Source organism: Agrobacterium sp. 10T429, from assembly GCF_056393925.1.
This window is the reverse complement of record NZ_JBFTGV010000002.1, coordinates 1-53,688: the sequence shown is the minus strand read 5'-3', so window position 1 is coordinate 53,688 and position 53,688 is coordinate 1. Positions and strand designations below refer to the sequence as shown.

The window sequence follows — 53,688 nt, the reverse complement described above, 5'->3', positions numbered from 1 at the left end:
CAGCACGACGCCGGAGCCGATATTGGCCTTGGCTTCATCTGCAAGACCCTTGAGGTCCTTGGCATCGATCCCGGACAGGGATTTTGCGAGGAAATTGACGCCCGCAACCTGCTGTACGTCGTTTGCGCCGGCATCCGACGAGCCGCCGCCCATTGCGAGTTTCTTGCGGGCATCCGCAAGCTCGCGCTCCAGCTTCTTGCGCTCGTCGAGAAGTCCCTCGACACGCGACAGCACATCGCCCGGCTGAACCTTCAGCGACGAGGCCAGTGCCTTTACGCGCTCATCCTGCTCGGAGAGATAGGCAAGCGCGCCCTGACCCGTTACGGCCTCAAGACGGCGCACGCCCGCACCGACGGCACTTTCGCCTAGAATGCGGATAAGGCCGATCTGGCCGGTTGCGGCAACATGGGTGCCGCCGCAAAGCTCGACCGAGTACGGACGGTTGGCTTTCGCACCGTGAACACCGGTGCCCATGGACACAACGCGGACTTCATCGCCGTATTTTTCGCCAAACAGCGCCATAGCACCCTCGGCAATGGCGTCGTCAACGCTCATCAGACGCGTCACGACAGGCGAGTTCTGCAAGACGATCTCGTTTGCCATTTCTTCGACGACCTTCAGCTCCTCGGCCGACATCGGCTTCGGATGCGAAACGTCAAAGCGCAGACGCTCGGGTGCGACCAGCGAACCCTTCTGAGCAACGTGCGTACCAAGCACCTCGCGCAGCGCCTCATGCAGCAGGTGGGTGGCGGAGTGGTTGGCGCGCAGACGCGAGCGGCGGTCGTGATCGACCGTCAGCTGCACGGCGTCATCGAGCTTCAATCCACCCTTGGACACCGTGCCGGAATGCACGAAAAGGCCCTCGCCCTTTTTCTGGGTTTCTGAAACGGCAAAGGTGCCGTTATCGCCAGAGATTACGCCGGTATCGCCCATCTGACCGCCGGACTCGCCATAAAATGGCGTCTGGTTGACGACGATCTGAACCGTCTCGCCCTCGGCAGCACTGTCCACCGACTTGCCGTCCTTGACGATCGCCTGAATAACGCCTTCGGCTGTTTCAGTGTCGTAACCGAGGAATTCGGTCGCGCCGAGCTTTTCCTTCAGTTCGAACCACACCGTTTCGGTCGCCTTGTCGCCGGAACCAGCCCAGTGCGAGCGTGCTTCCGCCTTCTGGCGCTGCATGGCATCGGTGAAGCCGGAAATATCGACGCCGATTTCGCGGGCGCGCAGCGCATCCTGCGTCAGATCGAGCGGGAAGCCATAGGTATCGTAAAGCTTGAAGGCGGTTTCGCCGTCCAGCATGTCGCCCTTGTGCAGGGTCGAGGTCGCGTCGGACAGCAGCGACAGGCCGCGTTCCAGCGTCTTGCGGAAACGGGTTTCCTCAAGCTTCAGCGTCTCGGAGATCAGCGCCTCGGCGCGAACCAGTTCCGGATAGGCGCGGCCCATCTGCTGTATCAGCGCCGGCAGCAGCTTGTAGATCAGCGGCTCGCGCGAACCGAGAAGCTCGGCATGGCGCATGGCGCGGCGCATGATGCGGCGCAGAACGTAACCACGGCCCTCATTCGACGGCAGGACGCCATCGGCGATCAGGAAAGCGGAGGAGCGCAGATGATCGGCAATGACGCGGTGGCTGGCGCGCTTCTCGCCCTCTGCCGGAACGCCGGTCGCTTCGACGGAGGCCGAAATCAGCGCCCGGAACAGATCGGTGTCGTAATTGTCGTGTTTGCCCTGCAACAACGCCGAAATGCGCTCGAGACCCATGCCGGTGTCGATAGAAGGGCGCGGCAGATCGATGCGCTCTTCCTTCGTCAGCTGCTCATATTGCATGAAGACGAGGTTCCAGATCTCGATGAAACGGTCGCCATCCTCTTCCGGCGAGCCGGGCGGTCCGCCCCAGATATGATCGCCGTGGTCATAGAAGATTTCCGAGCAGGGACCGCACGGACCGGTATCGCCCATGGCCCAGAAATTATCGCTGGTCGGAATACGGATGATGCGATCGTCAGAGAAACCGGCGATCTTCTTCCAGAGATTAAAAGCCTCGTCGTCGGTGTGATAGACCGTGACCAGCAGACGGTTGCGATCGATGCCGAATTCCTTGGTGATCAGGTTCCAGGCATGGGTAATCGCCTCTTCCTTGAAATAGTCGCCAAAGGAGAAATTGCCGAGCATTTCGAAGAACGTATGGTGACGGGCCGTATAACCGACATTGTCGAGGTCGTTATGCTTGCCACCGGCGCGCACGCATTTCTGCGCCGAGGCGGCGGTGGAATAAGGACGGCTTTCGAGACCGGTGAAGACGTTCTTGAACTGCACCATGCCGGCATTGGTGAACATCAGCGTCGGATCGTTGCGCGGCACCAGCGGGCTGGAGGGCACAATCTCGTGTCCGTTCTTCTTGAAGTAGTCGAGAAAGGTCGACCGAATTTCATTCACACCGCTCATGCCCACACACCGCTCACAGCTGGAGTCCATCACCGCCATCCCGAATGATGGCTATCTTGCAAAATCAAAGGCTTTTATCGTCCGCATCCTGCCCTGTCCAGCCATGGAGGCGCACCAAGGCGTCTAGGCAAAGAAAAAGGGCCACGCGAGGAAAATCGCACGACCCTTTTGATCCATACCGGCTCATGCCGGCAAAGCCACCGGACGCGAACGCCCGGACCTTCGAATGCATCAGCCCTCGTCGGGACCGTCGTCGCTTTCGCCAGCTTCCGGGCCGCCATTCTGCAGGAACCGATCGGCGATCAGACCGGCGTTCTGGCGCAGCGCCAGTTCGATCTCGCTTGCCATTTCCGGATTGTCGCGCAGGAAGGTCTTGGCATTTTCACGCCCCTGCCCCAAACGCTGGCTGTTATAGGAGAACCATGCACCGGATTTCTCGACGATACCGGCTTTCACGCCGAGATCGACAAGCTCGCCGGTCTTGGAAACGCCTTCACCATACATGATGTCGAATTCCACCTGCTTGAAAGGCGGTGCCATCTTGTTCTTGACGACCTTGACGCGAGTCTGGTTGCCGACAACCTCTTCACGCTCCTTGACGGCGCCGATACGGCGAATGTCGAGACGCACCGAGGCGTAGAATTTAAGCGCATTACCGCCCGTCGTCGTTTCCGGCGAACCGAACATGACGCCGATCTTCATGCGGATCTGGTTGATGAAGATCACCATGCACTTCGACTTGGAGATCGAGGCGGTCAGCTTGCGCAGCGCCTGGCTCATCAGACGTGCCTGAAGGCCCGGCAGGCTGTCGCCCATCTCGCCTTCGATTTCGGCACGCGGCGTCAGCGCCGCAACCGAGTCCACCACCAGAATGTCGACGGCACCGGAGCGCACCAGCGTATCGGTGATTTCAAGCGCCTGCTCTCCCGTATCCGGCTGCGAGATCAGAAGGTTCTGCAAATCCACACCGAGCTTGCGGGCATAGACCGGATCGAGCGCGTGCTCGGCATCCACGAAGGCGCAGATGCCGCCCTTCTTCTGGGCTTCCGCGATCGTCTGCAACGCAAGCGTCGTCTTACCGGAGCTTTCCGGACCGTAAATCTCAACGATACGCCCCTTCGGCAAACCGCCGATACCGAGCGCTATATCCAGGCTGAGAGAACCCGTCGAAATGGTCTCTACTTCAACCACGTTTTCATTGGAACCGAGCTTCATGATCGATCCCTTGCCGAACGACCGTTCGATCTGGGAGAGCGCCGCTTCCAGTGCCTTGCTTTTATCCACCGATTTATCCTCTACGAGACGCAAAGAATTTTGTGCCATCCGATCCACCTTTAGGTTATTGAAGCCGCACAGGCAATGAAGCAGTATGGAAATAGGGTGTACTCTATTTGTTCTCATATCGCAAGGCGCAGCCAGCATATTGAAAACAAATAGCGATAAGTGGTTTGTTCTGCTTTCGTTTTTCCGTGTCCGGCCTATCGCTGCGGACCGGATGTGAAGGGGAACAAACAGAAGATTGGGACGAATCGTCCACCTTTTCCATCCGCGAAAGAGGGAAACACAAGCGTGAAGAAAATACTCGTTCTGGGCGGCGCGCATATAGACAGGCGCGGCATGATCGAGACTGAAACGGCGCCCGGCGCCAGCAATCCTGGCTCATGGATGGAAGAGGCTGGCGGCGGCGGTTTCAACGCGGCGCGCAATCTTTCCCGGCTCGGTTTTGCCGTCCGTATCATCGCACCGCGCGGCGGCGACGTCACCGGCGAAGCGGTGGCGGAGGCAGCAAGGCAGGCGGGCGTGGAAGATACGCCCTTCGTTTTCCTCGATCGCCGCACGCCAAGCTACACCGCCATTCTGGAGCGCGACGGCAATCTTGTCATCGCACTTGCGGATATGGACCTCTACAAGCTGTTTTCGCCGCGCCGCCTCAAAGTTCGCGCGGTGCGTGACGCGATTACCGCGAGCGACCTTCTGCTTTGCGATGCCAATCTGCCGGAGGATACGTTGAAGGCGCTCGGTCTCATTGCCCGCGCCTGCCAAAAGCCGCTCGCGGCCATCGCCATTTCGCCCGCCAAGGCGGTGAAGCTGAAGGACATGCTCGCCGATATCGACATTCTCTTCATGAACGAGGCAGAGGCGCGCGCGCTGACGGGACAGACGGCAGACAATGTTCGCGACTGGCCGGGCATTCTCCGCAGGGCAGGCCTTGCCAGCGGCGTCATCACCCGTGGCGCAAGCGAAGTGGTAGCCTTCAACGCGACGCAAACCGCAAGCCTCCACCCACCCATCATCCGCGAGGTGAAAGACGTAACCGGCGCCGGAGACGCCATGGCGTCAGGTTATCTCGCCGCGATTATGGAGGGCAAAACCATCACTGAGGCCCTGCGACTGGGTGCCGCGGCGGCCGCCATCACCGTGCAATCGCCTTTCGCCACCGCCCAAGACCTGTCAAAAGACAGTGTCGAGACCATGTTGGGGCTTGTCCCCAAGGCCGAAATGCTGGCATGAACCCGTTTTTTTATAGTCTGGAACAAACAGAATGACCCGCCCCATCTCCCCGCTCCTGCCCATCGTCTATTCGCAAGAGGTTGCCGCTGCCAAACAGCGCGGCGCGCCGATCGTCGCGCTGGAATCGACCATCATCACCCACGGCATGCCCTATCCCGGCAATATCGAGATGGCTGAAGGCGTCGAACAGATCATCCGCGATCAGGGAGCCGTTCCGGCAACCATCGCCGTCATTCACGGCACGCTGCATATCGGCCTCGAGAAGGAGCAGCTCGAAGCGCTTGCCCAGACCACCGACGCCATGAAGGTCTCGCGCGCCGATATTGCCTTTGCGATTGCCGAGCGCCGCACCGGTGCCACGACAGTGGCAGCCACCATGATTGCCGCTGCCCGCGCCGGCATCCGCGTTTTCGCCACCGGCGGCATCGGCGGTGTACACAAGGGCGCGGAGGAGACCTTCGATATTTCCGCCGATCTGACCGAGCTTGCCAAAACCGGCGTGATCGTCGTCTGCGCCGGCGCCAAGGCCATTCTTGACATCCCTAAGACGCTGGAAGTTCTCGAAACCAACGGCGTGCCTGTCGTGACTTTCGGTTCGGAAGAGTTCCCGGCTTTCTGGTCGCGTTCTTCGGGCCTTCCCAGCCCGCTGTCGCTCAACAGCCCTGCAGCCATCGCCAATTTCCAGACGACCCGCGAACAGCTCGGCATCGATGGCGGTATGCTGATTGCCAATCCAGTGCCGGAAGAGGACGAAATTCCGCGCGAGGAGATGGAAATCTACATCAATCGCGCCATTTCCCACGCCGAGCGCGAGGACATCACCGGCAAGGCCGTAACGCCCTTCCTGCTCGGCGATATCTTCCGCCTGACCGACGGCCGCAGCCTCGCGACCAATATCGCGCTGGTACGCAACAATGCCCAGCTCGCAGCAGAGATTGCTGTGGCGCTTAACTAAGCGTTAGAGGCTGGATTATCCTCAAATTTGAGGGTGATGGCAGGGTGAGAATCCCAGTCATGCAGGACTTGATCACGCCGGACCCCGGATCTGGTCCGGAGTTACGGATAATGTGTCGGCCTGGGAACTTTGCTACCAATAAAAAAGCCCGGAAAGCTTTGCGCTTTCCGGGCTTTCATTTTTCAGTTCCTGAACCTTATCAGTTCTGGGCGACCGGTCTTACCAGCGGTGTCACGCGGCGGATGGTGACGCGGCGGTTCTGCTGTTCCGGGCCGAGTGTCTGAACCTTCAGGTAACGCTCGCCGTAGCCTTGCGTCGCCAGGTTTTCCGGCGGAATGCCGTAAACATCGGTCAGGACATTGGCGACGGAAGCGGCACGCTCGTCGGAAAGAACGAGGTTGCTTTCATCCGAACCAACGGCATCGGTGTGGCCTTCGATCAGGAAGGTTTCCGCCGGGTTCTTTGCCAGCGCCTTGTTGATCGCATCCGCTACTTTCCGCAGCGAACGGGCCTGCGCCATCGGAATATCAGCGCTTCCAGTGGCAAATGTGATCGTATCGAGGTCGATACGGCGCACCTTGTCGCGGATACGGGCCGAATAACGCACTTCATCCAGCGAGTAGACACGCTCCACAGGCTCGACCGGCGGCTGCTCCAGGAAGCGGTAATAATCGCGGTCCGGATCGCTCGACGTGTCGATGATGTAGTCACGAACCGGAATGCGCAGACGCATCGGCGGCAGGTCGAGGCCGGGATCGCGATAGACATATTCACGGTCCGGTTCGTCCATCAGCTCCGGTGCATAGAACAGCACATATTCCCGGCCACGGTCATCGATGCGCGAACGCTGGATGACGTCGCCATAGCGGTTGCGGATCGTCACCACCTGCGTGCCGTCGCGACGCTCGACGGTCTCGCGGACACGTCCGCCGGGCAGGCGCTCGTAATAGGGCTCGCCGCCATCGCGGATGAAGCGCTGATTGTCGTCGCCGCGCACAACCACGCGGTCGCCAAACTGCAGGATGATCGGCGCATCGCGATCCTGATCGCGCCGGCCGCCTTCGCGCGGCTGCCATTCCCGGGCACCTTCCGGCCGGTCATATTGCGGACGGCGGTCGACACGCTCGCCCTGCTGAGAGGTAATCGCCTCCATCTTCACGGGCGGCGGAGCCTTGCCTCCGGCAGCACCGGCGCGCTGCGCTTCGGCGTCGGAAGTCGGCACCTTCACGTCACCGGCCTGCTCACGCTCGCGGCGGCGTTGCTCGCGTGCCTGATTGTTACCGGAGCGCTCCACTTCCTTGTCGCTGTCGAGAACGGCGGCACCCTTGTCGACGGGCAGAATGACGGTGTCGGCAGTCTTGGACGGGTCCTTGGCGATAGCCTTGGCCTTGTCCAGTTCCTGCTTCGTCGTCGGAGGCGCTTCCGTCTGCGGAATGGCGACCTGATTCGGAACGGCTTCGCCGGCAGGCGCCTGTCCTGTCGTGGCACCGCTTGGCGGCGGAGGTGTCGGAGTACCCGGCAGCGGCGCTGCAGGCTCCGTCTTGCCCTGGCCTTCTACTGGCTGCTTTTCAGAAGGCTGCTGGCCGGGCGCAGGATTGGGCTGAGCTTCCGGAGCCGGTGGCCGTGCCGGTGTCGGCGCTTCCGTTGGAATAGGAGCCTCCTTTACAGCTGGCTCAGGAGCCGCTGGCTTTTTCTCCGGAACGGCCTTTTCGGCGGGTTCCGATTTCGGTTCCGGTGCTGGAGCCTTTTCCTCTACCGGCTTTTTCTCGGCGGCGGGCTCGCGCTGTTTCGCCGGCTGCTCGGTATTTTCAGGGCGTGCGGCTGGCTGTTCGGCCGCCGGCTCCGGCTTGCGCGGACGTGCGGGGCGTTGCTCGCCCTCGCCTGCCGGCTGCTCGGCTCTAGCCGGTTTGCGCGGCCGTTCCTGCGGCTGCTGCTCGGCGGGTGCAGGTGCGGCTTCGGGCTCAGGCTGCGGGCGCTGCTTGCGGGCGGGTGGCTGTTCAGCTGGCGCCGGTTCCGGTTGGGCTTCGCGCTGCTGCTGCTGCCGTTTCGGTTCTGGCTGAGGCTCGCGTTGCGGCTCGGGCTGAGCTTCACGCTTGGGTTCAGGACGCGGTTCGGCCGGTGCAGCTTCAGCCTTCGGCTGTTCGCGCTGCGGTTCCGGAGCCTGCTCCTGCTTTTTCGGCTCTGGCTCTGGCTTCGGCTGCGCCTCTTCTGCTTGCTGGCGTTGCTTGCGCAGCAGCTCTTCCGGGTTCTGCTCCTCCGCCTGCGGCTGCGCCTGTGCCAATATCACCGGGGCCTGTGCTTGGGGCATTTGCGTTTGCGTCCGTGCGGCGCCGGCATAACCGGCGGCGGCCGGCTCCACCGCGATCGCCAGCGACATGAGGGGGAAAACCACCCCCGTCAGCAATGTGTTCTTCTTCAGCATCGGTGCTTCCTCATCTGCCAATCGTTGTACGCCGCTTATGCCGCGACATTGTGAATCCGGCCGCGCGTGCAGGCGCTGGTCAACGCCTTGCATACGCTTCGGTTCCCATGATGACCAAAGCGTTCTGTACCGGAAATGAACAGATCAAGGCCATTTCGTGAAAGCTCCGCGACGAAAAAGAGGGCGCTAATATTGCAGTTGCATTTTTTGACCAACCGGACGAATAATTGCCGCGCGCTGAAGGCCACGAATGGCAACCCGTTCTGTTGCGCCTGCGCTCACGACGTCCGCACTGAAAACAACAACAGACTGCGGATGAACGACCAAAAGAGAGGATCGAAATGCCTATTTCCACCCGTCTGCTCGCAGCCGCATCGATTGCCGCCATCTCCCTGTTTTCCGGCGCGGCCCTCGCGCAGGACAAGATCGTCATCGGCACGGAAGGCGCCTACCCGCCCTTCAACAATCTGGAAGCCGACGGTACGTTGACCGGCTTCGACATCGACATCGCCAAGGCGCTGTGCGTCGAAATGAAGGCTGAATGCACCTTCGTCACCAATGACTGGGACGGCATCATCCCCGCCCTGCAGGCAAAGAAGTTCGACGCCATCATCGCGTCCATGTCGATCACGCCCGAGCGTCTCCAGAAGGTCGATTTCTCCAAGAAATATTACAACACCCCGCCGGCAATCGCCGTACCGAAGGATTCGCCGATCAAGTCCGTCGATGACCTGAAGGGCAAGTCGCTCGGCGCGCAGGGTTCCACGACCCACTCCAACTATGCCGAAAAGCACTTCCCGGGTTCCGACCTGAAAATGTACCCGACCGCCGACGAATATAAGCTCGACATCGCCAACGGCCGCATCGACGCCGTCATCGACGATATCGTCGTCCTGTCGGAGTGGCTGAAGTCGGATGCAGGCAAGTGCTGCAAGATCCTGACGCCGCTTCCGGTGGATGTCGAGATCAACGGCAATGGTGCAGGCGTAGCCGTTCGCAAGGGCGATACGGCGCTCGCCGACAAGTTCACGGCTGCCATCGCCGGTATCCGCGCCAACGGCAAGTACCAGGAAATCAACAAGAAATACTTCGATTTCGACGTTTACGGCCAGTAAGCGGCGCGTCGCCTGTTGAAATCTGGTGGCGGAAGGCTTGCCCTTCCGCCATTTTTGTTTGAAAACGTAACCATAACAATCACGGCGGCTTAAGACCGCGGGGGAAAACTGGCATGAGCGGAGCATTTTCCGCCATAGGTGCGTTCTGGACCTATGTCTCGACACTTCTCGACCCTTTCTGTGGGCCGGTCGGTCTCTTCACGCTTTTCGGAAACGGCACCCTCGTCACGTGTGGCGATGCCGGCTGGGGCGACGAAATCGCCTTCGGCGTCAAGGTCACGATCTCGCTGGCGCTCGCCACCCTGCCCGTCGGGCTTGTGATCGGTTTCCTCATTGCGCTCGCCGCGCAATCGGAGGAAAAATCGCTGCGGCTGGCGGCCGGTGTTTATACCACCATCTTCCGTGGCCTGCCGGAACTCCTGACGCTGTTCATCGTCTATTACGGCATACAGATGCTGCTGCAATCGGCCGCCGGTTATGTCGGGATAACCGGCCCGGTAGAGATCAACGCCTTCGTGGCGGGCATGGTCGCGCTGTCAGTGGTGTTTTCGTCCTATTCCTCGGAAGTGTTGCTATCCGCCTTCAAGGCCATCCCAAAGGGCCAATATGAGGCTGGACATGCACTCGGCCTCTCGCGCGGCCACACCATGGTGCTCGTCATCATTCCGCAGCTGGTCAGGATCGCCCTGCCCGGCATGACCAACCTTTGGGTCATCCTGCTCAAGGATACCTCTTACGTCTCGATCATCGGCCTTGCCGATATCGTGCGCCAGACCGGCATCGCTGCCCGCGTCAGCAAGGAAGCCTTCTTCTTCTACGGCATCGCCTGCCTGCTCTACCTCATCCTCGCTCTGCTCTCCTCCATCGGCATCGGCTTCATCGATCGCTGGTCGCGCAAGTCGGAGGCAAGCCGATGAGCCATGTTCAGGAACTCATTCCGCCGCGCCCCGCGCCGGTTGCCACAGACAAGCCCCTCAACATATCGCGCGTCGTCGGCATCGCCGTCATAACGCTCTGGCTGCTGCTGGCCGCCGGGCTGATCTTTGCGATGATCGAAGGCTGGGACTGGGCGAAATTCGAACGTTACGGGCCGCGTTATATCGATGGCCTCATCACCACCATTACGCTGGTTGGCAGTTCGATCATCCTCGGCGCAATTCTCTCGGTGCCGATCGCCTTCGCCCGCATGTCGGAAAATCGCGTCATCAGCGCGCTGGCCTATGCCTATGTCTACGTTTTTCGCAGCACGCCGCTGCTGGCTCAGCTTTTCCTGATCTATTACGGTCTCGGCAGTTTCCGTCAGGGGCTGGAAACCGTTGGCCTGTGGTGGTTCTTCCGCGAGGCCTGGTATTGCGGCCTCTTGTCGCTCACCCTCAACACCGCCGCCTATCAGGCCGAAATTCTGAGGGGCGCGATCCGAAGCGTGCCACGCGGCCAGATTGAAGGTGCCGCCTCGCTCGGCCTGTCGAAATTCATCACCTTCCGCAAGGTCATTCTGCCGCAGGCCCTCATCGTAGCTCTGCGCCCCTACGGCAACGAGATCATCCTGATGATCAAGGGTTCGGCAGTGGTCTCCATCGTCACGGTCTTCGACCTGATGGGACAGACGCGCTACGCCTTCTCCCGCACATTCGATTATCAGGCCTATCTCTGGGCGGCGATCTTCTACCTGACGATCGTCGAGACGCTCCGGCATGTCTGGGCATGGCTCGAAGCCCGCCTGACACGCCATCTCAAGCGCTAGGGGCACGGTTGGCAGCACTCAACAGAGAAGACTGCCAACATTTTGAAAAATATAACTATTTTGTGACAACCCAGACCTTTGGCAAGGTTGGGTTAACCCTGTCGTGTTCCCATATCAGATACAGCGACAACGCTGTGATCGGCAATCATGAGAACGGGAACAGCCGACATGAACAAGGAAATGGAAATGATGCTGAGGGGCTACGGCCTCACCACCGCCCAGATTTTTTATCGCATGCCGGACCATCCGCTGGTTCTCCAGACCTATGTCTGGCAGGACTATGATCTCGCCCCGGATTTCCCCGAAATGCACGGTTTCCTCAAATTCTGGCAGGAAAAGCTAGACGGTCCGTTGCACTCGGTCCGCTATGTGCACCGGCAGGTGATCTCGGCGCAGGAATGGCGCGCATTGAAAGGAGAGTTCATTCTCCACTGAGGCCCATCGCCACATAAGCATTGCGCCCATCCGTCTTGCGGCTTACAGCAGACTTCAACTGAAGATGCTGACGGATACCGCACGATGACGAAGAACCAGAAAATTGACGAAGAGGCGCTTGCCGAAGCCTATAACCGCGCGCTCGCGCTTGAAAAAGCCGGCGATGTTGACGCGGCGGTGAAGGCCTATGAAGAGGTTCTGGCCATCGACCCGGACGATCATGGCGGCGCAGCCGTTCGCATCGCCGCCATGGGCCGCGGCGAACCGCCTTCCAAAGCGCCCGACGCCTATGTCGAAACCCTGTTCGACCAGCACGCCGAAGCCTTCGAGGATATTCTTGTCGAACAGCTCGGTTATGCAGTGCCGATGATGGTGCGCCAGCGCCTGCAAACGCTTGATCTCGGCCCCTTCAAGCGCCTGCTCGATCTCGGCTGCGGCACCGGCCTCACCGGCGAAGCGCTGCGCGACATGGCTGATGACATCACCGGCATCGACATTTCCGAAAACATGGTCGAGATCGCCCATGAGAAGGACCTCTACGAGACGCTCTATGTCGCCGAAGCCGAGGACTTTCTCGAAGACAATGACGACGAGCCCTTCGACATCATCACCGCAACCGATGTGCTGCCCTATCTCGGCGCGCTGGAACCGCTGTTTTTCGGCGCCGCTGAAAACCTCGTCCCTGGTGGCCTGCTGATCTTCTCGTCGGAAACGCTGCCCGAAGCAACCATGGCCGGACGCCCCTATATGGTAGGCCCGCACCAGCGTTTCGCCCACGCCGAAACCTATGTTCGGGAAAGACTGGCAGCGACCGGTTTCGACATAGTCGAAGTCACCGATATCAACGTGCGCATGCAGGACGGCAACCCCACACCCGGCCATCTGGTGATTGCCAGGCTCAAGGGCTGAGGCAGAGGCAAGCGCTCCTGAAATGGAGCGCTTGCCTGAATCAATCTCTCAGCAACAACAGCCAGACGATTGAAGAGACTCAGCTTTCGCCCGGCTCAACTCGCTTTCGGACGCCAGACGATATCGGTAACCTTGAGTTTCTTTGGCACGATTTTCAGATCGTAGAACTCGTCGGCCAGCGCCTGCTGATAGCTGATGGCCTCATCCGAAACCAGCGAGACACGCCCCAGATCCGCTCCCGGACGCGTCAGCGACACCTTGGTTACATCCTGCGGGACGCCGGTTATCGCCGCCAGCAATTTTGCAGTCTCATCGATGTTGGCCTGAGCCTTTGCGCCGACGCTTGCGAGTTCCTTGAGGAGCAGCGGCACGAGGTCGGGATTGCTTTCCACGAAGTCGCCATTGGCGAGGAAATAGCTCCAGGGATCGACAATACCTTCGGCAGTCGTGAGAACTCGTGTCGTCGGCTCCTTTTCCGCCACGGCAAAATAAGGATCCCAGATCGACCAGGCATCGATGCTGCCGCTGCGGAAAGCGGCCGCCGCATCCGGCGGGGCAAGGTCGATGGATGTTATGTCGTTCAGCGTCAGACCGGCCTTTCGCAATGCTTTGACAGTAACGTTATGGGCGCTGGAGCCGCGCTTGAAAGCCACCTTCTTGCCCTTGAGGTCGGCCAGCGTCTTCAGCGGCGAATCCTTCTGCACAAGGATTGCCGATCCGCCGGCAGCGCCCTTGTAAGTTCCCACATAGCGCAGATTGCCACCGGCAGCCTGCGCGAAAAGTGGCGGCACATCGCCCGTCGGTCCGATATCCAGCGCACCTGCGCCCAACGCTTCAAGAAGGGGCGGCCCGGAGGAAAACTCCGACCATTTGACCTCAATGCCGCGATCCTTCAACAGCGCTTCAAGCGCGCCCTGGCTCTTTGCCAACGCGATCACGCCATTCTTCTGCCAGCCGATCCGTAATGTGGTGGTCGCGGCTCCAGCCCGCCGGATATGCGGCAGGAACGCCGCCCCCGTTGCACCCGCAATCAGTCCCAATGTTCCGCGTCGTGTGAGCATGTGGATATCCTTCGCTGTTGCCATCATCAGATATACAAAGCGTAGATATTCGAGTGATTTTATCAAAATCCCACTTTGCGCGGCACCAGTGCAAAGAGAATTGAATGTGCTAATTTGCCGTCGCAGGCGGAATAAGATTGCCTGGCCGCCTCGGCACGCCAGGAGCGTGCATTCCCCGGACAACCGCCGGATGGCCGACTTGAGTGCTTGCGGAAAAGCAAACTGCGCAACGAAAAATGCCCTCCCCGGCAGCCGGAAAGGGCATTGTTCAAAAAGCCTGATCAGCCGGGATCATTCCTCGCCGGATTTGGGATTATCCAGCAGCATGTAATCGAGCGGCAGTTCCGTCGTATATTTGATCTGTTCCATCGCAAAGGCAGACGACACGTCACGAATTTCGATCTTGGCGATCATCCTCTTGTAGAAGGCGTCATAGGCCGCGATGTCAGGCACGACAACGCGCAGCAGATAATCGACATCGCCGCTCATGCGGTAAAACTCGACGACTTCGGGGAACTCGGACACCACCTCGGAAAACCGCTTCAGCCATTCGATGGAATGGGAGGCAGTGCGGATGGAGACGAAAACGGTGACCTTGGTGTTGACCTTGACCGGATCCAGCAGCGCCACGCGCCGGCGGATGACACCGTCCTCTTCCATCTTCTGGATACGCCGCCAACAGGGCGTCGTGGAAAGGCCGACCTTTTTCGCCAGATCAGCGACAGCCAGCGTGGAATCCTCTTGCAGAATGCGCAAAATCTTACGGTCTAGGCGATCCAATGCGTCTACCCTCCTGAATTAATTTCCTTTCAATACACTAATTTTTGGAGAAAAACAGAAAATTGTTTCACTAAAGTCGCATTTCCACATGTTCTCGCAGAACAGGAAGCAGCTCCTCGGTAAACCACGGATTCTTCTTCAGCCAGCCGGTGTTGCGCCAGCTCGGATGAGGCAGCGGCAAAATGGCCGGTCCCGAATTTGAATGAAAATAGCTGCGCCAGCCGTGCACGGTCTCGGTCATGGTTTTCCGCCGTCTTTCGCCGAGATGAAAGGCCTGGGCATATTGACCGATGGCAAGGACCAACTCTACCTGCGGCATCGCCGCCAGCACCTTCTCCCGCCATTGCGGCGCACATTCGCGTCGAGGCGGCAGGTCACTGCCCTTGTCGTCATAGCCGGGGAAACAGAACCCCATGGGCACAATAGCGAAGCGGTCCGGATCGTAGAATGTCTCACGATCAACATTCAGCCACTGGCGCAGCCTGTCGCCGGAGGCATCGTTGAAAGGCACACCCGTTTCATGCACGCGAAGCCCGGGCGCCTGCCCTGCAATCAGGATACGCGCCCTGGTCGACATCACCACGACCGGTCGGGGTTCGTGCGGCAGGCGTCCGTAGGTTGGGGTGTCGCGACAGATGCGACAGAGGGCAATCGCGCCCCGCAGCCCGTCCAACCCGTCGTCATTCATCGGCAGGGCTCGATCCGCCTCAGCCATGATTCCATCCCAGAAGATGACGGATGATGGTGAGGAAACCCGCGGCGGGCGTTTGCAAATCCGCTGCGCGATGTCCGCGCCGCCACTCCGCCGGTTTTTCGAATTCTCCGGCCCATATGCCGCGAGCTTCTTTGCGCGCCAGCGCCTGTTCGCCGGAGAACTGGAAATAACCTGAAGCGATGGCAAAACCCGACGCCACCATTTCCGAGGACACATCCCGGTCTCCCGCCGAGCAATAGACCAGCAGCCGTCCGTAACGGTCCCTGGAACTGCCGGAACAGGAAAAGGTCGTGCCTTCGATCATCTGTTGCAGAACGCGGCGCGCCTCCGCGCCGCATGGCCAGGTTTCGCTGCCGCGCCGGCACGTCTGCGAAAGCTCCGGCGCATCGATGCCGAGCAGCCGGAACCGGTCCTCGCCCTTTGAAAGCGTATCGCCATCGATCACAAAGAAACGGCCGGTATGGGTCTCGCTATTGATCTGATCGAGCTTGGCGGCAATCAGAATGCCGAGAAAAACGGTGGCAAGGAAAAGCCCGCCGTCGCGAAACGTCGAGAAAAAGCCGCGCCTGCCTCCATTTCGTCTCATGTCACAACAAACCCTTGTCAGAAATGGCAAACAAATCCTTTCACGGCAGCATCTTCTTAAGATTTTGTGCGTAGCCTGCAAAGGGTTCATGTCACCTGCGTTGTAACAATGAGTAAAAGCGTCAGCACGTCCACCGATAAGATCATCGTCGACCGTTCACGAAAGCACCGTAACAAGGCTGTTTTCGACACGGTGAAGACGACGCGTGAACGCTTGCAGCAAGGCGCTGGCGGCAGCGAAGCCTATGAACGTGAAATGCTGACGATGCACATCGCAGAAGCCCTTCAGGGCGCGATGGTCATGCCGCTTTTCATCGTATTCGCCTCTATCATCGGTTTGTATATCACGGGTGACATAGGGCTGATCATCTGGTCGCTCATTGCGCTGAGTTTCCATGCCATGTCTCTGGTGCTGGCCAAAAGAGCCGCCAAACAGGGGATCACGGCCGAAAATCTGCCGAAGTGGCGCAATCTCTTCCTTGCCATGCAGATCCTCATCGGTTGTGCCTGGGCAATGTTCGCCTTGGCCGAACCGGTGCGCAACAACCCGACACTCGTTCTTTTCTTCAAGGGCGCGACGCTGCTAATCGCGCTTTCGCTTACCGCCATGGCCAATTTCATGCTGCGGCGGGCCACCTTCATGACCTTCCTGCCGGTGCTGGCGGCGCTGTGCGTCACCTCCGTCGTCTCCCGCGATCCCTTCGATGTTGGCCTCGCCCTGATGTTCGGCATGGCGATTCTTTTCTGTCATCGCATCACCAGCAGGCTTTACCAGACCAGCATCAAGCTGCTGTCGTCACAAACTGAAAAAGATGATCTGATCGCCGAACTCGAAGTCGCCAACTCGATGTCGGATGAGGCGCGGCGGCGTGCGGAAGAGGCCAATCTGGCGAAATCGCGCTTTCTCGCCTCCATGTCGCACGAGCTGCGAACCCCGCTCAACGCCATTCTCGGCTTCTCCGAAGTCATGTCCGCAGAGGTACTCGGTCCGCTCAACAATCCGCTCTACAAGGAATATTCCGGCGACATCCACCGTTCCGGCCAGCATCTGCTCGACCTCATCAACGAAATCCTCGACCTGTCGCGTATCGAGGCCGGCCGCTACGACCTCAATGAAGAAGCGGTCTCGATGCTTGAGATCGCCGAAGATTGCATCGGCATGATCCAGCTTCGCGCCCGCGCCAAGACCATCAGGATTTCGCAGCAGTTCGAGAGCAGCCTGCCGCAGGTCTGGGCGGATGAAAAATCGATCCGCCAGGTCATCCTCAACCTGCTCTCCAACGCCGTCAAATTCACCCCGCAGGGCGGTGAGATCCTCGTGAAGGCAGGCTGGACGGCGGGTGGCGGGCAATATGTGTCGATCAAGGACAACGGCCCCGGCATTCCAGAGGAAGAAATCCCCGTGGTGTTGTCGGCCTTCGGTCAGGGATCGATCGCGATCAAGAGCGCCGAACAGGGAACCGGGCTCGGCCTGCCCATCGTTCAGGCCATCCTTGCCAAGCATGACGGCCAGTTCATCCTGAAATCGAAATTGCGTGAAGGCACCGAAGGCATCGCCATCCTGCCGGCAAAACGTGTGCTGCAAAGCCTGCCAGCCGTGGAGGAAACCCACGCCATCCAGCCACGCCGCCGGTCCTTCGCCTAAGCGTCAAATCTGCCGTTCAGAAGAACAGCGTCGTCACCAGCGAATAAAGCACGAAAAATCCGTTTGCCGTCAAAAGGCAGAAGACGGCGAAAGAACCGAGATCCTTGGCGTGCCGCCCGACGGAAGAGATTTCCGGCGAGATGCGATCCACCAACTCCTCAATCGCGGTATTGAGCGCCTCGACCGCGAACAAAAGCAGCATCAGCACCGTAAAGACGAGAAGATGCGCAAACGGCGCGCCGGCGACCAGAAGCAGGGCAAGGCCGACGCCGAAGGCGAGAACCTCGTGCCGGAACGCCGCTTCCTGCCACAGCCGTCCAAGCCCCTGCAAGGAATAGCGGGCAGCAGCAAAAAGATGCCGCCATCCCTTTTCCTTGCGAAAGGCAGGTTCCGGTTGCTTCTTCTGCGGCGTTGCGTCCATCTTCGCCCTCAATGCTCAGTGTGGGAATGGGTACCAGTATCGACACCGGCAGCTTCGAAAGTCGCCATGCCGGAATGGCAGGCGGCGGCAGCCTTGACGATGCCGGCGGCCAAAGCGGCACCCGTGCCCTCGCCAAGCCGCATGCCCAGCGCCAGCAGCGGCGTCTTGCCAAGTTTCTCGACGGCAGCCAGATGGCCCGGTTCGCCGGAGACATGGCCGATTAGGCAATGGTCGAGCGCCGAAGGATTGGCAGCCTTCAACAGCGCGGCAGCGGCAGTCGCCACATAACCGTCGATCAGCACAGGAATGCGCTGCACGCGCGCGGCAAGGATGGCGCCGGCAATCGCCGCAATCTCACGGCCACCGAGACGGCGCATGATTTCGAGCGGATCGGACAGATGGTCCTTGTGGAACTCGACGGCAGCCTTCACTGCCGCGATCTTGCGCGCCATGACCTCGCCTTCGGAGCCGGTACCGGGACCGGTCCACTCTTCCGCCGTACCGCCATAGAGCGCCAGGTTGATCGCCGCTGCGATGGTGGTGTTGCCGATGCCCATTTCGCCAACGCAGAGAAGGTCGGTACCGCCAGCAATCGCCTCCATGCCGAAGGCCATGGTGGCGGCGCAATCGCGCTCGGAAAGGGCAGGCTCGCAGGTGATGTCGCCGGTCGGGTAGTCAAGTGCCAGATCGAAAATCTTCAGACCGAGATCGTTGGTGACGCAAATCTGGTTGATCGCCGCACCGCCTGCCGCAAAATTCTCCACCATCTGCTGCGTCACGGACGTCGGATATGGCGTGATGCCGTGCCGGGTGACGCCATGATTACCGGCGAAAATCGCCACCAGCGGACGGGTAACGGCGGGCGAGCGGCCCGACCATGCGGCAAGCCACATGGCGATTTCTTCCAGCCGACCGAGCGAACCGGCCGGTTTCGTCAGTTGCGCATTGCGCTCCTTGGCCGCGACCAGCGCATGCGTATCCGGGCCGGGAAGCTCGCGCAGCAGCGCGCGGAAATCGTCGAAGGGCAATCCGCTCATGCTCATGGTATCTGTCTTTCTTGTCGTCGGGTTGGCGGAAACTTGTGTTTTCCGGCAAATCGGTCTTTGTTGCGCCTCTCATAATCGCGGACGCGCCGCGGAACAACCGGAAATGCAAGTACAGCAGCGGAGAGAGCATGAAGGCCGGGGATTTTATAACAGATGTCATGCATTCCGTTGCCTTTCTCAGCCGCCTGCCGGTCCCATCGCGCTTCTTCGGTGAAGGTGACGGTCCATCGATGCGCCGGACAGCACGCGCTTTTCCCGCAGCAGGCCTCCTGATCGCCCTGCCCGCTGCTGTCCTCGTGGTGGCATTAGCGAAGTTCGACGCCTCACCGCAGCTCACCGGCTGGCTTGCCATCGCCGTCACCGCGCTCATAACAGGTGCGTTGCACGAAGACGGCTTGGCGGATATGGCCGATGGCTTCGGCAGCGGCAAGGACAAGCCGAAAACGCTTGAGATCATGAAGGACAGTCGCATCGGCAGCTATGGCACGATCGCCATGGTCCTGTCCTTTGCACTGCGCGCCACGGCACTCGCATCGCTTATAGAAACCCTGCCTGCCAAGACCGCCGCCGCCTGCCTGATTGCCGCGCTGGTGGTGAGCCGCGCCCTGATGGTATGGCACTGGCAGTCACTGCCCGCCGCCAAAACCTCCGGCATCGCCGCCGGCGCCGGCCAACCCGGGGAAAGCGAGCGCAACATCGCGCTCGCAACAGGGTTGCTGCTGCTCGTGCTTTTCACGCTGCATGCCCTGCCCTTTGTGTCGATCGTAGTCGTTCTGGCGGCTGCCTGCCTCGCGACGGTGCTGTTCGGCAGGCTCTGTGTCAGCAAGATCGGCGGCCACACCGGTGACACAATCGGCGCCAGCCAGCAGATCACGGAGATCGTTACTCTCGTCGCTCTTGCCCTTGCGACGTGACAGACTGATATAGATCCCCATGGAAACACCCTGCATTCATATCTGCTCCCTCGACGCCACAAACACCCTCTGTATCGGTTGCGGACGCACGCTGGACGAGATCGGCGGCTGGGCAACCTATAGCGACGAAAAGCGCCGCATGATCATGCAGGCGCTTCCCGAAAGACTGGCAAAAACAGGCAAGGACACCTCCAGGGAGACGCACACCGCATGAACAGGCTGACTTTTGTTCTCCTCTTGCTGGCCGTGGGTCTCGGCCTGCTTCTCGTCAATCACGACAGCGGCCGCACCTTCGGCATCGACAACGAAAAATTCGGACAGATCGTCTATCTCCTGCCGATTGCGGGATTGCTATCCGTCGGCATTCTGGCGGGAAGCCGCGGCAGCTTCGCAAGCGTTGTCCGGCAACTCGCCATCTGGCTCGTGATCATCCTCGGCCTCGTATCCGTCTATCTCTATCGCTACGACCTGCAATCCTTCGCCGACCGGCTGCTGGGTGGCCTGATGCCCGGCCGCGCGGTGGTGGTGACGACCGCTGGCGGCGAACAGGAGATCGTACTGCACAAATCCATGAGCGGCCATTTCGAGGCGAATGTCAGCATTGAAGGCAAAACGATCCACATGCTGGTCGATACCGGCGCGAGCTCCGTGGTGCTGGCCAATGCCGATGCCGCCGCCATCGGCATCGACACCACGAAACTGCGCTACACCGTGCCGGTGATGACCGCGAACGGCCGCACGGCGGCAGCGCCCGTCACCCTGTCCGAGATCGGCATCGGCCCGATCGCGCGGAGCAACATCCCCGCCCTCGTCGCGCAGGATGGCCAACTGGGCCAGAGCCTGCTCGGCATGAGCTTCCTGTCGACGCTTGGTTCGATGCAGATGCAGACCGATGAGTTGAGATTGCGAGACAGGTGAAACCTGCCGGGCAGACAGTTCCTGCTCGAGATCAAAAAATAACGTCTCGCTATCCGAATACGAAAACGCCCGGTGCAAACCGGGCGTATCATATTCACGGCAAACCTCTTTCCGGTCAGTTGCGCAGCCGGTAACCGGTCTTGAACATCCAGCCGACGACGCCGAGGCAGAGTGCGAGAAACAGCGTGATCATCGCCAGGCTGATGACGGGATTGACGTCGGCGATCTCGTAGAAGCTCCAGCGGAAACCGCTGATGAGGTAGAGCACCGGGTTGAAATGACTGACCGTCTGCCAGAAGGGCGGCAGCATGTCGATGGAGTAGAAGCTGCCGCCAAGGAATGTCAGAGGCGGCACCACCAGCATCGGGATGAGGTTCAGCTGCTCGAAATTCGTGGCCCAGATGCCGATGATGAAGCCGAACAGGCTGAAGCTCACCGCCGTCAGCACAAAGAACAGGATCATCATAAATGGATGGGCGATGGTGATATCCACGAAGAAGGAGGCCGTTATCAGGATGATCGTGCCGATCATCAGCCCCTTGGTCGCCGCCGCCCCGACATAACCGGCAACAATTTCCGTCATCGCCACTGGCGCAGACAATATCTCGTAGACCGTGCCGGTGAATTTCGGAAAATAGATGCCGAAAGAGCCGTTGCTGATGCATTGCGTCAAAAGCGTCAGCATGATCAGGCCGGGCGTTATGAACGCGCCATAGGAAACCCCGCCAACCTCCTGAATCCTTGACCCGATCGCCGTTCCGAAAACGATGAAATATAGAGAGGTGGAAATGACCGGCGACACGACACTCTGCAACAGGGTGCGGCGGGTGCGCGCCATTTCGAACAGGTAGATGGACTTGACAGCTTCGAAATTCATTTCTGGTCTCCTACCAGCGAGACGAAAATATCCTCAAGAGAGCTTTGACGTGTCGAAATATCCTTGAAATGGATGTTGGCACCGGAAAGCGCAGTCAGCAGATCGGCAATGCGCCCCTGCTCGCCGTTATCCTCGATCTCGTAGGTGATGGTGTTGCGGTCATCCGAGAGCGAAAGGCCGAAGGATGAGAGACCGTCCGGCAACGCCTCCACCGGCTGCGAAAGTTCAAGGAAAAGCTGCTTGCGGCCGAGCTTCTTCATCAGCGCGGTCTTTTCTTCCACCAGCAACAATTGGCCGCCATTGATGACACCCACTCGATCGGCGATCTCTTCCGCCTCCTCGATGTAATGCGTGGTCAAAATGATTGTGACGCCCTTGGAGCGCAGTTCGGAAACGACATTCCACATGTCACGGCGCAAGGTAACATCCACACCCGCCGTCGGCTCGTCGAGGAATAGGACCTTCGGTTCGTGCGCAAGCGCCTTGGCGATCAGCACGCGTCGCTTCATGCCGCCGGAAAGCTCCCGCAGCATATTGTCCTTCTTGTCCCAGAGCGACAGCGATTTCAGGACGCGCTCGATCAGTTCCGGGTTCTTCTTCTGCCCATGCAGACCGCGCGAGAAGCTGACCGTGTTCCACACGGTCTCGAACTGGTCTGTCGTCAGTTCCTGTGGCACAAGGCCGATCAGGGCACGCGTCTGGCGAAAATCCTTCACCACATCATATCCGCCAACGAGAACCGAGCCTTCACCCGGATTGACAAGCCCGCAGATGATAGAGATCAGCGTCGTCTTGCCGGCTCCGTTAGGCCCGAGAAGAGCAAGGATTTCCCCCTCTCTGATATCGAGGCTGACACCTTTGAGCGCCTGAAAGCCATTTGAGTAGGATTTGGTCAGATTCCGTATCGAAACAATGGCATTCATCGCGAATCTTTCGAAAAAACGAGTAAGATGCACGCCATATAGGCCGTACAACCCGCAATTGCCAGCCCAACGGCCTGAACACTGCATTCGGCGGAGAGGGAAAATCAGCTGTAGACGCTGTAGAAAAACTGGGCCGCGACGAAGATCAGAAACACCCCGAAGGCCCGCTCCAGCTGCTTCTTGCTGAGTGCATGCGCCAGCCGCGCTCCATAGGGCGCGACGACAAGCGTGATGGGGATCAGCAGCGCGACGGCGATCCAGTTGATGAAGCCGGTGGAAAAAGGCGGCAGACCTGCATCACCCCAGCCGGCCCAGATATAGCCGAGGAGACCCGGCAGCGAAATAAGCACTCCGACACCGGAGGATGTGGCAACCGCCTGATGGATGGTGCGTCCGTAAAGCGTCATGAAAGTATTGTTCATCACCCCGCCGCCCACACCCATCAGGCCAGACAGAAGGCCGATGCCGGTGCCGACCAGAAAGCGGACCGGGTTTTTCGGCAGGTCTGAACCGAGATGCCAGCTCGCCCGGTTGAAGATCATCCGGAAGGCGAGCGCAAGCGCAATGAAAGCGAAGATCAGCCGCAGGGCGACACTCGAGGCATGCGCAGCCACCACAGATGCGAGGATGGTGCCGAGCGGCACGGCGACGATCCAGCCCTTCAGGAGATCGATATCAACGGCACCTTTCTGGCGATGCGTCAGGAAGGAACGAATGGAGGTCGGCACGATGATGGCGAGCGAAGTCCCAAGCGACAGATGCATGCGCACCGCCTCCGGCACATCCAGAAGCCCGAACACATGGTAGAACACCGGCACCAGCACAGCACCGCCGCCAATGCCGAACAGCCCCGCCAGAAGTCCAGCGACCACGCCCGCGGCAGCAAGCGCCGAAGCAAAGATCAGTATCTCTGAAACAGGGGGCATGAAAGCAGGCTCCCGGGGGCCGTTGTCACAAACATGTGACGCTCATAGCGTATCAGAAAAGGGCGGCAAGCCATGTTGGCCGCAGGTCAGTACGGCGCGATGTTTTTTGCCGGATATCCGCACCGGATGGACCGTTTTATGGGATTTCTTCCCATTGCATGCCCTTGCAAAGACGCCGATATCCCCCGATTTAGGCAGTCTTCTTCAACCGGCCTTAGGGCCGGTCTTTTTTTGGGCGGCTAGCACCAAACCCAACAGGCCCAAATTGTAATGTGGCCACATCCCCACTCCGTCATTCCGGGTAGCGCCGGGACGGACGGAAAGTTACGGGTCGACGTGACGCACTACAACTAATGCCTCACGCCTATCGTCATGCACCACCGTGTCGTCTCGTCGCCCCCTAGTCGCAATGCCTGTAACCGGACTTGCGGGTGCGCAGGTCGAAGTGGAAATGGTTCCAGTGGTTGGGATCGCTGCCCGGCCCGAGAACCGTGGAGAAATATTTGCAGCTATCGGACCTCACTGCCTTCAGCAGCGCCTTTTCCCGGAAGGCGAAGAAGTTCTTGCTGCGAACGTCGATCTCCTTGCCGTTGTTCAGCGTTATGGTGCCGATATCGATGGCGTTGCCGCGCGCATGTTCGGACCATGGATTGCTGGAGCGCGAATTCATCTTGCGGCAGGAATAACCGCCCATGGGCGTGATGCGCCCGACGCCTGAGAGGTAACGGAAGCGGGAGGACGGCACGAGTTCGAACTTTACCCATTTGGCGAAGGCAAGCGTGACCTGGCAATTGAGCTTCACTGCCGGGCGGATGGCAACGCCGCTGGCAAGCCCGCTGAGTTCGATCGGATAGTCGATACCACAGGTCGGTCCATCTGCAATGCGCGCAACGTCGCGGAAGGCGACGCCGAGACGGCGCAGCTCGGAGCGACAGGCCACTTCCGAGGATGGCATGATGCCGGGCGGCATGGCCGAGCGGTTGCTTTGCAGTCCGTCGCGGGCCATCGGATCATTAGGCATCAGCATGGCGACCTCCTCCACCGGCTGGCGGCGGGAAGAAGACCCCGGCGGCGGTGGCGGTATCAACCGCGACTGACCCGCACTTTGTTGCCGGCGAGCGGGAGAAACGGCAACCGGATTGTCGGTGCCGATGCCGTCCACCACCGGCTGGGCGGAAGCGCCTTCGGCAATATCGGCGTCCTGCTCTTCCGCAAGTCCGCGAACCGGCTCCACGCCCAGCATGGAATCCATGCTCACCCCGCCCTCGCCTTCGGCGATCTGATTTGCGGCGCCCTGCTGGTTAGGCATGGCTGGGGAGGCCATGCTTTGGCCGTTCGCGGCCATCCGCGCCTGATGCTGGCCATCCAGCGTGGAATAGCCCTGGCCGCCCTGTGGCGATTGCAGCAGGGGATCCTGCGAGGCATAAGGCTCCGGCATCGGCTGCGACACGGCTGCGGGATAATTGGTGGCATGCCCGGTCCGCTCGGCCTGATAGACCGCACCCGGCGGCGCGCTGTAGCCTTGCTGCCGCGACGACCGGATGGCGCCGACACGCGTCGTGCCGTCAACCTCGGCCGGCGGCACAAGGCCCTCCGCCGAACACGACACCATGACCGTGGAAATCATCAACAACGTCACAAGACGACGCGGAAGGGAAACATACGCCATACGAGAACCTGTACCTTCAGCGGCCGCTACCCGCGGCAATACAGGTAAATTTTAAAGAAACGGGGTAAACGAATCCTTATTGGTTGGGAGAAATAACGAACCGGGCTGTTCCGTGAAGCGGGAAAGCGGAAGCCTCGACTGAAATCATACCAAAGGTGTGAGCAAAGCTCCGCCAACCAACGCCTCTCACGACGCAGACACACCACGGGTCCGGCACGACGGAGGAAATGTCGTCGCACTTCCTCGAAACAGAAAGGGCGCAGCCAAAGCCGCGCCCTGTAAACTATCTCAAGCGGATAAAAATCAAGCCGCCCGCGAAACCTCACGCCCTGCCCCATGCCCGAGTTCGAAACGGGACAGCAGCGCGCGGAGCTGCCGGCTTTCTTCGGCCAGCGTCTGGCTGGCCGCCGTCGTCTCTTCCACCATGGCGGCGTTCTGCTGGGTCATCTGGTCCATGTGGTTGACGGAGGTGTTGATCTCCTGCAGGCCGGTGGCCTGTTCGCGTGCCGCCGTGGCGATGGAATTGACGTGGCCGTCGACCCGATTGACCAGCGTCACGATCTCATCCAGCGCGTCACCCGTGGAGCGAACGAGTGCGACACCGCCGCCGACTTCTTCCGCGGAACGATTGATAAGGGTCTTGATCTCCTTGGCAGCATTGGCAGAGCGTTGCGCGAGTTCGCGAACCTCCTGCGCCACCACGGCAAAACCGCGTCCCGCTTCGCCTGCCCTTGCGGCCTCGACACCGGCATTCAGCGCCAGAAGGTTGGTCTGGAACGCGATTTCGTCGATGACGGAAATGATCTGCCCGATGCGCCGCGAAGATTCCTCAATACGGCCCATCGCATCGACGGCATTGCGCACGATCTCGCCCGAGCGGCCTGCGCTCGTTTTTGTGTCCTGCACCATTTGTCGGGCCTCGTTCGCCCGTTCGGAAGCGGTGCGCACCGTCGCGGTGATTTCGTCAAGAGCCGCCGCCGTCTCCTCCAGCGCCGCTGCCTGCTGCTCTGTCCGGCGCGAAAGATTGCCGGTCGCACCGCTGATGTCAGATGCGCTATCGTTGACGACATGGCCGGTTCTGGCGATCGCCTCGATCGCCCCATGCAGCGCGCCGACGGCGCGGTTGAAATCCATGCGCAGCTTTTCATATTCGCCGCCGATATCGGCAAGCTCGACGGTCAGATCGCCATTGGCGAGTGCTTCCAGCGAACTGCCGAGCTCGTTCATGGCATGAGCCTGACGCTCGGATGCGGAGCGCAACGCCATCTCGTTGCCATGCCGCGCCTCCTCCAGCGCCCGCTGCTGCCCCGCCTCGCGGGCCTGCAAGGCGCTGCGCTCGTTGACGCTGTCACGCAGCACCAGCAACGTCTTGGCAATGGCGCCGATTTCGTTGCGACGGTCGGCGAATTCAATTTCCGCCTCGCCGTCACCATCAGCGATCCGCTTCATACTCTGCCGGATGCGATCGATAGGCCGTGTCACACTGCGCACCACGGCTGCAGCCACGCCGATCACCAGAAGGCCGGACAGAACACACACTGCGATGTTGAAATAGGCGTTGCTCCAGAAAACCGCCTCAAGATCGTCGACATAGACGCCAGTGCCGACAATCCATCCCCAGGGCGCGAAACCGGCGACATGGGAAAATTTCTCGACTGGGTCCGGCGCGCCGGGCTTGGGCCAATAATAATCGACAAAGCCCTGGCCGCCCGCCTTCACCGTATTGACGAATTCGACGAACAGCGCCTTGCCGTTCGGATCCTTGTTGGCAGTGAGATCGCTGCCGTTCATCTCGGGCTTGATCGGATGCATCACCATCTTGGGATGCATGTCGTTGATCCAAAAATAGCCGCTACCGTTGCCATAGCGCATCGCCGCAATCGTGGTCTTGGCTTGCTGCTGCGCAGCCTCACGCGTCAGGGTGCCACCCTGCTCCAGCCGGTAATATTGCTCAAGAATGGCGACAGCCGTTTCGTTCATGGATGCGAGCCCCGCTTTACGCTCGCGTTCCATCTCATGAAAGGTCTCGAACAGGCTGAATGTAAGTGCCGCAGTCAATATTGCCAGAAACAATGCAACGAGCGCATAAAGGCGCATAGATATCGTGACGTTTTTCATATTCCCCCCAACGCCGCTGACGGCACTTCGACCAGCGTATGTTAGAGTTAAAAAATTTATTATAACTGAATACGCTTATTATACGTTAGTATTATTCCAGACCTCCTCCTCCCAACCCGCCAATACTCTCCACGGCCCTTCAAAGCCGGCGCAGCGACCCGAAATTCTACAGGGTGCTGCCGTTTTAAAGAGCTCGTTAACCCTGACGTCCTATCCTCTTTTGCCAAAATACAGGTACAGGGAGACGCGCAATGTCACGGCCGAATTTCCGCTTTACACACTATGACCTGAAGGAATTGCGGGCTGGGACGACCATTGAGGTGTCCCTGTCGGCCGTCAACAATGTACGGCTGATGACAGGCGCAAATTTCCAGCGTTTCACAGAATTGCTCGATTTCAAATATCTCGGCGGCGTCGCGAAAAAATCGCCGATCCGCATCAGCATTCCCGAGACCTTGCACTGGCATCTGGTGATCGATGCGGAAGGGCATAGCGGTCTGGCGGAATCCTCGGTCAAGATGCTGCCTGCGCCGTCGCAGGTCATGCAACACCGGAAGGCATCCTGATTTCCCTCTGGAAACAGTTGGATGGCGCGTTTTTACGACTCACTTTGGCAAGCGCCTGATTCTTTTTGTGAAGAAAGCTTTTTAACGCGAACCGCGCTCGCGGCGCAGCTTCGCCCACCAGTCGAGACGCTTGCGGATGTCCCGCTCGAAACCCCTGTCGGGCGGATCGTAAAACGTCTTGCGACCCATTTTTTCCGGAAAATAGTCCTGTCCCGAAAAGGCATCCGGCTCGTCATGGTCGTAACGGTAACCGTCACCGTAACCCTCGCCCTTCATCAGCTTTGTGGGCGCGTTCAGAATATGTTTTGGCGGTACCAGCGAGCCGTTTTCCTTGGCCGCCCGCATCGCCGATTTGAAGGCTGTATAAACGGCATTCGATTTCGGCGCGGTAGCGAGATAGACGCAGGCCTGCGCCAGCGCCAGTTCGCCTTCCGGTGACCCCAGATAATCATAGGCGTCCTTGGCGGCATTGCAGACGGCAAGCGCCTGCGGATCGGCAAGGCCGATATCCTCCACCGCCATGCGCACCAGCCGCCTCCCGATAAAGAGCGGGTCTTCGCCGGCGTCAAACATGCGGCAGAGATAATAAAGCGCCGCATCCGGGTCCGAACCGCGCACCGATTTATGCAGCGCGGAAATCAGATTGTAGTGGCCGTCCTGTCCCTTGTCGTAAACCGGCGCGCGCCGCTGCACGATGCGCGTCAGCCCTTCGGTATCGAAAGTCTCGTCCTTGCGCGCCGCACGCCAGACCTCTTCGGCAAGCGTCAGCACGGCGCGGCCATCGCCATCGGCCATCCGGATCAGGCTGACACGCGCCTCCTCGGTCAGCGGCAGAGGCTTGCCCTCCGCCTCTTCGGCGCGCTTCAAAAGCTCGCCCAGGCTCTCCTCGTCATGCGAACCGAACGTGAGGACACGCGCCCGCGACAAAAGAGCGGCATTCAGTTCAAAGGACGGGTTTTCGGTGGTTGCACCCACAAGAATGATGGTGCCGTCTTCCATGACCGGCAGGAAGCTGTCCTGCTGGGCACGGTTGAAACGATGGATCTCGTCAACAAAAAGCAGCGTCTGCCGGCCGTTCATACGGCGTGTGCGTGCTGCCTCGAAAACCTTCTTGAGATCGGCAACACCGGAAAAGATCGCCGAAATCTGTTCGAAAGCCAGCCCGGCCTCCCCCGAAAGCAGACGCGCGACCGTCGTCTTGCCGGTGCCGGGCGGTCCCCAGAAGATCATCGATCCGAGTGAGCCGCTATCGATCATTCGGCGCAGCACGCCCTCTTCACCCGTCAGATGCGGCTGCCCGGCCACCTCCGCCAGCGTCTTCGGACGCAGGCGGTCGGCAAGAGGCCGCCGGTTGGCGACCTCGACAGGCACCTGTGGGGCGAAGAGGTCATCGCTCATCGCAGGAACTGCCGGATGCGTTGACCGTCACGCAGGATTTCCACCCGCCAGAAGCCGGGATTGTCATCCAGCGCCTTTTCGACCGCAGCCGTGGAGCCGATATCCGAGCCGTTCAGCGATAGGATGACGTCCTTCGGCTGGAAACCGACCCGATAGGCCGGCGAACCGCGCTTCACATCGGTGACGACGACGCCGGTCACCTGCGAAGGCATGCGCAGTTCATCCGCAAGCTTCGGCGAAAGATTGGCGACAGTCGCGCCCGCCAAGGGATTGCGTCCCTCCAGCAGCCGTTCGTCACGCGGCGCGGTTTCCGGCGCCGTGTCGAGCGCAATGGTCACCTTCTTCTCTTTACCCTTCTCCACCAGCGTCAATTCGGCGGACTTGCCGATGCCAGCAGTCGTGAGGCGATAACCGAGTGCATCGGGATGCTCCACCTCCAAACCGTTGACCGCCGTTACGACCTGCCCCGGCTCGATGCCAGCCTTCTCCGCCGGGCCACCCTTGACGACGCTGACGACGAGCGCACCGCGCGCGCGGTGCAGGCCAAGCGCCTCGGCGACATCGGAGGTGACTGGATCGAAGGTCGCGCCGATATAGGGCCGCTGGAAGTTCGCGTCGCCACGCTCGGCGGCGGCAACGAAAACGCGGACCAGATTGGCGGGAATGGCAAAACCGATGCCGTTCGACCCGCCGCCCTTGGAGAAGATGGCAGTATTGATGCCGATCAACTCACCCGCCATGTTCATCAGCGCACCGCCGGAATTGCCGGGGTTGATGGAGGCGTCGGTCTGGATGAAGAAGCCAAAATCGCCCTGCGTCACCTGGTTGCGCGCCAGCCCCGAGACGATGCCGCTTGTTACCGTCTGGCCGACACCGAAGGGGTTGCCGATGGCAAGCACGAGATCGCCGACTTCAATGGCATCCGAATTGCCAAGCGAAAGCACCGGAAACTGTTCCTTCGCGTCGATCTGCAGAATGGCAAGATCGACCCGGTCGTCCTTCAGCAGCACCTTGGAGGAGAATTCACGCCCATCCGCCAGCGCCACCTTGATGTCGTCGGCGCCATCGATGACGTGATTGTTGGTCACCACGAGGCCGCCGGCCGTCACGATCACACCCGATCCGAGCGAGGACTGTTTCTCCGTGCGGTTCGGCATCTGCTGGCCGAAGAACTGTTCGAAGAACGGATCGCCGGCAAAGGGCGACGAGCGCCGCTGCACGATGCGTTCGGCATAGACATTCACCACAGCGCCTGCGGTACGCTTGACCAGCGGCGCGAAGGAAAGCTGCATTTCCGTGTGGCTTGCGGGCACGGTCTTGTTGTCCTGCGCCTGCGCTCCGACCGGAACGAGAAGCAGCGCCGCAAGAAAGCCGGTGGACAGATACTTCAGCACGCTCTGCATGTGATTCCTCATCCTCATCAGTATGATGGAGTTATAACGTGAAAGCCTATAAAGCAAAGCGCGGCAAGATGATGGCCGATCTTTTTCATGCGATGACCGGCTTGTGCAGGTGGAACCAACAGCACCCCATTTCGGTTTCACCCACACGAGCCTGTCCTCAAAATGAGACGACCCATGCACATGAAACAGACAATCCTTGCCTCCGGCATCCTCCTCGCCTGCGCTTCATTGGGTTCGCCCGCCAACGCCGCCAGCTTCGATTGCACGAAGCCGGATCTGGCCGCGGATGAAAAGGCGATCTGCGACAACCGCGCCCTCAACGACCAGGACGTGAAGATGGTCACCACCTTCGACATCCTGACACAACTCATGGCGATGGGCGCACGCGACACCTTGCGCGAAGAACAGAGCCAATGGTTGAAAAAGCGCCAGGAATGCAACGCGGATGTCGCCTGCATCACAAGTGCCTATGAGGAGCGGATGAAGCGGCTCGGGGAAGCTTTCCAGAGCATAAACAGACCGCTCTGATTTTCACGCAACGCGAATGATATTCTCCATCAGCCGATGCAATTGATCGCGATAACCGGTTCTCGCCGAAGGCGCATCCTCACGGGACGTCATAACCACCGAAAGCCGTTTGGCGGGGACGATATAGAGCATCTGCCCGCCGTAGCCCCAGGCGTAATAGACCGTCTCGCCCGCCATCTCCTTGATGAACCAGCAATAGCCGTAACCATCGCCGTTGAAGACGGAATTGGTGCGTTGTTGCCAGGATTGATCGATCCAGTTCTGCGAAATCAAACGCTCGCCGCTTGGTGTTACCCCGCCCAGCCGGTAAAGCTCGCCGAAAGCCAGCAGCGACCGCGCCGTCATCGCCATCTGGTTGCCGCCGAGATAGATGCCCTGCGGGTCACGTTCCCAGCCGCCGATTGAGAAGCCCTCCAGCGGCCGGAACCAGTCGCGCGCCAGCGACAGCGTCGAACGGCCGGATGCCTTGGTCAAAATCGCCGAAAGCAGATGCGTGGAACCGGTGGAGTAAAGCATGCCACCGCCCGGCTCTCCGGCAAAACCCGACCCCAGCGCCATTCGCACCCAGTTGCGGCTGGCGACCCAGCGGCCGTAGTTCGGGCCGGACATTCGTTCCAGACCGGACTGCATGGAAAGCAGGTTGCCGATGGTTACCCTCTCCAGACGCGCATCGGGGTTCGGCGGAAAATCGCTGCGCAGGATCGTGGCAATCGGCTGATCCGCCCCGGCCAATATCTTGCGATCGATCGCCATGCCGACCAGCGCGGAAATCACAGATTTCGAGGCCGACTTGATGTTGGTGGAACCCATAAGGCTGGCGCCGTGATAGGCACGGCTGGCCACCTCCTCGCCGTCAATACTGACGATGACGGCTTTCAGGCTCGAAAGCCCATCCGCCTCGTTGAGCAATGGACTGAAGCGGGCGCCATTGCCGGGTGTTTGCCCGTGGGCAAGGCGGGCGAAAGGCAGGGATGCGATAAGGCCGAGTGCGGTTCGTCTTTTCATGGTGCTGAAGTTAGGCATCGCGGCGCGTTGGAAAAGGGCAAGTGACGGAACATCACTCCAATGTGACTGCTGGCATGGAGGGTGGACGGCCGGATGGTTTAGAATTTGCGGTGCAGAAACAGCGCGTTGCGCGAGCTTGGAGAATCGAGCTCTGAGGCAATTGAATCTGTTTCTTAACGACGCACGTAATCTGGGTCATCAAAAGAAAAAGCCGCTCAGAAGAGCGGCTCAGGCTGCCTGCAATGTAGGACCCTGCCCGCCAGATTACTCCGGCAAAATCCGAACAGCACCCTTGTCGGCACTGGACGCAAAAGCCGCATAGGCCTTCAGCGCTGTCGTGACGTTGCGCTTGCGGAACTCCGCAGGCTTCCAGCCGAGCTGATCCTGCTCGGCGCGGCGGGCTGCCAGTTCCGCATCCGTAACTTTGAGGTTGATCGTGCGGTTGGGAATATCGATCTCGATCAAGTCGCCCTGACGCACGAGGCCGATAGCACCGCCCTGCGCCGCTTCCGGCGAGGCATGGCCTATGGACAGGCCGGATGTGCCGCCCGAAAAACGTCCGTCGGTGATCAGCGCGCAGGCTTTGCCGAGGCCCTTGGACTTGAGATAGCTGGTCGGATAGAGCATTTCCTGCATTCCGGGGCCGCCCTTCGGTCCTTCGTAACGAATGACGACGACATCACCTGCCTTGACCTCGTTGGAAAGAATACCCTTCACCGCCGCGTCCTGGCTTTCGTAAACAACCGCCGGACCGCTGAATTTAAGGATGGATTCGTCGACACCCGCCGTCTTCACGATGCAGCCATCAAGAGCGATGTTGCCATAAAGCACGGCCAGACCGCCATCCTTGGAGAAAGGCTTTTCAACCGAGCGGATAACGCCGTTCTCACCGTCCGTATCCAGATCGTCCCAGCGCGACGACTGGCTGAAGGCCACCTGCGTCGGCACGCCGCCGGGGGCAGCCTTGAAGAACTGCCGCACGGTTTCGCTGTTGGTGCGGGTGATGTCCCAACGGTCGATGGCGTCGCCCAGCGTCGCCTCGTGCACCGTGTAGGTATCGCGATTGAGGAGACCGCCGCGATCCAGCTCGCCGAGAATGCGCATGATGCCGCCGGCGCGGTGAACGTCTTCCATGTGCACGTCCTGCTTGGCAGGCGCGACCTTGGAAAGGCAGGGAACCTTGCGGGAAAGACGGTCGATGTCTTCCATGCCGAAATCGACACCGCCCTCATGCGCTGCCGCCAGAATATGCAGCACCGTGTTGGTGGAACCGCCCATGGCGATATCCAGCGACATGGCGTTTTCAAACGCAGCCTTGTTGGCAATGGTGCGCGGCAGAACGGTCTCGTCGTCCTGCTCGTAATAACGGCGCGCCAGATCGACGATCAGGTGACCGGCCTCGACGAACAGGCGTTTGCGGTCCGAATGGGTGGCAAGCGTCGAACCGTTGCCGGGCAATGACAGGCCGAGCGCCTCGGTCAGACAGTTCATGGAATTGGCAGTGAACATGCCGGAACAGGAACCGCAGGTCGGGCAAGCGGAACGCTCGATGATCTTGACGTCCTCATCGGAAATCTTGTCATCGGCAGCTGCGACCATGGCGTCAACCAGATCGAGCGCGACCGTCTTGCCATGCAGAACGACCTTGCCCGCTTCCATCGGACCACCGGAAACGAATACGGCGGGAATGTTGAGGCGCATCGCCGCATTCAGCATGCCGGGGGTGATCTTGTCGCAGTTGGAGATGCAAACCATCGCGTCGGCGCAATGGGCGTTGACCATGTATTCGACCGAGTCAGCGATGATTTCGCGCGACGGCAGCGAATAAAGCATGCCGTCATGGCCCATGGCGATGCCGTCATCGACAGCGATGGTGTTGAATTCCTTGGCAACGCCACCGGCCGCTTCGATTTCACGCGCAACGAGCTGGCCGAGATCCTTCAGATGCACATGGCCCGGCACAAATTGCGTGAAGGAATTGACCACCGCGATGATGGGCTTGCCGAAATCGCTGTCCTTCATGCCGGTGGCGCGCCATAGGCCGCGCGCGCCCGCCATGTTGCGGCCGTGGGTTGTCGTTCTGGAGCGATAGACTGGCATGGTGTTTTCCTCGATCTCTTGGGCAGAAGAGCGCATTGCCGCACCGCGGTCAAAATGCCCTCGCCCTATTTTGCGGTTTTTCTAGCGCAAACCGTAAGCCCTGTCACTGTCACCTTCGAGCAAAACAGTACGGTTCGGTACGGTACGCCCGGTTTGAATGTTGCAATTCGCGCGGCCTGTCATCACAAATGCGCGATTTTTGCCGCCCGGCCGCTGTTTTTGCGCAGAGTGCTGAAACATATCTGTGCAGCGGCCGTATAGCCTATCATAATCGATTTATCGCCGATGCACCCGGCTTTTGTGGAGGTTGAAATGCCCGCCTATCGTCCGCCCCTCATCCCGGCACGAGAAATCACGCCGAAGAATATCTACCTCTCGAGACGCGGCTTCCTGGGCACCGCGGCGGGGCTTGCGGCAATCGGGCTTTCCGGCCGCGAGGCTGTCGCCACTCCGCTTGCTGCCAAAGCAGGCGCCTACAAGCTGGATGAGAAGCTCACCCCGCTCGATGCCGTCACCAGCTACAATAATTTCTATGAGTTCGGAGTGGGCAAATCCGACCCGAAGGAAAATTCCGGCAAGTTCAAGCCCACCCCCTGGACGGTAAAAGTGGATGGCCTTGTCTCCAAACCGCAGGAATTCGGCATCGAAGAGCTGATGAAATATCAGCTAGAGGAGCGCACCTATCGCATGCGCTGCGTCGAGGGCTGGTCGATGGTCATTCCGTGGATCGGTTTCCCTCTCGCCGCACTTCTCGACAAGGTGGAGCCACTCGGCAGCGCGAAATACGTGTCCTTCGAAACCGTGGTGCGGCCGGAGGAAATGCCGGGCCAGAGCGGCCTGTTCCAGCCTCTGTCCTGGCCCTATGTCGAGGGTCTGCGCCTAGATGAGGCCCGCCATCCTCTGACCATTCTTGCCGTCGGACTATACGGCGAAACCCTGCCGAACCAGAATGGCGCGCCCATTCGCCTCGTCGTTCCCTGGAAATACGGCTTCAAGGGCATCAAATCCATCGTCCGTATTTCGCTTGTCGAGAAACAGCCGGAAACGACGTGGAAAAACTCCAACGCCCGCGAATACGGCTTCTATTCCAACGTCAATCCGCATGTGGACCATCCGCGCTGGAGCCAGGCAACGGAACAGCGCATCGGCGAAGGCGGCTTTTTCGGCACCCAGAACCGCCCTACCCTGATGTTCAACGGCTATGACGAGGTGGCAAGCCTCTATACCGGCCTCGATCTAAAGGCGAATTACTGATCATGGCCCTCGCCTTTTCGCTTCCCTCACTGCCGAAGCGTTACCAGCAGGCAGCCATCTGGTCGCTTTATATCATCGGCCTCTGTCCCGGCCTGTGGTATTTTTACCTCGCCGCAACCGGCGGCCTCGGCTTCAACCCAGTCAAGGATTTCGAGCACCTGCTCGGCATCTGGGCGCTGCGCTTTCTATGCCTCGGCTTGCTGGTGACGCCGCTGCGCGATCTCTTCAACATAAACCTCATCGCCTATCGCCGGGCGTTGGGACTGATCGCCTTCTATTACGTGCTGGCACATTTCAGCGTCTATCTGGTTCTGGACCGCGGCCTGGTCTTCAGCTCCATCGCCGCTGATATTCTCAAGCGGCCCTATATCATGTTCGGCATGGCGGGGCTCGTCATGCTGCTGCCGCTCGCGCTCACCTCCAACCGCTGGTCGATCCGCAAGCTCGGCAGCCGCTGGAACACGCTGCACAAGCTCGTCTATCTCGTGCTCATCGTTGGCGTACTGCATTTCGTGCTGGCGCGAAAATCGATCACGCTCGAGCCGGTGTTTTATATCAGTACGATGGTGGTGTTGCTCGGGTATCGGCTGGTGCGGCCCTCGATCATGGCGGCGAAGAGGGCAAGGCGCGCAAGCCCCGTCCGGACGTAAAGGACGCCACCGCGATCCCGCCGATATAACAGACGATATTCCACACCGAGAAAACGCGGCCGAGCAGCAAAGCTCCGGCCGCCGTTGCGCGAAACGCGTCCAGCGCCGGGAAATGAACGAGCCGGATCAATTCCACGACGATGACGGCGATGACGGCGATGTAAACCTCGTAACCGTACCAGCGGGACGGGAGGATGGCCGCCAGCAGCAGATAGACCATCGCCCCCCAGAGCACGGATCCGCCATATTTTACCGCCACGAACGGCAATCCCACCTCGTAGCCGAACGCCCGCAAGCAAAGACCGCCAATGATCACAATCATGGCCGCCGCCAAAAGCCGGATGCGGGCAAAATAAGGCGGGGAAAGGCGTGACGGACCCATGCGAGTTCCTTCCGGTTTTCGTATGAAAATTTAACGGATACAAATCGAGGCGCGAACATGAGCACAGCAACAGGCCCAGCCGCAACCCGCCTCTCGGTTTTGGACAATCTTCTGTGCGATACCTATCCTTGGGGCGAACTCAAGGGCATCAGGCGCTTTGTCATCGAATTTCTCTATTTCGGCATCAAGGAAGCCCGTGCCTGCCTGTTTGCGGGATTGTTCTTCATTTCCATCTTCGTGGTGCCGCATGGTGGGGTATTTGGCATTCCGCGTTATGACGTGCTGCTGATCGTCGCACTCGGCATCCAGTTCTTCATGATCTGGAGCAGGCTGGAAACGCTTGACGAGGCCAAGGCCATCCTGCTGTTCCATATCGTCGGCTTCGCGCTTGAGGTGTTCAAGACGTCAAGCGCTATCCAGTCCTGGTCCTACCCCGACTTCGCCTATAGCAAGGTCCTCGGCGTGCCGCTCTTTTCCGGCTTCATGTACGCCGCCGTCGGCAGCTACATCATCCAGGCGTGGCGCCTGCTGGATGTGCGCATTCGCAATTATCCCACCTATTGGATGGCAACGCTGATCGGTATCGCCATCTACGCCAACTTCTTCACCCACCACTTTATCGGTGACTACCGCTGGTACATCGCCGCCTGCGCCATCGGCCTCTATTCCCGCGCAACGGTGGTCTACCGTCCCTATGATCGGGATCGAAAGATGCCGCTGCTTCTCTCCTTCGTCCTGATAGGGTTTTTCGTCTGGCTGGCGGAAAACATCTCCACATTCTTCGGTATCTGGAAATATCCCGATCAGATCGGCGCCTGGTCCGTCGTCCATATCGGCAAGTGGAGTTCGTGGTCGCTGCTGGTCATCATGACGTTTACGATTGTCGCGCAACTCAAGCACATCAAGGCCCGTATACACGTTCCGGAGTGAAGCGAGCGCTTTCCAAGCATCGTTAAAAACGAAGATTGCAGGACATCGAGCCGATAGAGAGCAATAACATAGATATCATTAAGTAAATCCTGCCAAAAATCTATCGGGCGACATACAAGACAAGCGAAAATTACGAAGTTGGCGTATTTATTGTTCACGACGCCAGCCGCCCTAATGGCTTCTATGTTGATACAGCTTACCCTCGGAACGCCGATATTGTGAAAAAGACCATTACACCCGCACCCGTATTCCTGAAATTTACAGGCTATATGATCCAAGACTTCGAAATGTTCGAAAGCTTGGATGGCGTCTTACTTCTAGGTTTGTATCACTTAACTAAAAAGGAGCGAAATGCGCTCAATACATTCCTTTTATCCCTGTTGCGCTCTGATGTTTCAGATAGCTTGATTGGAGATCTTTGGAACACATCCAATGCTGAATTTGGTGCCGAAGGTAAGGGAATTAGATGGCTTCTCAACCGGACCGTCGAGTTGATCGAAGGTGACGACGGCACTGACGGTTACTATCTGCGTCGTTCATGACTATTCTTTTGGAAAATAAAAAAGCCGGGTGATCTCTCACCCGGCTTTTTAATTCACGACGCCTGAACGGCGTCAGACCTTACGCAGCTTCGGCAGCAGCAGCTTCCGCAGCAACGCGAGCCTTGTCGGCTGCGCCCTTGGCGTCAACGTCACGCTCGACGAATTCAACAACGGCCAGAGCCGCGTTGTCGCCCTGGCGGAAGCCAGCCTTCATGATGCGCAGGTAGCCGCCGTTGCGGGTTGCGTAACGCGAAGCGATTGCGTCGAACAGCTTGCGAACAGCGTCCTGATCCTTGATCTGCGAGATCGCCTGACGACGAGCGTGCAGGTCGCCGCGCTTGCCAAGCGTCACGAGACGCTCGACGATCGGACGGATTTCCTTCGCCTTAGGAAGGGTGGTGACGATCTGCTCATGGGTGATGAGCGAAGCAGCCATGTTGGCAAACATTGCCTTGCGGTGGCTGGCGGTTCTATTGAGCTTGCGGCCTGAATTACCGTGGCGCATTGCTATTCTCCTTCTACGCAGGTGCCTTCTCTAAGGCCTGCCGTTTCCTGGCACATGCAGATGACTTATCTGCTGTTTGACGGGGAAAGGCAGTCTTTAAGGTCTGCCTTCTTGTTTGTTAGTATTGGTCTTCGTAACGCTTGGCGAGATCTTCGATGTTCTCAGGCGGCCATGCCGGTACTTCCATACCGAGGTGCAGACCCATGGAAGCGAGAACTTCCTTGATTTCGTTCAGCGACTTGCGACCAAAGTTCGGCGTGCGAAGCATTTCGGCTTCGGTCTTCTGGATCAGGTCGCCGATATAGACGATGTTGTCGTTCTTCAGGCAGTTTGCCGAACGAACGGACAGTTCCAGCTCGTCGACCTTCTTGAGAAGCGCCGGGTTGAACGCGAGTTCGGTAACCGATTCTTCTTCTGCTTCCTTCTGCGGCTCGTCGAAGTTGACGAAGACGCCGAGCTGGTCCTGAAGAATGCGAGCGGCGAAGGCAACGGCGTCTTCGCCGGAAACCGAACCGTTGGTCTCGATCGTCATGATCAGCTTGTCATAGTCGAGAACCTGACCTTCACGGGTGTTTTCCACCTTGTAGGACACTTTCTTGACCGGAGAATACAGGCTGTCCACCGGAATGAGGCCAATCGGGGCATCTTCCGCGCGGTTGCGCTCAGCCGGTACGTAACCCTTGCCGTTGTTGACGGTGAATTCCATGCGGATTTCAGCGCCTTCGTCCAGCGTGCAGATCACGTGGTCGGGGTTCAGGATCTCGATGTCGCCAACCGTCTGGATGTCACCAGCGGTTACCGAACCCGGACCCTGCTTGCGCACGACCATGCGCTTGGAATCGTCACCATCCATCTTGATGGCGATTTCCTTGATGTTGAGCACGATATCCGTCACATCTTCCCGAACGCCGGGGATGGAGGAGAATTCGTGCAGGACACCGTCGATCTGCACGGCCGTAACAGCGGCACCACGCAGAGAAGACAACAGAACGCGACGAAGCGCGTTGCCGAGGGTAAGACCGAAACCACGCTCCAGCGGCTCGGCAACGAGCGTTGCCTTGGTGCGGCTGGACGAGGTGAACTCGACCTTGTTCGGCTTGATAAGTTCCTGCCAGTTCTTCTGAATCATCTTTAAACCTTCCGTTCGCCGCCACCATCCAATCGTGACGGACCGAGCATGAAAACACTGAGAGGAACCTAATTCCGCGGTTCATCAGTGGGTTCTTGAGCGCAAGTCCGTCGATCGAAATCGACGCGCACACGCCAGATACACGAAAATTCCGCCAGACCGAAGGAAAGGCGGAATTTCCGAACCACGGTCGCGTCAGACGCGGCGCTTCTTGCGCGGACGGCAACCGTTGTGCGGGATCGGCGTCACGTCGCGAATGGAAGTGATCATGAAACCGGCAGCCTGCAGAGCGCGAAGTGCCGATTCACGGCCGGAACCCGGACCGCAAACTTCAACTTCAAGCGACTTCATGCCGTGTTCCTGAGCCTTCTTCGCGCAATCTTCAGCAGCGATCTGGGCAGCAAACGGGGTCGACTTGCGCGAACCCTTGAAGCCCTTGGCACCAGCGGACGACCAGGCAATAGCATTGCCCTGTGCGTCGGTGATGGTGATCATCGTGTTGTTGAAGGTCGAGTTGACATGCGCGACGCCCGACGTGATATTTTTACGTTCGCGACGGCGAACGCGTGCGGCTTCCTTGGCCATTTTATACCTTTCATTGATCTCTTCACCGCCGTAACACCAGCGGCTACACCGGCGATCGACCCGTTTCCGAGCTTCACGCCAAACTCAGAAAGGCTGGCGCAGACCGCACCAGCCTCTCCTTTCCGGAGAACCGGAAAATTACTTCTTCTTACCAGCGATAGCCTTCGCCGGACCCTTACGGGTGCGGGCGTTGGTGTGCGTGCGCTGACCGCGGACCGGAAGGCCACGACGGTGACGCAGGCCGCGGTAGCAGCCGAGGTCCATCAGACGCTTGATGTTCATCGAGGTCTCGCGACGAAGATCGCCTTCGACCTGATAGTCGCGGTCGATTGCTTCGCGGATCTGAAGAACTTCAGCATCCGTAAGCTGATGAACGCGCTTGTCAGCCGGAAGACCGACCTTGTCCATGATTTCCTGCGCGAATTTCGGACCAATCCCGTGAATATACGTCAGCGCAATAACAACGCGCTTTGCAGTCGGGATGTTGACGCCAGCGATACGTGCCACGTCTTTTCTCCTTGGTTCCAGTTGCCATCCGGCAAGTGGTGATTCCATTCGAGCGGCCGACACGACCGCCAGTTCAAAATTGATGTCCGTGACAAGTCAAAACGACCGAACCCGGATTTCCCTCCCTTAAGGGAAATCCGCGCCAGTCGCTTGGGATGTCGCGAGTTGGCGCGGTGTTTAACGGAATCAGCGCTAAAAAGCAACCGGCTCCGCCAAGATTCTTTTGCGATCCAAAGGATACGCCGTATCAGGAGCACAGGATTTGCCGGGAAAACCGCCTGCGGTTTTCACCATCCCGCTCCAACCATCAGGCCGAGGCCTTTTCCAGAACCCGTTCGATGGCCGCGGTGACGGCATCGACATCAGCCATGCCATCCAGTGTCACAAGTTCGCCCTGCTCGCTGTAATATTGCGACAGCGGCGCAGTCTTCTCGCGATACTCCGTCAACCGCTTGCGGAAGGCTTCCGGATTGTCGTCGGAACGAACCGTGCCACCGGCAGCGATGGTCTCTGCAACGCGATTTTCGATTCGGCGAATCAGCGCCTCCTCGTCCACCTTCAGTTCGATGACGGCATCGAGGGCGACATTCTTCTTGTGCATGTTCTCGGCAAGCGCCTTGGCCTGCGGAACGGTGCGCGGATAGCCATCGAGAATGAAACCCTTGGCACAGTCCGGAGCTTCGATGCGTTCGGAAACGATCTGATTGACGATATCGTCGGAAACCAGCCCACCGGCGTCCATGACGGCCTTGGCGCGTTTGCCTATTTCCGTGCCCGCGCTAACCGCAGCGCGAAGCATGTCACCGGTGGAAAGCTGCGGGATCCCGTACTTGTCAGTCAGGCGTTTGGCCTGGGTTCCCTTGCCCGCACCCGGCGGACCTAAAAATATCAGTCTCATCGTCCCCTCTTTCCTCCACGCAACTTCGACTTCTTGATCAGTCCTTCATACTGCTGCGCGATCAGGTGTCCCTGAATTTGCGCAACCGTGTCCAGAGTTACACTGACAACGATCAAAAGCGAAGTACCACCAAGGGCTAATGGAATGCCCGTACGTGCGATAAGTGTCTCAGGAAGGATACACACGAAGACAAGATAAACAGCGCCGACAACCGTGATACGGGTCAGAACGTAATCGATGTACTCCGCGGTGCGCTCGCCCGGCCGAATGCCCGGAATAAAGCCGCCATGCTTCTTGAGGTTATCGGCCGTGTCCTTCGGATTGAAGACGATAGCCGTGTAGAAAAATGCAAAGAACGCGATGAGCAGGCCGTAGAGCGCCATGAACAGCGGCTGTCCATGCTGCAGCGACGCGATGATCGAGGTTGCCCAGCCCGGCAGGTTGGTGTTTCCGGCAAAACCGGCAGCCGTCGCAGGCAGAAGCAGCAGCGAGGATGCGAAGATCGCGGGAATAACGCCAGCCGTGTTGAGCTTCAGCGGCAGATGCGAGGTATCGCCCTGGAACATCCGGTTGCCGACCTGGCGTTTCGGATATTGTATCAGCAGACGGCGCTGGGCGCGCTCCACGAAAACGATCAGCGCGATGACGCCGATTGCCACGATAACGACCATGAGGATGAGCGTCGTCGACAGCGCACCGGTGCGGCCGAGTTCCAGCGTGCCGGCAAGCGCCTTGGGCAGACCTGCGGCAATACCGGCAAAGATGATGAGCGAAATACCGTTGCCGATGCCGCGCGAGGTAATCTGTTCGCCAAGCCACATCAGGAACATCGTGCCGCCGAGCAGCGTGATGACGGTGGAAATACGGAAGAACAGGCCAGGATCGACCACGAKGCCGTTGCCGCTCTCAAGGCCGACAGCGATGCCGTAGGCCTGCAGGGTGCCAAGCAGTACCGTGCCGTAGCGCGTGTACTGGTTGATGATCTTGCGTCCGGCTTCGCCTTCCTTCTTCAACGCTTCGAGCGAAGGCACGACCGAGGTCATGAGCTGCACGATGATCGAAGCGGAGATGTAAGGCATGATGCCGAGGGCGAAGATCGCCATACGCTCGACTGCGCCACCCGCAAACATGTTGAAAAGACCGAGAATACCGTTGGCCTGGCCACGGAAGGCCTGCGCATAGGCTTCTGGGTTCAGACCCGGAAGCGGAATGTGGGTACCAAGACGGTAGACGAGAAGTGCGGCAAGAGTAAACCAGAGACGCTTTTTCAGATCCTCCGCCTTAGCGAAGGTCGAAAAATTCAGGTTCGAAGCCAGTTGTTCCGCTGCTGAAGCCATAAATTTCTCCGAATGACCCTTGCCGGCCAGCGAAACCGGCCAATGCGGAAAGGTCTAAAAATACCGGTTCAAAAACGGGCTTCGGACGAACACGGCGTTGCGCCGCCATCATGCCTCACCCTGTTTTTTTATGTCCTATCCCCTCCCTCAAGGAAGTTCAAGAACTGTGAGGCTCTCCCTGCGGCACTTTATGCCGCATGTGGCGCGCATAACAGCTGCACCGCGAAGAGTTTGCCGTGATGCCACAATAAATCGATTTAAATCGAGAGCACCATAAGCCAGGGAGCGCAAACGCCCGGAGCGACTATGCCCCGGGCGTCTGAAGTCTATATATTACTCGGAGGCTTCAGCTGCAACTGCGAGAAGCTTGATAGAGCTGCCAGCCTTCTCAATCTTTTCGAGTGCAGGCTTGGAAGCGCCGGCAACTTCAAAAGCAACCTTGCTCGTCAGTTCGCCGTCAGCGAGAATGCGAACGCCGTCCTTGGTGCGACGGATAACGCCAGCAGCCTTGAGAGCAGCAGCATCGATCGTTGCGGAAGCGTCGAGCTTCTTGGCGTCGATGGCGGTCTGAATGCGACCAAGCGATACAACAGCAAATTCGGAAGCGAAAATGTTGTTGAAACCGCGCTTCGGAAGACGACGGTAGATTGGCATCTGACCGCCTTCAAAACCGTTGATGGCGACGCCCGAACGAGCCTTCTGACCCTTCACACCGCGACCACCGGTCTTGCCCTTGCCGGAACCGATACCGCGACCTACGCGGATACGGTCCTTGGTGGAGCCTTCGTTGTCTCTGATTTCATTGAGTTTCATGATAGGTTACTCCGTCTCACTTCTCGTCAACGACGCGAACGAGATGCTGGACCGCACGGATCATGCCGCGAACCGCAGGAGTATCTTCCAGGGTGCGCTGACGGTGCATCTTGTTGAGACCCAGACCGACCAGCGTCTGACGCTGGATTGCCGGGCGGCGGATAGGGCTGCCGATCTGTTCGACCGTAACAGTCTTTTTGGCTTCAGTAGTCTTCTTGGCCATGATCCAGCTCCTTATTCTTCAGAAGCGTTGCCGGAAGCGGCACGACGAGACTGAAGGGTCGCATACTTGAGACCACGCTGTGCAGCGATGTCCTTAGGATGAACCTGATGCTTCAGAGCGTCGAACGTTGCGCGAACCATGTTGTACGGGTTCGAAGAACCGGTCGACTTGGCAACAACGTCATGAACGCCCAGCGTTTCGAAAACAGCGCGCATCGGACCACCGGCGATGATACCGGTACCGGCCTTGGCCGAACGCAGCAGAACCTTGCCTGCGCCGTGACGGCCATTGACGTCGTGATGCAGCGTGCGGCCATCGCGCAGCGGAACGAAGATCAGATCGCGCTTTGCGCTCTCGGTTGCCTTACGGATGGCTTCTGGAACTTCGCGAGCCTTGCCGTGACCGAAGCCAACGCGGCCCTTCTGGTCGCCGACGACGACGAGAGCGGCGAAGCCAAAGCGACGGCCACCCTTAACAACCTTTGCAACGCGGTTGATCGCGACCAGCTTGTCGACGAATTCGCTATCGCGTTCTTCACGGTTCTGGCGGTCGTCGCGAGAACCTCTTTTTTCCTGTGCCATTGTCCTTGTCCTTTTTCTTTTACGGGTGGAACGGCAAACGAAAAGACCACCGGCCTCGATGAAGAGACCCGCATGGCCCGGTGAAATTCCGCCCGGATCGTTGTCAGGGCGGAAACTGCAGCGCCGCGTGTCGAAACCGACACGCAAAGGACGCTGCAGGATCTTGAGTGGTGCGTGATCCTTTCTTTCGATTGCGAACAATCGAAAGGGTCAAGCACTCAGAAGTTCAGACCGCCTTCGCGGGCAGCTTCTGCCACAGCCTTGATACGGCCGTGATAGATGAATGCGCCACGGTCGAATACGACATCCTTGACGCCAGCCTTGACGCCACGCTCTGCAACCAGCTTGCCTACGACAGCTGCTGCTGCAACGTCGGCGCCGGTCTTGAGCGAGCCGCGCAGATCGGCTTCGAGCGTGGAGGCAGACGCAAGCGTCTTGCCAGCAACGTCATCGATGATCTGAGCGTAGATGTTCTTCGACGAGCGATGAACCGACAGGCGCGGGCGGCCATTGGCAACCGCCTTGATCTGGCGGCGCACACGGCTCGCGCGACGTGCAAGTGCTTCTTTCCTGCTAGCCATTTCGCGTGATCCTTACTTCTTCTTGCCTTCTTTGCGGACGATACGCTCTTCAGCGTACTTCACGCCCTTGCCCTTGTAGGGCTCGGGACCACGGTATTCGCGGATTTCCGCGGCAACCTGGCCAACCTGCTGCTTGTTGATGCCGGAAACGATGATTTCCGTCGGCTTCGGAACGGCAATGGTGATGCCGACCGGAGGCTCGTAAACAACATCGTGGCTGAAACCGAGAGCCAGCTGCAGGTTCTTGCCCTGCAGGGCGGCACGGTAACCGACGCCGTTGATTTCGAGCTTGCGTTCGTAGCCGTCCTTAACACCCTTGAAGATGTTCTCGATCATCGTGCGGGACATGCCCCACTTGGAACGAGCTTCCTTGGTGTTGTTGGCCGGCGTTACGGAAACGCCATTATCTTCGAGTTTCAGCTGGATGTCGTCATTAGCGACGAAAAACAGTTCACCCTTCGGGCCCTTAGCAGTGACCTTCTGGCCGTCGACATTGGCCGTAACACCTGCTGGAACCTGAACGGGCTTTTTACCGATACGAGACATTGTTCAATCCTGTCTGTTCGTTATGGAGATCCGTGCTCGGGTCTTAGAAGACCGAGCAAAGAACCTCGCCACCAACGTTCTGTTCGCGAGCTTGGTGATCGGCCATCACGCCCTTCGGGGTCGAAAGGATAGTGATGCCGAGGCCGTTCGCGACCTGCGGAATGGACTTAACCGAGACATAAACTCGGCGGCCCGGCTTAGAAACGCGGCCGATCTCACGGATCACGGACGCGCCTTCGTAGTACTTCAGTTCGATCGTGAATTCGGCCTTGCCGTTTTCGAAATCGACCTTGGAATAACCGCGAATGTAGCCTTCAGCCTGCAGCACGTCGAGAACGCGTGCGCGGAGGCTGGAAGCAGGCGTGCTTACCGAAGACTTACGGCGAGCAGCACCATTGCGGATGCGGGTGAGCATATCACCCAAAGGATCAGTCATGGTCATGTGCCCGTCTCCTTACCAGCTCGACTTGACAATGCCCGGCACCTTGCCGGAATTGCCCAGCTCACGAAGCGCGATACGCGACATCTTGAGTTTGCGATAGAACGCGCGCGGACGGCCCGTTACTTCGCAGCGGTTGCGGATACGCGTCTTCGAGCCGTCACGCGGCAGCGAAGCGAGCTTCAGAGTGGCCTTGAACCGGTCTTCGATCGGAAGGGACTGGTTCATCACGATCGCCTTCAGTGCAGCCCGCTTGGTGGCCTGCTGGGCGACCGACTTGCGGCGGCGCTTGTTCTTTTCAACTGCGCTTGTTTTCGCCATATCGGAGTTCCTTTTCTACGCTCGTCGTTACGGTTAGTGACGGAACGGGAAGTTGAACTCTGTAAGCAGAGCCCGTGCTTCGTCGTCCGACGTCGCCGTCGTGCAAACGATGATGTCCATGCCCCACATCTGATCAACCTTATCGTAGTTGATCTCAGGGAACACAATGTGTTCCTTGATGCCCATGGCGAAGTTGCCACGGCCGTCAAAGCTCTTCGGGTTCAGACCCCGGAAGTCGCGAACGCGCGGCAGCGCGATGTTGACCAGGCGATCAAGGAATTCATACATGCGGGCGCCACGAAGGGTAACCTTCGCACCGATCGGCATGCCTTCGCGAACCTTGAAACCAGCGATCGAGTTGCGAGCGCGGGTAACAACCGGCTTCTGGCCGGCAATCGCAGCCAGGTCACCGGCAGCAATGGTTGGCTTCTTGGAGTCGGCAGTTGCCTCGCCAACACCCATGTTGATCACGATCTTTTCAAGCTTCGGGATCATCATCACGTTGGCGTAGGAGAACTTCTCCTGCATGGCGCCACGGATACGGGAAACGTACTCCGTCTTGAGACGCGGCTCGTACTTATCAGCCATCGATCACTTCTCCCGAACGCTTGGCCACGCGGACCTTCTTGCCGTCTACAACAGTAAAGCCAACGCGGGTCGGCTTGCCATCCTTATCGACGATGGCAATGTTGGAGATGTGCAAGGACGCTTCCTTGTTGATGATGCCAGCTTCCTGAGCCTGGGTCTGGCGCTGGTGACGCTTCACCATGTTAACGCCACGCACAACGGCCCGATCTTCCTTCGGCAAAACCTGGATTACTTCGCCGGTACGGCCCTTGTCCTTACCGGTCAATACGACAACGTTGTCGCCTTTACGAATTTTCTGCATCGCATACGCTCCTTACAGTACTTCCGGAGCCAGCGAGATGATCTTCATGTGGTTCTTGGCGCGAAGTTCGCGCGGAACCGGTCCGAAGATACGGGTGCCGATGGGCTCTTTCTTGTTGTCGATAAGAACGGCTGCGTTGTTATCGAAACGGATGACGCTGCCGTCAGCGCGACGGATGTCCTTGGCGGTGCGAACGACAACCGCCTTCATCACATCGCCCTTCTTGACGCGGCCGCGCGGAATAGCTTCCTTGATGGAAACGACAATAATGTCGCCAACAGAAGCATATTTGCGCTTCGAGCCGCCCAGCACCTTGATGCACATGACACGACGTGCGCCGGAATTATCCGCCACGTCGAGGTTTGTTTGCATCTGAATCATGTCAGGTCGCCTTCTTGTTGTTACCGGAACGGTTGGGCAAACTCTCCCGAGTGAGCCCCCTGCCCCAGCTTATGAATGTCTCTTTTTTTGCGCGGAAATGTCGTGACAGGGTGGTTTCCCGAAGGACCTTCCGTGCGCATCAAAGCAAAAGACGCTCGATTCACGAGCGTCCTTGCGGTGCTTCATACAGTATTTCGCGCCAAGTACAAGAGACCTGGCGCGATTCTGATGAAATTAAGCCTGGGCGGAAACGACCGTCCAGCGCTTGTCCTTGGAGATCGGTGCGCATTCCTCGATGGAAACGACATCGCCGACCTTATACTGATTGTTTTCGTCGTGTGCCTTGTACTTCTTCGAACGGCGAACGGTCTTCTGGAGCAGCGGGTGAGCGAATCGGCGCTCAACCCGGACTACAACAGTCTTCTCGTTCTTGTCGGACACTACGACGCCCTGCAGAATGCGTTTCGGCATATTATTTTTCCTTAGGCCTTGGCTTCTGCCGCCTTCTGGCGGGCAATGGTTTTAACGCGGGCGATGTCCTTGCGGACTTCGTTGATGCGCGAGGACTTCTCCAGCTGGCCAGTCGCCTTCTGGAAGCGCAGGTTGAACTGCTCCTTCTTCAGATCGGCGAGCTTGTCCTTGAGCTGGTCGGCGCTGAGGCCGCGAACTTCATCGGCTTTCATGTGCCTTGCTCCTTACTCTGCGATGCGCTGTACGAAGCGCGTCTTGACCGAGAGCTTGGCAGCGCCGAGACGAAGCGCCTCGCGGGCGATCTCCTCGGACACACCGTCGATCTCGAACATCATACGACCGGGCTTGACCTTGCATGCCCAGTATTCGACCGAACCCTTGCCCTTACCCATACGAACTTCGGTCGGCTTTGCCGTTACCGGAACGTCTGGGAATACGCGGATCCACACACGACCTGCGCGCTTCATGTAACGCGTGATCGCGCGGCGGGCCGCTTCGATCTCGCGTGCGTTCACGCGGTTCGGTTCCTGCGACTTCAAGCCGAATTCACCGAATGCCAGGTCAAAGCCGCCCTTGGCGACGCCCTTGATGCGTCCCTTGAACTGCTTGCGGTACTTAGTACGCTTTGGCTGCAACATTTTCTTACTTCTCCGAGCTTATCTTTCGCCAGCGTCAATCAAGCGTTTTCGCGACGACGATCGGGACGATCGCCACGCTCACGGCTTGCAGGGCCCTGAGCATCGCCTTCGAGACCACGACGCTCAGAAGCCATCGGATCGTGCTCAAGGATTTCGCCCTTGAAGATCCAGACCTTGATGCCGCAGATGCCGAACGCGGTTTCCGCTTCAGCTGTGCCGTAGTCGATGTCCGCACGCAGCGTGTGCAGCGGAACGCGTCCTTCGCGGTACCATTCGGTACGAGCGATTTCGGCGCCACCGAGACGACCACCGCAGGTGATCTTGATGCCTTCGGCGCCAAGACGCATTGCGGACTGAACCGAACGCTTCATCGCACGGCGGAAAGCCACGCGGCGCTCGAGCTGCTGGGCGATCGACTGAGCGACGAGAGTCGCGTCGATTTCCGGCTTGCGCACTTCAACGATGTTGAGGTGCGTTTCGGAGTTGGTCATCTCGGAAAGCTTCTTGCGAAGCTTCTCGATGTCCGCGCCCTTCTTGCCGATGATGAGACCCGGACGAGCCGAATGAATCGTAACGCGGCACTTCTTGTGCGGACGCTCGATGACCACCTTGGCGATACCGGCCTGCTTGAGTTCCTTGATCAGGTAAGCCCGGATCTTCAGGTCTTCATGCAGCAGCTTGCCGTATTCAGCGGTGTCAGCGTACCAGCGGCTATCCCAGGTACGGTTGATGCCGAGGCGGAAGCCGATCGGATTGATTTTCTGACCCATTATGCGGCCTCCCCTTTTTCCTCAACTTCACGAACAACGATCGTGAGGTGAGAGAACGGCTTTTCAATGCGGGATGCACGACCACGGCCACGAGCGTGGAAACGCTTCATGGTGATGGACTTGCCAACATAGGCCTCGGCGACGACGAGAGCGTCGACGTCGAGGTCATGGTTGTTTTCCGCATTGGCAATCGCAGATTCGAGCGTCTTCTTGACGGTCCCTGCGATGCGCTTGCGGGAGAATTCGAGCTCGGCGAGAGCGCGATCTACCTTCTTGCCACGGATAAGAGCGGCAACCAGGTTCAGTTTCTGGGGGCTGACGCGGAGCGTACGGGCAATGGCCTGAGCCTCATTGTCCTTCAGCCGGCGTTCGGTCTTAGCCTTCGCCATGATTACTTCCTCTTTGCCTTCTTGTCCGCGCCGTGACCGTAATAGGTACGGGTCGGAGAGAATTCACCGAACTTGTGTCCGACCATGTCTTCATTGACAGAGACGGGCACATGCTTGCTGCCGTTGTAGACGCCAAACGTCAATCCGACGAACTGCGGCAGGATCGTGGAGCGACGGCTCCAGATCTTGATTACTTCATTGCGTCCGCTTTCGCGCACCTTCTCAGCCTTAGTGAGAAGATAGCCGTCAACAAACGGACCTTTCCAAACTGAACGAGCCACTTGAGACTTCTCCTCTTACTTCTTGCGCTGATGGCGCGAACGCATGATGAACTTGTCGGTCGACTTGTTCGAACGGGTGCGCTTGCCCTTCGTGGGTTTACCCCACGGAGTAACCGGGTGACGACCACCCGACGTGCGACCTTCACCACCACCGTGCGGGTGGTCGACCGGGTTCATGACGACGCCGCGAACGTGCGGACGCTTGCCACGCCAACGCGAACGACCGGCCTTGCCGTCGTTGGTGTTGCCGTGATCGGAGTTCGAAACTGCGCCGATCGATGCGAGGCAGGAGCCGTGCACCAGACGCTGTTCGCCCGAGTTGAGACGCAGGATAGCCATACCGGCATCGCGGCCGACGAGCTGGACGTACGTACCGGCGGAGCGGGCAATCTGACCGCCTTTACCTGGCTTCATCTCGACGTTGTGGATGATCGAACCGACAGGAATGTACTGAAGCGGCATGGTGTTGCCGGGCTTCACGTCCACTGCCTTGTCGGAGGCGATCACCTTGTCACCGGCAGCGAGACGCTGTGGCGCGAGAATGTAAGCCTGTTCGCCGTCGGTATACGTAACCAGCGCGATGAACGCGGTGCGGTTGGGGTCGTATTCCAAACGTTCAACGGTGCCTTCAACGTCGAACTTGCGACGCTTGAAGTCCACCAGACGGTAGGTCCGCTTGTGACCACCACCCTGGAACCGGACGGTGATCCGGCCCTGGTTGTTGCGGCCACCCTTGGAGCTGAGGCCCTGGGTGAGAGCCTTTACCGGCTTGCCCTTGTAGAGCGAAGCGCGGTCCACGATAACCAGCTGACGCTGGCTTGGCGTGGTCGGATTGAAACTTTTCAATGCCATATTCTTGTTCCCTTTTGGGTCTTTGCCCGCTTGGGCCTAACCTTTAGAGTCCGGTGGACACGTCGATGGATTGACCTTCGGCGAGCGTAACGACGGCTTTCTTGACGTCTTTCAGCTTACCGGCGAACCCACGGAAACGACGGGTCTTACCCTTGCGGATAAGCGTGTTCACAGCCGTGACTTTGACGCCGAAGAGAGCTTCCACGGCAGCCTTGATTTCAGGCTTGGAAGCGCTTTTGGCGACGTTGAATACGACCTGGTTCTGTTCGGATACCAGCGTCGACTTTTCCGTGATCGAAGGAGATACGATCACATCGTAGTGGCGAAGATCCGTCATTTGAACCGCTCCTCCAGAGCCTCTACAGCAGCCTTGGAAAGCACGAGCTTGCCACGACGCAGGATGTCGTAAACATTGATGCCCTGAACCGGCAGAACGTCCACATTCGGGATGTTCTGAGCTGCGAGCTTGAAGTTGCCATCAAGTTCTGCGCCACCGATAACGAGAGCGTTGGTCAGGCCAAGCGAAGCGAAGCTGCCCAGCAGAGCCTTGGTCTTTGCTTCGGACGCGACGAGCTGATCGACGATGATCAAATCTTCAGCCTTCAGCTTTGCAGACAGGGCGTGACGCAGAGCAAGCGCGCGAACCTTCTTGGGAAGGTCGTGTGCGTGGCTGCGAACGACCGGGCCGTGGGCCTTGCCGCCGCCGCGGAACTGCGGTGCGCGAGCCGAATGGTGACGAGCGCGGCCCGTACCCTTCTGCTTGTACATCTTCGCACCAGTACGGGAAACTTCCGCACGGGTCTTGGTCTTGTGCGTTCCCTGCTGCTTCTTTGCAAGCTGCCAGCGAACCATACGGGCCAGGATATCCTGACGGGGATCGAGGCCGAAAATCTCGTCCGACAGAGAAACCTTGCCGGCGTCTTTTCCCTCGAGGGTCTTGACGTTCAATTCCATGATAAGGCTCCCTTACTTCGCGGCCGACTTGACGGCGTCGCGGACGATGATCCAGGCGCCCTTGGAACCGGGAACTGCACCCTTAACGAGGATCAGGCCACGGTCTTCATCGGTCGAAACGACTTCGAGGTTCTGGGTCGTAACGCGCGTCTGGCCCATATGACCAGCCATGCGCTTGCCCTTCCACACGCGGCCCGGATCCTGGTTGTTACCAGTCGAACCGTGCGCACGGTGCGATACGGAGTTACCGTGCGAAGCGCGACCACCACCGAAGTTGTGACGCTTCATAGCACCGGCAAAACCCTTACCGATCGTGGTTCCCGTTACGTCGACCAGCTGGCCGGCCTGAAAATGAGTTGCGGTCAGTGTTGCACCGATATCGATCAGGTTCTCGGGGGAAACCCGGAACTCGACGAGCTTTGCTTTCGGTTCGACATTGGCAGCGGCAAAATGACCGCGAAGCGCCTTCGTCGTGTTTTTGACCTTGGACTGGCCGGCACCGAGCTGAACTGCGGTGTAGCCATTCTTGTCTTCCGTGCGCTGGGAAACGACTTGTACGTTATCCATCCGCAATACTGTTACTGGAATATGTTCACCAGCGTCGTTGTAGACGCGGGTCATACCCACTTTCTGTGCAATCACACCTGAACGCATTGGTTCATCCTCTTGCGAGCCTTGAAGGGAAAACCCTTTTTGGCCTTTGTTAAGGAGTGCCCTTCGACATCTCACGATGTTTCCGGTCTCCGGATTGGAAGCCGTTGGATTTCTCCACGTACCTTCCTTGTTATATGGCCCTCACTTGGATGAGGTCAGGCCAGTCTTAGAGCTTGATTTCCACGTCAACGCCGGCAGCCAGGTCAAGCTTCATCAGAGCATCGACGGTCTGCGGGGTGGGGTCAACGATATCGAGAAGACGCTTGTGCGTCCGCATTTCGAACTGTTCACGGCTCTTCTTATCAACGTGAGGAGAGCGGTTGACGGTAAACTTTTCGATGCGGGTGGGGAGCGGAACCGGGCCGCGAACGCTGGCGCCGGTGCGCTTTGCGGTCGACACGATTTCACGGGTAGAGGCATCGAGGATCCGGTGATCGAACGCCTTGAGGCGGATACGGATATTCTGGCCGTTCATTCGTCTTGTCCTTGTTCTTTGTTATTCGTTTCCGCACGCGGAAACACATGAACTTCTATTGATCGTGGCGCCGCAGATTTTCAAAAATCGAGAGGGATGCGCGTCGCACCCCAATCATTTCAGTAGTCTGTATTGCTAAAACACCGCGCTCCGCAATTGCTTGCGAATCCAGCGGGTGAGTGTGAATGCGCGTTTACGCGCTTTCACCGAATTTTTCAAGCACTAAAAATGCAACGCCGCCAGGCTTTTTTACTAAAAGCCCGGCGGCGGTGTGGGTAACACCGCCGCCGGTCTGAATTTCAACGTCGTGAAATTACTCGACGATAGAAGCGACGATGCCGGCGCCGACGGTACGGCCGCCTTCGCGGATAGCGAAGCGCAGCTTTTCTTCCATCGCGATCGGAACGATCAGCTCGACTTCAACAGTCACGTTGTCGCCAGGCATAACCATTTCCGTGCCTTCTGGAAGCGAAACGATACCGGTAACGTCAGTCGTACGGAAGTAGAACTGCGGACGGTAGTTCGTGAAGAACGGCGTATGACGGCCGCCTTCTTCCTTCGTCAGGATGTAGGCTTC

Annotated in this window: 64 protein-coding genes (1 of these 64 only partly in view); 17 read left to right on the top strand and 47 right to left on the bottom strand. The window is 58.9% G+C overall.

The annotated features are described in order from the left end of the window. On the bottom strand, window positions 1-2,445 hold the 5' portion of the coding sequence (alaS, locus tag AC1DCP_RS05215) for an alanine--tRNA ligase (protein WP_065687231.1). Its footprint begins 219 nt before the window's first position; 2,445 of the gene's 2,664 nt are visible here — the first part of the coding sequence; it begins with the start codon at window positions 2,443-2,445; its stop codon lies off the left edge, out of view. Between the two features lie 231 nt (window positions 2,446-2,676). After that, window positions 2,677-3,768: a recombinase RecA gene (gene recA / locus AC1DCP_RS05210; RefSeq protein ID WP_003516062.1), complete on the bottom strand. Its 1,092-nt coding sequence runs from the start codon at window positions 3,766-3,768 to the stop codon at window positions 2,677-2,679. A gap of 246 nt (window positions 3,769-4,014) precedes the next feature. Between recA and AC1DCP_RS05205 the strand changes: the two genes are divergently transcribed. Beyond that, window positions 4,015-4,956: a carbohydrate kinase family protein gene (locus tag AC1DCP_RS05205; RefSeq protein ID WP_065687230.1), complete on the top strand. Its 942-nt coding sequence runs from the start codon at window positions 4,015-4,017 to the stop codon at window positions 4,954-4,956. A 31-nt stretch (window positions 4,957-4,987) separates the two neighbouring features. After that, on the top strand, window positions 4,988-5,911 hold the full coding sequence (locus AC1DCP_RS05200; RefSeq protein WP_003516064.1) for a pseudouridine-5'-phosphate glycosidase: 924 nt from the start codon (window positions 4,988-4,990) through the stop codon (window positions 5,909-5,911). Between the two features lie 199 nt (window positions 5,912-6,110). Here AC1DCP_RS05200 and AC1DCP_RS05195 read toward each other — a convergent pair whose 3' ends face one another. Then, the gene (locus tag AC1DCP_RS05195) at window positions 6,111-8,333 is read right to left on the bottom strand and encodes an OmpA family protein (protein WP_065687229.1); all 2,223 of its coding nucleotides are present in this window, start codon (window positions 8,331-8,333) and stop codon (window positions 6,111-6,113) included. A 341-nt stretch (window positions 8,334-8,674) separates the two neighbouring features. Here AC1DCP_RS05195 and AC1DCP_RS05190 point away from each other — a divergent pair, with 341 nt between their 5' ends. The 5 genes from AC1DCP_RS05190 (at window position 8,675) to AC1DCP_RS05170 (ending at window position 12,536) form a co-directional block, all read left to right on the top strand. Then, window positions 8,675-9,448: an ABC transporter substrate-binding protein gene (locus AC1DCP_RS05190; protein WP_065687228.1), complete on the top strand. Its 774-nt coding sequence runs from the start codon at window positions 8,675-8,677 to the stop codon at window positions 9,446-9,448. A gap of 113 nt (window positions 9,449-9,561) precedes the next feature. Further along, a complete protein-coding gene (locus AC1DCP_RS05185; protein ID WP_003516067.1) occupies window positions 9,562-10,365 on the top strand; it encodes an ABC transporter permease in 804 nt (267 codons plus the stop codon). Continuing rightward, window positions 10,362-11,192 carry an ABC transporter permease gene (locus AC1DCP_RS05180; protein WP_025593926.1) on the top strand — a complete coding sequence of 277 codons (831 nt, stop codon included), beginning with the start codon at window positions 10,362-10,364 and terminating at the stop codon, window positions 11,190-11,192. The genes AC1DCP_RS05185 and AC1DCP_RS05180 overlap by 4 nt, the downstream gene beginning before the upstream one ends. Before the next feature lie 168 nt (window positions 11,193-11,360). Next, window positions 11,361-11,627, top strand: a complete 267-nt coding sequence (locus AC1DCP_RS05175) for an usg protein (protein ID WP_003516070.1) — start codon at window positions 11,361-11,363, stop codon at window positions 11,625-11,627. Between the two features lie 84 nt (window positions 11,628-11,711). Then, complete coding sequence (locus AC1DCP_RS05170; protein ID WP_025593927.1) at window positions 11,712-12,536, top strand: class I SAM-dependent methyltransferase; 825 nt, start codon at window positions 11,712-11,714, stop codon at window positions 12,534-12,536. A gap of 95 nt (window positions 12,537-12,631) precedes the next feature. Here the strand turns inward: AC1DCP_RS05170 and AC1DCP_RS05165 are convergent, their stop codons facing one another. The 4 genes from AC1DCP_RS05165 to AC1DCP_RS05150 all read right to left on the bottom strand — a co-directional run bounded on the left by AC1DCP_RS05165 (window position 12,632) and on the right by AC1DCP_RS05150 (window position 15,678). After that, a complete protein-coding gene (locus tag AC1DCP_RS05165; protein WP_065687397.1) occupies window positions 12,632-13,597 on the bottom strand; it encodes an aliphatic sulfonate ABC transporter substrate-binding protein in 966 nt (321 codons plus the stop codon). A gap of 291 nt (window positions 13,598-13,888) precedes the next feature. Further along, a complete protein-coding gene (locus AC1DCP_RS05160; RefSeq protein ID WP_003507846.1) occupies window positions 13,889-14,377 on the bottom strand; it encodes an Lrp/AsnC family transcriptional regulator in 489 nt (162 codons plus the stop codon). Between the two features lie 70 nt (window positions 14,378-14,447). Beyond that, on the bottom strand, window positions 14,448-15,092 hold the full coding sequence (locus AC1DCP_RS05155) for a uracil-DNA glycosylase family protein (RefSeq protein ID WP_161986893.1): 645 nt from the start codon (window positions 15,090-15,092) through the stop codon (window positions 14,448-14,450). Beyond that, window positions 15,085-15,678, bottom strand: a complete 594-nt coding sequence (locus tag AC1DCP_RS05150; protein ID WP_065687227.1) for a thermonuclease family protein — start codon at window positions 15,676-15,678, stop codon at window positions 15,085-15,087. Before AC1DCP_RS05150 ends, AC1DCP_RS05155 begins: the two co-directional genes overlap by 8 nt. A gap of 108 nt (window positions 15,679-15,786) precedes the next feature. Between AC1DCP_RS05150 and pdhS2 the strand changes: the two genes are divergently transcribed. Beyond that, window positions 15,787-17,322 carry a two-component system sensor histidine kinase PdhS2 gene (pdhS2, locus tag AC1DCP_RS05145; protein WP_065687226.1) on the top strand — a complete coding sequence of 512 codons (1,536 nt, stop codon included), beginning with the start codon at window positions 15,787-15,789 and terminating at the stop codon, window positions 17,320-17,322. Between the two features lie 16 nt (window positions 17,323-17,338). Here the strand turns inward: pdhS2 and AC1DCP_RS05140 are convergent, their stop codons facing one another. Together AC1DCP_RS05140 and cobT are read right to left on the bottom strand one after the other, a co-directional pair. Next, a complete protein-coding gene (locus AC1DCP_RS05140) occupies window positions 17,339-17,743 on the bottom strand; it encodes a diacylglycerol kinase (RefSeq protein WP_013636420.1) in 405 nt (134 codons plus the stop codon). An 8-nt stretch (window positions 17,744-17,751) separates the two neighbouring features. Next, on the bottom strand, window positions 17,752-18,786 hold the full coding sequence (cobT, locus tag AC1DCP_RS05135) for a nicotinate-nucleotide--dimethylbenzimidazole phosphoribosyltransferase (protein WP_003516086.1): 1,035 nt from the start codon (window positions 18,784-18,786) through the stop codon (window positions 17,752-17,754). A gap of 131 nt (window positions 18,787-18,917) precedes the next feature. On the opposite strand from cobT, the gene AC1DCP_RS05130 reads away from it, so the two are divergent. From AC1DCP_RS05130 to AC1DCP_RS05120, 3 genes are read left to right on the top strand one after another with little or no spacing between them, the layout of a single operon-like run. Next, a complete protein-coding gene (locus AC1DCP_RS05130) occupies window positions 18,918-19,703 on the top strand; it encodes an adenosylcobinamide-GDP ribazoletransferase (RefSeq protein ID WP_013636421.1) in 786 nt (261 codons plus the stop codon). A 19-nt stretch (window positions 19,704-19,722) separates the two neighbouring features. After that, window positions 19,723-19,917, top strand: a complete 195-nt coding sequence (locus AC1DCP_RS05125) for a DUF1289 domain-containing protein (protein WP_003516090.1) — start codon at window positions 19,723-19,725, stop codon at window positions 19,915-19,917. Then, complete coding sequence (locus AC1DCP_RS05120) at window positions 19,914-20,621, top strand: TIGR02281 family clan AA aspartic protease (protein ID WP_065687224.1); 708 nt, start codon at window positions 19,914-19,916, stop codon at window positions 20,619-20,621. Before AC1DCP_RS05125 ends, AC1DCP_RS05120 begins: the two co-directional genes overlap by 4 nt. Before the next feature lie 115 nt (window positions 20,622-20,736). Here the strand turns inward: AC1DCP_RS05120 and AC1DCP_RS05115 are convergent, their stop codons facing one another. The 5 genes from AC1DCP_RS05115 to AC1DCP_RS05095 all read right to left on the bottom strand — a co-directional run bounded on the left by AC1DCP_RS05115 (window position 20,737) and on the right by AC1DCP_RS05095 (window position 27,134). Further along, window positions 20,737-21,498 (bottom strand): ABC transporter permease, encoded by a 762-nt coding sequence (locus AC1DCP_RS05115; protein ID WP_003516094.1) that lies wholly within the window; start codon window positions 21,496-21,498, stop codon window positions 20,737-20,739. After that, a complete protein-coding gene (locus AC1DCP_RS05110; RefSeq protein ID WP_476774158.1) occupies window positions 21,495-22,421 on the bottom strand; it encodes an ABC transporter ATP-binding protein in 927 nt (308 codons plus the stop codon). Before AC1DCP_RS05110 ends, AC1DCP_RS05115 begins: the two co-directional genes overlap by 4 nt. A gap of 104 nt (window positions 22,422-22,525) precedes the next feature. Next, complete coding sequence (locus AC1DCP_RS05105; protein ID WP_065687223.1) at window positions 22,526-23,347, bottom strand: sulfite exporter TauE/SafE family protein; 822 nt, start codon at window positions 23,345-23,347, stop codon at window positions 22,526-22,528. 400 nt (window positions 23,348-23,747) lie between these two features. Further along, window positions 23,748-25,016 (bottom strand): extensin-like domain-containing protein, encoded by a 1,269-nt coding sequence (locus AC1DCP_RS05100; RefSeq protein WP_112152889.1) that lies wholly within the window; start codon window positions 25,014-25,016, stop codon window positions 23,748-23,750. Between the two features lie 303 nt (window positions 25,017-25,319). Beyond that, the gene (locus tag AC1DCP_RS05095) at window positions 25,320-27,134 is read right to left on the bottom strand and encodes a methyl-accepting chemotaxis protein (protein ID WP_013636425.1); all 1,815 of its coding nucleotides are present in this window, start codon (window positions 27,132-27,134) and stop codon (window positions 25,320-25,322) included. 251 nt (window positions 27,135-27,385) lie between these two features. Between AC1DCP_RS05095 and AC1DCP_RS05090 the strand changes: the two genes are divergently transcribed. Then, window positions 27,386-27,700 (top strand): DUF1883 domain-containing protein, encoded by a 315-nt coding sequence (locus AC1DCP_RS05090; RefSeq protein WP_003516101.1) that lies wholly within the window; start codon window positions 27,386-27,388, stop codon window positions 27,698-27,700. 81 nt (window positions 27,701-27,781) lie between these two features. Here the strand turns inward: AC1DCP_RS05090 and AC1DCP_RS05085 are convergent, their stop codons facing one another. Next, window positions 27,782-29,098, bottom strand: coding sequence for a replication-associated recombination protein A (locus AC1DCP_RS05085; protein WP_065687220.1), 1,317 nt, complete (start codon window positions 29,096-29,098; stop codon window positions 27,782-27,784). Then, window positions 29,095-30,501, bottom strand: coding sequence for a DegQ family serine endoprotease (locus tag AC1DCP_RS05080; RefSeq protein WP_003516104.1), 1,407 nt, complete (start codon window positions 30,499-30,501; stop codon window positions 29,095-29,097). Before AC1DCP_RS05080 ends, AC1DCP_RS05085 begins: the two co-directional genes overlap by 4 nt. A gap of 174 nt (window positions 30,502-30,675) precedes the next feature. Between AC1DCP_RS05080 and AC1DCP_RS05075 the strand changes: the two genes are divergently transcribed. Further along, window positions 30,676-31,029: a lysozyme inhibitor LprI family protein gene (locus AC1DCP_RS05075; protein ID WP_019567060.1), complete on the top strand. Its 354-nt coding sequence runs from the start codon at window positions 30,676-30,678 to the stop codon at window positions 31,027-31,029. 3 nt (window positions 31,030-31,032) lie between these two features. On the opposite strand, the gene AC1DCP_RS05070 is transcribed toward AC1DCP_RS05075, so the two are convergent. Then, complete coding sequence (locus AC1DCP_RS05070; RefSeq protein ID WP_065687219.1) at window positions 31,033-32,034, bottom strand: serine hydrolase domain-containing protein; 1,002 nt, start codon at window positions 32,032-32,034, stop codon at window positions 31,033-31,035. 264 nt (window positions 32,035-32,298) lie between these two features. Then, window positions 32,299-34,134, bottom strand: coding sequence for a dihydroxy-acid dehydratase (ilvD, locus tag AC1DCP_RS05065; protein ID WP_013636431.1), 1,836 nt, complete (start codon window positions 34,132-34,134; stop codon window positions 32,299-32,301). A gap of 312 nt (window positions 34,135-34,446) precedes the next feature. Between ilvD and msrP the strand changes: the two genes are divergently transcribed. After that, window positions 34,447-35,388, top strand: a complete 942-nt coding sequence (gene msrP, locus AC1DCP_RS05060) for a protein-methionine-sulfoxide reductase catalytic subunit MsrP (protein ID WP_025593942.1) — start codon at window positions 34,447-34,449, stop codon at window positions 35,386-35,388. A 2-nt stretch (window positions 35,389-35,390) separates the two neighbouring features. Then, window positions 35,391-36,038, top strand: a complete 648-nt coding sequence (msrQ, locus tag AC1DCP_RS05055; protein WP_065687218.1) for a protein-methionine-sulfoxide reductase heme-binding subunit MsrQ — start codon at window positions 35,391-35,393, stop codon at window positions 36,036-36,038. On the opposite strand, the gene AC1DCP_RS05050 is transcribed toward msrQ, so the two are convergent. Next, entirely contained in the window at window positions 35,992-36,420 is a 429-nt protein-coding gene (locus tag AC1DCP_RS05050; protein WP_038491445.1) for a ribosomal maturation YjgA family protein, read from the bottom strand. The two genes, msrQ and AC1DCP_RS05050, sit on opposite strands and share 47 nt — an antisense overlap. 57 nt (window positions 36,421-36,477) lie before the next feature. On the opposite strand from AC1DCP_RS05050, the gene AC1DCP_RS05045 reads away from it, so the two are divergent. Both AC1DCP_RS05045 and AC1DCP_RS05040 read left to right on the top strand, forming a co-directional pair. After that, entirely contained in the window at window positions 36,478-37,350 is an 873-nt protein-coding gene (locus AC1DCP_RS05045) for a DUF817 domain-containing protein (protein WP_025593944.1), read from the top strand. 218 nt (window positions 37,351-37,568) lie between these two features. Continuing rightward, window positions 37,569-37,892 carry a hypothetical protein gene (locus AC1DCP_RS05040; RefSeq protein WP_065687217.1) on the top strand — a complete coding sequence of 108 codons (324 nt, stop codon included), beginning with the start codon at window positions 37,569-37,571 and terminating at the stop codon, window positions 37,890-37,892. 79 nt (window positions 37,893-37,971) lie between these two features. On the opposite strand, the gene rplQ is transcribed toward AC1DCP_RS05040, so the two are convergent. The 28 genes from rplQ to AC1DCP_RS04900 all read right to left on the bottom strand — a co-directional run. Continuing rightward, window positions 37,972-38,397, bottom strand: coding sequence for a 50S ribosomal protein L17 (gene rplQ / locus AC1DCP_RS05035; RefSeq protein WP_003495230.1), 426 nt, complete (start codon window positions 38,395-38,397; stop codon window positions 37,972-37,974). Between the two features lie 118 nt (window positions 38,398-38,515). Then, window positions 38,516-39,526 carry a DNA-directed RNA polymerase subunit alpha gene (locus AC1DCP_RS05030; RefSeq protein WP_003516121.1) on the bottom strand — a complete coding sequence of 337 codons (1,011 nt, stop codon included), beginning with the start codon at window positions 39,524-39,526 and terminating at the stop codon, window positions 38,516-38,518. A gap of 195 nt (window positions 39,527-39,721) precedes the next feature. Beyond that, window positions 39,722-40,111 carry a 30S ribosomal protein S11 gene (gene rpsK, locus AC1DCP_RS05025; protein WP_003495225.1) on the bottom strand — a complete coding sequence of 130 codons (390 nt, stop codon included), beginning with the start codon at window positions 40,109-40,111 and terminating at the stop codon, window positions 39,722-39,724. Between the two features lie 138 nt (window positions 40,112-40,249). Further along, window positions 40,250-40,618: a 30S ribosomal protein S13 gene (gene rpsM, locus AC1DCP_RS05020; RefSeq protein ID WP_003516122.1), complete on the bottom strand. Its 369-nt coding sequence runs from the start codon at window positions 40,616-40,618 to the stop codon at window positions 40,250-40,252. 307 nt (window positions 40,619-40,925) lie between these two features. Then, window positions 40,926-41,516, bottom strand: coding sequence for an adenylate kinase (locus tag AC1DCP_RS05015; RefSeq protein ID WP_003516123.1), 591 nt, complete (start codon window positions 41,514-41,516; stop codon window positions 40,926-40,928). After that, window positions 41,513-42,853, bottom strand: a complete 1,341-nt coding sequence (gene secY / locus AC1DCP_RS05010) for a preprotein translocase subunit SecY (RefSeq protein WP_476774157.1) — start codon at window positions 42,851-42,853, stop codon at window positions 41,513-41,515. Before secY ends, AC1DCP_RS05015 begins: the two co-directional genes overlap by 4 nt. Before the next feature lie 333 nt (window positions 42,854-43,186). Beyond that, window positions 43,187-43,666 (bottom strand): 50S ribosomal protein L15, encoded by a 480-nt coding sequence (rplO, locus tag AC1DCP_RS05005; protein ID WP_003516125.1) that lies wholly within the window; start codon window positions 43,664-43,666, stop codon window positions 43,187-43,189. A gap of 16 nt (window positions 43,667-43,682) precedes the next feature. After that, complete coding sequence (gene rpmD, locus AC1DCP_RS05000) at window positions 43,683-43,889, bottom strand: 50S ribosomal protein L30 (protein ID WP_003495212.1); 207 nt, start codon at window positions 43,887-43,889, stop codon at window positions 43,683-43,685. Between the two features lie 11 nt (window positions 43,890-43,900). Further along, a complete protein-coding gene (gene rpsE / locus AC1DCP_RS04995; RefSeq protein WP_003516126.1) occupies window positions 43,901-44,470 on the bottom strand; it encodes a 30S ribosomal protein S5 in 570 nt (189 codons plus the stop codon). Window positions 44,471-44,688: 218 nt separating this feature from the next. Further along, window positions 44,689-45,051, bottom strand: coding sequence for a 50S ribosomal protein L18 (gene rplR / locus AC1DCP_RS04990; protein ID WP_003516127.1), 363 nt, complete (start codon window positions 45,049-45,051; stop codon window positions 44,689-44,691). A 12-nt stretch (window positions 45,052-45,063) separates the two neighbouring features. Then, the gene (gene rplF, locus AC1DCP_RS04985; RefSeq protein WP_003516129.1) at window positions 45,064-45,597 is read right to left on the bottom strand and encodes a 50S ribosomal protein L6; all 534 of its coding nucleotides are present in this window, start codon (window positions 45,595-45,597) and stop codon (window positions 45,064-45,066) included. A gap of 43 nt (window positions 45,598-45,640) precedes the next feature. Then, window positions 45,641-46,039, bottom strand: a complete 399-nt coding sequence (gene rpsH / locus AC1DCP_RS04980; protein ID WP_003516131.1) for a 30S ribosomal protein S8 — start codon at window positions 46,037-46,039, stop codon at window positions 45,641-45,643. A gap of 12 nt (window positions 46,040-46,051) precedes the next feature. Further along, window positions 46,052-46,357 (bottom strand): 30S ribosomal protein S14, encoded by a 306-nt coding sequence (rpsN, locus tag AC1DCP_RS04975; protein WP_003495202.1) that lies wholly within the window; start codon window positions 46,355-46,357, stop codon window positions 46,052-46,054. Between the two features lie 33 nt (window positions 46,358-46,390). Next, window positions 46,391-46,945, bottom strand: coding sequence for a 50S ribosomal protein L5 (rplE, locus tag AC1DCP_RS04970; RefSeq protein WP_003495201.1), 555 nt, complete (start codon window positions 46,943-46,945; stop codon window positions 46,391-46,393). Next, the gene (gene rplX, locus AC1DCP_RS04965) at window positions 46,938-47,246 is read right to left on the bottom strand and encodes a 50S ribosomal protein L24 (protein WP_003516133.1); all 309 of its coding nucleotides are present in this window, start codon (window positions 47,244-47,246) and stop codon (window positions 46,938-46,940) included. Before rplX ends, rplE begins: the two co-directional genes overlap by 8 nt. A gap of 12 nt (window positions 47,247-47,258) precedes the next feature. Continuing rightward, a complete protein-coding gene (rplN, locus tag AC1DCP_RS04960; RefSeq protein ID WP_003495199.1) occupies window positions 47,259-47,627 on the bottom strand; it encodes a 50S ribosomal protein L14 in 369 nt (122 codons plus the stop codon). A 234-nt stretch (window positions 47,628-47,861) separates the two neighbouring features. After that, on the bottom strand, window positions 47,862-48,098 hold the full coding sequence (gene rpsQ, locus AC1DCP_RS04955; RefSeq protein WP_003495195.1) for a 30S ribosomal protein S17: 237 nt from the start codon (window positions 48,096-48,098) through the stop codon (window positions 47,862-47,864). An 11-nt stretch (window positions 48,099-48,109) separates the two neighbouring features. After that, on the bottom strand, window positions 48,110-48,310 hold the full coding sequence (rpmC, locus tag AC1DCP_RS04950; RefSeq protein WP_003495193.1) for a 50S ribosomal protein L29: 201 nt from the start codon (window positions 48,308-48,310) through the stop codon (window positions 48,110-48,112). Window positions 48,311-48,322: 12 nt separating this feature from the next. Beyond that, on the bottom strand, window positions 48,323-48,736 hold the full coding sequence (gene rplP, locus AC1DCP_RS04945; RefSeq protein WP_003516136.1) for a 50S ribosomal protein L16: 414 nt from the start codon (window positions 48,734-48,736) through the stop codon (window positions 48,323-48,325). A gap of 38 nt (window positions 48,737-48,774) precedes the next feature. Beyond that, complete coding sequence (rpsC, locus tag AC1DCP_RS04940) at window positions 48,775-49,506, bottom strand: 30S ribosomal protein S3 (RefSeq protein ID WP_003516138.1); 732 nt, start codon at window positions 49,504-49,506, stop codon at window positions 48,775-48,777. Then, the gene (rplV, locus tag AC1DCP_RS04935; protein ID WP_003495184.1) at window positions 49,506-49,895 is read right to left on the bottom strand and encodes a 50S ribosomal protein L22; all 390 of its coding nucleotides are present in this window, start codon (window positions 49,893-49,895) and stop codon (window positions 49,506-49,508) included. Before rplV ends, rpsC begins: the two co-directional genes overlap by 1 nt. A gap of 2 nt (window positions 49,896-49,897) precedes the next feature. Continuing rightward, complete coding sequence (gene rpsS / locus AC1DCP_RS04930; RefSeq protein ID WP_003507772.1) at window positions 49,898-50,176, bottom strand: 30S ribosomal protein S19; 279 nt, start codon at window positions 50,174-50,176, stop codon at window positions 49,898-49,900. Window positions 50,177-50,191: 15 nt separating this feature from the next. Beyond that, a complete protein-coding gene (gene rplB / locus AC1DCP_RS04925) occupies window positions 50,192-51,028 on the bottom strand; it encodes a 50S ribosomal protein L2 (RefSeq protein WP_003516146.1) in 837 nt (278 codons plus the stop codon). A gap of 43 nt (window positions 51,029-51,071) precedes the next feature. Further along, window positions 51,072-51,365, bottom strand: a complete 294-nt coding sequence (locus AC1DCP_RS04920; protein WP_003495178.1) for a 50S ribosomal protein L23 — start codon at window positions 51,363-51,365, stop codon at window positions 51,072-51,074. Beyond that, window positions 51,362-51,982 carry a 50S ribosomal protein L4 gene (rplD, locus tag AC1DCP_RS04915; protein ID WP_003516147.1) on the bottom strand — a complete coding sequence of 207 codons (621 nt, stop codon included), beginning with the start codon at window positions 51,980-51,982 and terminating at the stop codon, window positions 51,362-51,364. The genes AC1DCP_RS04920 and rplD overlap by 4 nt, the downstream gene beginning before the upstream one ends. A gap of 12 nt (window positions 51,983-51,994) precedes the next feature. Beyond that, window positions 51,995-52,636 (bottom strand): 50S ribosomal protein L3, encoded by a 642-nt coding sequence (gene rplC, locus AC1DCP_RS04910; protein WP_003516149.1) that lies wholly within the window; start codon window positions 52,634-52,636, stop codon window positions 51,995-51,997. Between the two features lie 166 nt (window positions 52,637-52,802). Next, a complete protein-coding gene (gene rpsJ / locus AC1DCP_RS04905; protein ID WP_003507767.1) occupies window positions 52,803-53,111 on the bottom strand; it encodes a 30S ribosomal protein S10 in 309 nt (102 codons plus the stop codon). Window positions 53,112-53,424: 313 nt separating this feature from the next. Next, a partial coding sequence (locus tag AC1DCP_RS04900) for an EF-Tu C-terminal domain-related protein (protein WP_476774156.1) occupies window positions 53,425-53,688 on the bottom strand: 264 nt, incomplete at its 5' end.

What these genes read in the sequence shown, in the direction of transcription:
- recA (WP_003516062.1), bottom strand. Translation starts at nt 3,768, where the DNA reads ATGGCACAAAATTCTTTGCGTCTCGTAGAGGATAAATCGGTGGATAAA.
- AC1DCP_RS05200 (WP_003516064.1), top strand. Translation starts at nt 4,988, where the DNA reads ATGACCCGCCCCATCTCCCCGCTCCTGCCCATCGTCTATTCGCAAGAG.
- AC1DCP_RS05195 (WP_065687229.1), bottom strand. Translation starts at nt 8,333, where the DNA reads ATGCTGAAGAAGAACACATTGCTGACGGGGGTGGTTTTCCCCCTCATG.
- AC1DCP_RS05190 (WP_065687228.1), top strand. Translation starts at nt 8,675, where the DNA reads ATGCCTATTTCCACCCGTCTGCTCGCAGCCGCATCGATTGCCGCCATC.
- AC1DCP_RS05185 (WP_003516067.1), top strand. Translation starts at nt 9,562, where the DNA reads ATGAGCGGAGCATTTTCCGCCATAGGTGCGTTCTGGACCTATGTCTCG.
- AC1DCP_RS05180 (WP_025593926.1), top strand. Translation starts at nt 10,362, where the DNA reads ATGAGCCATGTTCAGGAACTCATTCCGCCGCGCCCCGCGCCGGTTGCC.
- AC1DCP_RS05175 (WP_003516070.1), top strand. Translation starts at nt 11,361, where the DNA reads ATGAACAAGGAAATGGAAATGATGCTGAGGGGCTACGGCCTCACCACC.
- AC1DCP_RS05170 (WP_025593927.1), top strand. Translation starts at nt 11,712, where the DNA reads ATGACGAAGAACCAGAAAATTGACGAAGAGGCGCTTGCCGAAGCCTAT.
- AC1DCP_RS05165 (WP_065687397.1), bottom strand. Translation starts at nt 13,597, where the DNA reads ATGCTCACACGACGCGGAACATTGGGACTGATTGCGGGTGCAACGGGG.
- AC1DCP_RS05155 (WP_161986893.1), bottom strand. Translation starts at nt 15,092, where the DNA reads ATGGCTGAGGCGGATCGAGCCCTGCCGATGAATGACGACGGGTTGGAC.
- AC1DCP_RS05150 (WP_065687227.1), bottom strand. Translation starts at nt 15,678, where the DNA reads ATGAGACGAAATGGAGGCAGGCGCGGCTTTTTCTCGACGTTTCGCGAC.
- pdhS2 (WP_065687226.1), top strand. Translation starts at nt 15,787, where the DNA reads ATGAGTAAAAGCGTCAGCACGTCCACCGATAAGATCATCGTCGACCGT.
- AC1DCP_RS05140 (WP_013636420.1), bottom strand. Translation starts at nt 17,743, where the DNA reads ATGGACGCAACGCCGCAGAAGAAGCAACCGGAACCTGCCTTTCGCAAG.
- cobT (WP_003516086.1), bottom strand. Translation starts at nt 18,786, where the DNA reads ATGAGCATGAGCGGATTGCCCTTCGACGATTTCCGCGCGCTGCTGCGC.
- AC1DCP_RS05130 (WP_013636421.1), top strand. Translation starts at nt 18,918, where the DNA reads ATGAAGGCCGGGGATTTTATAACAGATGTCATGCATTCCGTTGCCTTT.
- AC1DCP_RS05125 (WP_003516090.1), top strand. Translation starts at nt 19,723, where the DNA reads ATGGAAACACCCTGCATTCATATCTGCTCCCTCGACGCCACAAACACC.
- AC1DCP_RS05120 (WP_065687224.1), top strand. Translation starts at nt 19,914, where the DNA reads ATGAACAGGCTGACTTTTGTTCTCCTCTTGCTGGCCGTGGGTCTCGGC.
- AC1DCP_RS05115 (WP_003516094.1), bottom strand. Translation starts at nt 21,498, where the DNA reads ATGAATTTCGAAGCTGTCAAGTCCATCTACCTGTTCGAAATGGCGCGC.
- AC1DCP_RS05110 (WP_476774158.1), bottom strand. Translation starts at nt 22,421, where the DNA reads ATGAATGCCATTGTTTCGATACGGAATCTGACCAAATCCTACTCAAAT.
- AC1DCP_RS05105 (WP_065687223.1), bottom strand. Translation starts at nt 23,347, where the DNA reads ATGCCCCCTGTTTCAGAGATACTGATCTTTGCTTCGGCGCTTGCTGCC.
- AC1DCP_RS05100 (WP_112152889.1), bottom strand. Translation starts at nt 25,016, where the DNA reads ATGGCGTATGTTTCCCTTCCGCGTCGTCTTGTGACGTTGTTGATGATT.
- AC1DCP_RS05095 (WP_013636425.1), bottom strand. Translation starts at nt 27,134, where the DNA reads ATGAAAAACGTCACGATATCTATGCGCCTTTATGCGCTCGTTGCATTG.
- AC1DCP_RS05090 (WP_003516101.1), top strand. Translation starts at nt 27,386, where the DNA reads ATGTCACGGCCGAATTTCCGCTTTACACACTATGACCTGAAGGAATTG.
- AC1DCP_RS05085 (WP_065687220.1), bottom strand. Translation starts at nt 29,098, where the DNA reads ATGAGCGATGACCTCTTCGCCCCACAGGTGCCTGTCGAGGTCGCCAAC.
- AC1DCP_RS05080 (WP_003516104.1), bottom strand. Translation starts at nt 30,501, where the DNA reads ATGCAGAGCGTGCTGAAGTATCTGTCCACCGGCTTTCTTGCGGCGCTG.
- AC1DCP_RS05075 (WP_019567060.1), top strand. Translation starts at nt 30,676, where the DNA reads ATGCACATGAAACAGACAATCCTTGCCTCCGGCATCCTCCTCGCCTGC.
- AC1DCP_RS05070 (WP_065687219.1), bottom strand. Translation starts at nt 32,034, where the DNA reads ATGAAAAGACGAACCGCACTCGGCCTTATCGCATCCCTGCCTTTCGCC.
- ilvD (WP_013636431.1), bottom strand. Translation starts at nt 34,134, where the DNA reads ATGCCAGTCTATCGCTCCAGAACGACAACCCACGGCCGCAACATGGCG.
- msrP (WP_025593942.1), top strand. Translation starts at nt 34,447, where the DNA reads ATGCCCGCCTATCGTCCGCCCCTCATCCCGGCACGAGAAATCACGCCG.
- msrQ (WP_065687218.1), top strand. Translation starts at nt 35,391, where the DNA reads ATGGCCCTCGCCTTTTCGCTTCCCTCACTGCCGAAGCGTTACCAGCAG.
- AC1DCP_RS05050 (WP_038491445.1), bottom strand. Translation starts at nt 36,420, where the DNA reads ATGGGTCCGTCACGCCTTTCCCCGCCTTATTTTGCCCGCATCCGGCTT.
- AC1DCP_RS05045 (WP_025593944.1), top strand. Translation starts at nt 36,478, where the DNA reads ATGAGCACAGCAACAGGCCCAGCCGCAACCCGCCTCTCGGTTTTGGAC.
- rplQ (WP_003495230.1), bottom strand. Translation starts at nt 38,397, where the DNA reads ATGCGCCACGGTAATTCAGGCCGCAAGCTCAATAGAACCGCCAGCCAC.
- AC1DCP_RS05030 (WP_003516121.1), bottom strand. Translation starts at nt 39,526, where the DNA reads ATGATTCAGAAGAACTGGCAGGAACTTATCAAGCCGAACAAGGTCGAG.
- rpsK (WP_003495225.1), bottom strand. Translation starts at nt 40,111, where the DNA reads ATGGCCAAGGAAGCCGCACGCGTTCGCCGTCGCGAACGTAAAAATATC.
- AC1DCP_RS05015 (WP_003516123.1), bottom strand. Translation starts at nt 41,516, where the DNA reads ATGAGACTGATATTTTTAGGTCCGCCGGGTGCGGGCAAGGGAACCCAG.
- rplO (WP_003516125.1), bottom strand. Translation starts at nt 43,666, where the DNA reads ATGAAACTCAATGAAATCAGAGACAACGAAGGCTCCACCAAGGACCGT.
- rpmD (WP_003495212.1), bottom strand. Translation starts at nt 43,889, where the DNA reads ATGGCCAAGAAGACTACTGAAGCCAAAAAGACTGTTACGGTCGAACAG.
- rpsE (WP_003516126.1), bottom strand. Translation starts at nt 44,470, where the DNA reads ATGGCACAGGAAAAAAGAGGTTCTCGCGACGACCGCCAGAACCGTGAA.
- rplR (WP_003516127.1), bottom strand. Translation starts at nt 45,051, where the DNA reads ATGGCTAGCAGGAAAGAAGCACTTGCACGTCGCGCGAGCCGTGTGCGC.
- rplF (WP_003516129.1), bottom strand. Translation starts at nt 45,597, where the DNA reads ATGTCTCGTATCGGTAAAAAGCCCGTTCAGGTTCCAGCAGGTGTTACG.
- rpsH (WP_003516131.1), bottom strand. Translation starts at nt 46,039, where the DNA reads ATGACCATGACTGATCCTTTGGGTGATATGCTCACCCGCATCCGCAAT.
- rpsN (WP_003495202.1), bottom strand. Translation starts at nt 46,357, where the DNA reads ATGGCGAAAACAAGCGCAGTTGAAAAGAACAAGCGCCGCCGCAAGTCG.
- rplE (WP_003495201.1), bottom strand. Translation starts at nt 46,945, where the DNA reads ATGGCTGATAAGTACGAGCCGCGTCTCAAGACGGAGTACGTTTCCCGT.
- rplX (WP_003516133.1), bottom strand. Translation starts at nt 47,246, where the DNA reads ATGCAGAAAATTCGTAAAGGCGACAACGTTGTCGTATTGACCGGTAAG.
- rplN (WP_003495199.1), bottom strand. Translation starts at nt 47,627, where the DNA reads ATGATTCAGATGCAAACAAACCTCGACGTGGCGGATAATTCCGGCGCA.
- rpsQ (WP_003495195.1), bottom strand. Translation starts at nt 48,098, where the DNA reads ATGCCGAAACGCATTCTGCAGGGCGTCGTAGTGTCCGACAAGAACGAG.
- rpmC (WP_003495193.1), bottom strand. Translation starts at nt 48,310, where the DNA reads ATGAAAGCCGATGAAGTTCGCGGCCTCAGCGCCGACCAGCTCAAGGAC.
- rplP (WP_003516136.1), bottom strand. Translation starts at nt 48,736, where the DNA reads ATGTTGCAGCCAAAGCGTACTAAGTACCGCAAGCAGTTCAAGGGACGC.
- rpsC (WP_003516138.1), bottom strand. Translation starts at nt 49,506, where the DNA reads ATGGGTCAGAAAATCAATCCGATCGGCTTCCGCCTCGGCATCAACCGT.
- rplV (WP_003495184.1), bottom strand. Translation starts at nt 49,895, where the DNA reads ATGGCGAAGGCTAAGACCGAACGCCGGCTGAAGGACAATGAGGCTCAG.
- rplB (WP_003516146.1), bottom strand. Translation starts at nt 51,028, where the DNA reads ATGGCATTGAAAAGTTTCAATCCGACCACGCCAAGCCAGCGTCAGCTG.
- AC1DCP_RS04920 (WP_003495178.1), bottom strand. Translation starts at nt 51,365, where the DNA reads ATGACGGATCTTCGCCACTACGATGTGATCGTATCTCCTTCGATCACG.
- rplD (WP_003516147.1), bottom strand. Translation starts at nt 51,982, where the DNA reads ATGGAATTGAACGTCAAGACCCTCGAGGGAAAAGACGCCGGCAAGGTT.
- rplC (WP_003516149.1), bottom strand. Translation starts at nt 52,636, where the DNA reads ATGCGTTCAGGTGTGATTGCACAGAAAGTGGGTATGACCCGCGTCTAC.
- rpsJ (WP_003507767.1), bottom strand. Translation starts at nt 53,111, where the DNA reads ATGAACGGCCAGAATATCCGTATCCGCCTCAAGGCGTTCGATCACCGG.